Annotated in this window: 56 protein-coding genes and 1 pseudogene (1 of these 57 cut by a window edge); 30 read left to right on the forward strand and 27 right to left on the reverse strand. The window is 69.7% G+C overall.

From position 1 onward, the window contains the following. Positions 1-296: the beginning of a penicillin acylase family protein gene (locus tag OIE13_RS35870; protein ID WP_326646894.1), read on the reverse strand. The gene continues 2239 nt to the left of window position 1, outside the view; the window shows 296 of its 2535 coding nt (coding positions 1-296); the start codon lies at positions 294-296; its stop codon lies off the left edge, out of view. Between the two features lie 162 nt (positions 297-458). On the opposite strand from OIE13_RS35870, the pseudogene OIE13_RS35875 reads away from it, so the two are divergent. Further along, positions 459-566: pseudogene (locus OIE13_RS35875) on the forward strand (ribonuclease E activity regulator RraA); the annotation flags it as partial. A gap of 11 nt (positions 567-577) precedes the next feature. On the opposite strand, the gene OIE13_RS35880 reads toward OIE13_RS35875, so the two are convergent. The 3 genes from OIE13_RS35880 to OIE13_RS35890 all read right to left on the reverse strand — a co-directional run bounded on the left by OIE13_RS35880 (position 578) and on the right by OIE13_RS35890 (position 2831). Further along, complete coding sequence (locus tag OIE13_RS35880) at positions 578-1501, reverse strand: aldose 1-epimerase family protein (RefSeq protein ID WP_326644618.1); 924 nt, start codon at positions 1499-1501, stop codon at positions 578-580. Between the two features lie 378 nt (positions 1502-1879). Further along, positions 1880-2464 carry an ATP-binding protein gene (locus tag OIE13_RS35885; RefSeq protein ID WP_326644616.1) on the reverse strand — a complete coding sequence of 195 codons (585 nt, stop codon included), beginning with the start codon at positions 2462-2464 and terminating at the stop codon, positions 1880-1882. After that, the gene (locus OIE13_RS35890) at positions 2421-2831 is read right to left on the reverse strand and encodes a hypothetical protein (RefSeq protein WP_326644614.1); all 411 of its coding nucleotides are present in this window, start codon (positions 2829-2831) and stop codon (positions 2421-2423) included. Before OIE13_RS35890 ends, OIE13_RS35885 begins: the two co-directional genes overlap by 44 nt. A gap of 98 nt (positions 2832-2929) precedes the next feature. On the opposite strand from OIE13_RS35890, the gene OIE13_RS35895 reads away from it, so the two are divergent. Next, positions 2930-4258: a helix-turn-helix domain-containing protein gene (locus tag OIE13_RS35895; protein ID WP_326644612.1), complete on the forward strand. Its 1329-nt coding sequence runs from the start codon at positions 2930-2932 to the stop codon at positions 4256-4258. Positions 4259-4313: 55 nt separating this feature from the next. Here the strand turns inward: OIE13_RS35895 and OIE13_RS35900 are convergent, their stop codons facing one another. Then, a complete protein-coding gene (locus OIE13_RS35900; protein WP_326644611.1) occupies positions 4314-4472 on the reverse strand; it encodes a hypothetical protein in 159 nt (52 codons plus the stop codon). Between the two features lie 431 nt (positions 4473-4903). Between OIE13_RS35900 and OIE13_RS35905 the strand changes: the two genes are divergently transcribed. From OIE13_RS35905 to OIE13_RS35925, 5 genes are all read left to right on the forward strand, one after another. Beyond that, complete coding sequence (locus tag OIE13_RS35905; RefSeq protein ID WP_326644609.1) at positions 4904-5419, forward strand: DUF6879 family protein; 516 nt, start codon at positions 4904-4906, stop codon at positions 5417-5419. A gap of 15 nt (positions 5420-5434) precedes the next feature. After that, on the forward strand, positions 5435-6283 hold the full coding sequence (locus tag OIE13_RS35910) for a helix-turn-helix domain-containing protein (protein ID WP_326644607.1): 849 nt from the start codon (positions 5435-5437) through the stop codon (positions 6281-6283). A 61-nt stretch (positions 6284-6344) separates the two neighbouring features. After that, the gene (locus tag OIE13_RS35915; protein ID WP_326644605.1) at positions 6345-6737 is read left to right on the forward strand and encodes a hypothetical protein; all 393 of its coding nucleotides are present in this window, start codon (positions 6345-6347) and stop codon (positions 6735-6737) included. A gap of 238 nt (positions 6738-6975) precedes the next feature. Next, complete coding sequence (gene tgmA, locus OIE13_RS35920; protein WP_326644603.1) at positions 6976-7212, forward strand: putative ATP-grasp-modified RiPP; 237 nt, start codon at positions 6976-6978, stop codon at positions 7210-7212. 3 nt (positions 7213-7215) lie between these two features. Continuing rightward, positions 7216-8787 carry an MvdC/MvdD family ATP grasp protein gene (locus OIE13_RS35925; protein ID WP_326644602.1) on the forward strand — a complete coding sequence of 524 codons (1572 nt, stop codon included), beginning with the start codon at positions 7216-7218 and terminating at the stop codon, positions 8785-8787. Positions 8788-9216: 429 nt separating this feature from the next. On the opposite strand, the gene OIE13_RS35930 is transcribed toward OIE13_RS35925, so the two are convergent. The 8 genes from OIE13_RS35930 to OIE13_RS36910 form a co-directional block, all read right to left on the reverse strand. After that, a complete protein-coding gene (locus OIE13_RS35930) occupies positions 9217-9879 on the reverse strand; it encodes a pentapeptide repeat-containing protein (protein WP_326644601.1) in 663 nt (220 codons plus the stop codon). Positions 9880-10227: 348 nt separating this feature from the next. Continuing rightward, positions 10228-11616, reverse strand: coding sequence for a cysteine--tRNA ligase (cysS, locus tag OIE13_RS35935; protein ID WP_326644600.1), 1389 nt, complete (start codon positions 11614-11616; stop codon positions 10228-10230). 107 nt (positions 11617-11723) lie between these two features. After that, entirely contained in the window at positions 11724-13571 is a 1848-nt protein-coding gene (locus OIE13_RS35940) for a sigma factor-like helix-turn-helix DNA-binding protein (protein ID WP_326644599.1), read from the reverse strand. A gap of 49 nt (positions 13572-13620) precedes the next feature. Then, entirely contained in the window at positions 13621-15678 is a 2058-nt protein-coding gene (locus OIE13_RS35945; protein ID WP_326644597.1) for a UvrD-helicase domain-containing protein, read from the reverse strand. A gap of 3 nt (positions 15679-15681) precedes the next feature. Next, positions 15682-17901 carry a hypothetical protein gene (locus OIE13_RS35950; RefSeq protein WP_326644595.1) on the reverse strand — a complete coding sequence of 740 codons (2220 nt, stop codon included), beginning with the start codon at positions 17899-17901 and terminating at the stop codon, positions 15682-15684. Positions 17902-18011: 110 nt separating this feature from the next. After that, the gene (locus tag OIE13_RS35955; RefSeq protein ID WP_326644593.1) at positions 18012-18767 is read right to left on the reverse strand and encodes a class I SAM-dependent methyltransferase; all 756 of its coding nucleotides are present in this window, start codon (positions 18765-18767) and stop codon (positions 18012-18014) included. 125 nt (positions 18768-18892) lie between these two features. Further along, complete coding sequence (locus tag OIE13_RS35960) at positions 18893-19954, reverse strand: ABC transporter substrate-binding protein (RefSeq protein ID WP_326644591.1); 1062 nt, start codon at positions 19952-19954, stop codon at positions 18893-18895. 112 nt (positions 19955-20066) lie between these two features. Further along, positions 20067-20303 carry a putative acetyltransferase gene (locus OIE13_RS36910; RefSeq protein ID WP_442816031.1) on the reverse strand — a complete coding sequence of 79 codons (237 nt, stop codon included), beginning with the start codon at positions 20301-20303 and terminating at the stop codon, positions 20067-20069. A 109-nt stretch (positions 20304-20412) separates the two neighbouring features. Between OIE13_RS36910 and fdxA the strand changes: the two genes are divergently transcribed. The 3 genes from fdxA (at position 20413) to OIE13_RS35980 (ending at position 22642) form a co-directional block, all read left to right on the forward strand. Then, a complete protein-coding gene (gene fdxA / locus OIE13_RS35970; protein WP_326644588.1) occupies positions 20413-20739 on the forward strand; it encodes a ferredoxin in 327 nt (108 codons plus the stop codon). A 140-nt stretch (positions 20740-20879) separates the two neighbouring features. Further along, positions 20880-21959: a succinyldiaminopimelate transaminase gene (gene dapC / locus OIE13_RS35975; RefSeq protein ID WP_326644586.1), complete on the forward strand. Its 1080-nt coding sequence runs from the start codon at positions 20880-20882 to the stop codon at positions 21957-21959. A 47-nt stretch (positions 21960-22006) separates the two neighbouring features. Then, complete coding sequence (locus OIE13_RS35980; RefSeq protein WP_326644584.1) at positions 22007-22642, forward strand: DUF4178 domain-containing protein; 636 nt, start codon at positions 22007-22009, stop codon at positions 22640-22642. A 160-nt stretch (positions 22643-22802) separates the two neighbouring features. Here the strand turns inward: OIE13_RS35980 and OIE13_RS35985 are convergent, their stop codons facing one another. Continuing rightward, positions 22803-23576, reverse strand: a complete 774-nt coding sequence (locus OIE13_RS35985) for a hypothetical protein (protein WP_326829354.1) — start codon at positions 23574-23576, stop codon at positions 22803-22805. 115 nt (positions 23577-23691) lie between these two features. On the opposite strand from OIE13_RS35985, the gene OIE13_RS35990 reads away from it, so the two are divergent. The 4 genes from OIE13_RS35990 (at position 23692) to OIE13_RS36005 (ending at position 27353) form a co-directional block, all read left to right on the forward strand. Beyond that, entirely contained in the window at positions 23692-24552 is an 861-nt protein-coding gene (locus OIE13_RS35990) for a 2,3,4,5-tetrahydropyridine-2,6-dicarboxylate N-succinyltransferase (RefSeq protein WP_326644580.1), read from the forward strand. A 53-nt stretch (positions 24553-24605) separates the two neighbouring features. After that, complete coding sequence (gene dapE, locus OIE13_RS35995; protein ID WP_326644578.1) at positions 24606-25667, forward strand: succinyl-diaminopimelate desuccinylase; 1062 nt, start codon at positions 24606-24608, stop codon at positions 25665-25667. Between the two features lie 295 nt (positions 25668-25962). Next, on the forward strand, positions 25963-26733 hold the full coding sequence (locus OIE13_RS36000; protein WP_326644576.1) for a TIGR00730 family Rossman fold protein: 771 nt from the start codon (positions 25963-25965) through the stop codon (positions 26731-26733). 32 nt (positions 26734-26765) lie between these two features. Next, positions 26766-27353 carry a TIGR00730 family Rossman fold protein gene (locus OIE13_RS36005; protein ID WP_326644574.1) on the forward strand — a complete coding sequence of 196 codons (588 nt, stop codon included), beginning with the start codon at positions 26766-26768 and terminating at the stop codon, positions 27351-27353. On the opposite strand, the gene OIE13_RS36010 is transcribed toward OIE13_RS36005, so the two are convergent. Further along, the gene (locus OIE13_RS36010) at positions 27330-27848 is read right to left on the reverse strand and encodes a hypothetical protein (RefSeq protein WP_326644571.1); all 519 of its coding nucleotides are present in this window, start codon (positions 27846-27848) and stop codon (positions 27330-27332) included. The two genes, OIE13_RS36005 and OIE13_RS36010, sit on opposite strands and share 24 nt — an antisense overlap. Before the next feature lie 41 nt (positions 27849-27889). Here OIE13_RS36010 and OIE13_RS36015 point away from each other — a divergent pair, with 41 nt between their 5' ends. Then, positions 27890-28474, forward strand: coding sequence for a hypothetical protein (locus OIE13_RS36015; RefSeq protein WP_326644569.1), 585 nt, complete (start codon positions 27890-27892; stop codon positions 28472-28474). Between the two features lie 44 nt (positions 28475-28518). Next, the gene (locus tag OIE13_RS36020; RefSeq protein ID WP_442811720.1) at positions 28519-29076 is read left to right on the forward strand and encodes a DNA-3-methyladenine glycosylase I; all 558 of its coding nucleotides are present in this window, start codon (positions 28519-28521) and stop codon (positions 29074-29076) included. Positions 29077-29263: 187 nt separating this feature from the next. Here the strand turns inward: OIE13_RS36020 and OIE13_RS36025 are convergent, their stop codons facing one another. Both OIE13_RS36025 and OIE13_RS36030 read right to left on the reverse strand, forming a co-directional pair. Further along, on the reverse strand, positions 29264-30046 hold the full coding sequence (locus tag OIE13_RS36025; protein ID WP_326644567.1) for an enoyl-CoA hydratase-related protein: 783 nt from the start codon (positions 30044-30046) through the stop codon (positions 29264-29266). Positions 30047-30079: 33 nt separating this feature from the next. After that, on the reverse strand, positions 30080-30862 hold the full coding sequence (locus OIE13_RS36030) for a PaaX family transcriptional regulator (protein WP_326644565.1): 783 nt from the start codon (positions 30860-30862) through the stop codon (positions 30080-30082). 189 nt (positions 30863-31051) lie between these two features. Here OIE13_RS36030 and OIE13_RS36035 point away from each other — a divergent pair, with 189 nt between their 5' ends. Further along, on the forward strand, positions 31052-31219 hold the full coding sequence (locus OIE13_RS36035; RefSeq protein ID WP_084195322.1) for a DUF3117 domain-containing protein: 168 nt from the start codon (positions 31052-31054) through the stop codon (positions 31217-31219). 194 nt (positions 31220-31413) lie between these two features. After that, complete coding sequence (locus tag OIE13_RS36040) at positions 31414-32895, forward strand: leucyl aminopeptidase family protein (RefSeq protein WP_326644561.1); 1482 nt, start codon at positions 31414-31416, stop codon at positions 32893-32895. 117 nt (positions 32896-33012) lie between these two features. On the opposite strand, the gene OIE13_RS36045 is transcribed toward OIE13_RS36040, so the two are convergent. Further along, positions 33013-33663, reverse strand: a complete 651-nt coding sequence (locus tag OIE13_RS36045) for an O-methyltransferase (RefSeq protein WP_326644559.1) — start codon at positions 33661-33663, stop codon at positions 33013-33015. A gap of 171 nt (positions 33664-33834) precedes the next feature. Between OIE13_RS36045 and sigE the strand changes: the two genes are divergently transcribed. The 5 genes from sigE to OIE13_RS36070 all read left to right on the forward strand — a co-directional run bounded on the left by sigE (position 33835) and on the right by OIE13_RS36070 (position 38264). Beyond that, positions 33835-34467, forward strand: coding sequence for an RNA polymerase sigma factor SigE (gene sigE, locus OIE13_RS36050; protein WP_326644557.1), 633 nt, complete (start codon positions 33835-33837; stop codon positions 34465-34467). Between the two features lie 52 nt (positions 34468-34519). Then, positions 34520-35050 carry an anti-sigma factor family protein gene (locus tag OIE13_RS36055; protein WP_326644555.1) on the forward strand — a complete coding sequence of 177 codons (531 nt, stop codon included), beginning with the start codon at positions 34520-34522 and terminating at the stop codon, positions 35048-35050. Beyond that, complete coding sequence (locus OIE13_RS36060) at positions 35047-36087, forward strand: sigma-E factor regulatory protein RseB domain-containing protein (protein WP_326644553.1); 1041 nt, start codon at positions 35047-35049, stop codon at positions 36085-36087. The genes OIE13_RS36055 and OIE13_RS36060 overlap by 4 nt, the downstream gene beginning before the upstream one ends. A gap of 95 nt (positions 36088-36182) precedes the next feature. After that, a complete protein-coding gene (locus OIE13_RS36065; protein WP_326644551.1) occupies positions 36183-37802 on the forward strand; it encodes a S1C family serine protease in 1620 nt (539 codons plus the stop codon). 105 nt (positions 37803-37907) lie between these two features. Further along, positions 37908-38264 carry a sec-independent translocase gene (locus tag OIE13_RS36070; RefSeq protein ID WP_326644548.1) on the forward strand — a complete coding sequence of 119 codons (357 nt, stop codon included), beginning with the start codon at positions 37908-37910 and terminating at the stop codon, positions 38262-38264. Positions 38265-38556: 292 nt separating this feature from the next. Here OIE13_RS36070 and OIE13_RS36075 read toward each other — a convergent pair whose 3' ends face one another. Continuing rightward, complete coding sequence (locus OIE13_RS36075) at positions 38557-39699, reverse strand: Mrp/NBP35 family ATP-binding protein (RefSeq protein WP_326644546.1); 1143 nt, start codon at positions 39697-39699, stop codon at positions 38557-38559. Positions 39700-39967: 268 nt separating this feature from the next. On the opposite strand from OIE13_RS36075, the gene OIE13_RS36080 reads away from it, so the two are divergent. After that, on the forward strand, positions 39968-40447 hold the full coding sequence (locus OIE13_RS36080; RefSeq protein ID WP_326644544.1) for a MarR family winged helix-turn-helix transcriptional regulator: 480 nt from the start codon (positions 39968-39970) through the stop codon (positions 40445-40447). Positions 40448-40532: 85 nt separating this feature from the next. Here OIE13_RS36080 and OIE13_RS36085 read toward each other — a convergent pair whose 3' ends face one another. Together OIE13_RS36085 and OIE13_RS36090 are read right to left on the reverse strand one after the other, a co-directional pair. Continuing rightward, entirely contained in the window at positions 40533-41012 is a 480-nt protein-coding gene (locus OIE13_RS36085) for a DUF1003 domain-containing protein (RefSeq protein WP_326644542.1), read from the reverse strand. Beyond that, positions 41005-42249: a magnesium transporter MgtE N-terminal domain-containing protein gene (locus OIE13_RS36090; protein ID WP_326644540.1), complete on the reverse strand. Its 1245-nt coding sequence runs from the start codon at positions 42247-42249 to the stop codon at positions 41005-41007. Before OIE13_RS36090 ends, OIE13_RS36085 begins: the two co-directional genes overlap by 8 nt. Positions 42250-42388: 139 nt before the next feature. Here OIE13_RS36090 and OIE13_RS36095 point away from each other — a divergent pair, with 139 nt between their 5' ends. Then, positions 42389-43333 carry an EamA family transporter gene (locus OIE13_RS36095; RefSeq protein WP_326644538.1) on the forward strand — a complete coding sequence of 315 codons (945 nt, stop codon included), beginning with the start codon at positions 42389-42391 and terminating at the stop codon, positions 43331-43333. Here the strand turns inward: OIE13_RS36095 and OIE13_RS36100 are convergent. Continuing rightward, positions 43308-43673 (reverse strand): hypothetical protein, encoded by a 366-nt coding sequence (locus OIE13_RS36100; RefSeq protein ID WP_326644537.1) that lies wholly within the window; start codon positions 43671-43673, stop codon positions 43308-43310. The genes OIE13_RS36095 and OIE13_RS36100 overlap by 26 nt on opposite strands. 60 nt (positions 43674-43733) lie before the next feature. Continuing rightward, positions 43734-44309, reverse strand: coding sequence for a biotin transporter BioY (locus OIE13_RS36105; protein WP_326644535.1), 576 nt, complete (start codon positions 44307-44309; stop codon positions 43734-43736). A 159-nt stretch (positions 44310-44468) separates the two neighbouring features. Here OIE13_RS36105 and OIE13_RS36110 point away from each other — a divergent pair, with 159 nt between their 5' ends. Together OIE13_RS36110 and OIE13_RS36115 are read left to right on the forward strand one after the other, a co-directional pair. Continuing rightward, complete coding sequence (locus OIE13_RS36110; RefSeq protein WP_326644533.1) at positions 44469-45410, forward strand: HpcH/HpaI aldolase/citrate lyase family protein; 942 nt, start codon at positions 44469-44471, stop codon at positions 45408-45410. A gap of 396 nt (positions 45411-45806) precedes the next feature. Further along, positions 45807-49064, forward strand: coding sequence for a hypothetical protein (locus OIE13_RS36115; protein ID WP_326829355.1), 3258 nt, complete (start codon positions 45807-45809; stop codon positions 49062-49064). Between the two features lie 17 nt (positions 49065-49081). On the opposite strand, the gene OIE13_RS36120 is transcribed toward OIE13_RS36115, so the two are convergent. Next, positions 49082-49480 (reverse strand): NUDIX hydrolase, encoded by a 399-nt coding sequence (locus OIE13_RS36120; protein WP_326644529.1) that lies wholly within the window; start codon positions 49478-49480, stop codon positions 49082-49084. Between the two features lie 23 nt (positions 49481-49503). Here OIE13_RS36120 and OIE13_RS36125 point away from each other — a divergent pair, with 23 nt between their 5' ends. The 3 genes from OIE13_RS36125 to OIE13_RS36135 all read left to right on the forward strand — a co-directional run bounded on the left by OIE13_RS36125 (position 49504) and on the right by OIE13_RS36135 (position 51901). After that, complete coding sequence (locus OIE13_RS36125) at positions 49504-50196, forward strand: DUF6758 family protein (RefSeq protein WP_326644527.1); 693 nt, start codon at positions 49504-49506, stop codon at positions 50194-50196. A 76-nt stretch (positions 50197-50272) separates the two neighbouring features. After that, complete coding sequence (locus tag OIE13_RS36130; protein WP_326644525.1) at positions 50273-50986, forward strand: MBL fold metallo-hydrolase; 714 nt, start codon at positions 50273-50275, stop codon at positions 50984-50986. A gap of 6 nt (positions 50987-50992) precedes the next feature. Beyond that, a complete protein-coding gene (locus OIE13_RS36135) occupies positions 50993-51901 on the forward strand; it encodes a RecB family exonuclease (RefSeq protein ID WP_326644523.1) in 909 nt (302 codons plus the stop codon). Positions 51902-51989: 88 nt separating this feature from the next. Here OIE13_RS36135 and OIE13_RS36140 read toward each other — a convergent pair whose 3' ends face one another. From OIE13_RS36140 to OIE13_RS36150, 3 genes are all read right to left on the reverse strand, one after another. After that, the gene (locus tag OIE13_RS36140; protein WP_326644521.1) at positions 51990-52907 is read right to left on the reverse strand and encodes an oxygenase MpaB family protein; all 918 of its coding nucleotides are present in this window, start codon (positions 52905-52907) and stop codon (positions 51990-51992) included. Positions 52908-53069: 162 nt separating this feature from the next. Next, entirely contained in the window at positions 53070-53942 is an 873-nt protein-coding gene (locus tag OIE13_RS36145; protein ID WP_326644520.1) for an alpha/beta fold hydrolase, read from the reverse strand. A gap of 101 nt (positions 53943-54043) precedes the next feature. Next, complete coding sequence (locus tag OIE13_RS36150; protein ID WP_326644518.1) at positions 54044-55879, reverse strand: DEAD/DEAH box helicase; 1836 nt, start codon at positions 55877-55879, stop codon at positions 54044-54046. Positions 55880-56234: the final 355 nt, after the last annotated feature.

A 56234-nucleotide genomic window follows, 5' to 3' on the forward strand; every position in this document is an offset into this window, starting at 1 on the left:
TCCGACAACCGGCCGGCGGTCACGTGGCGGCGGAAGTCCATCTCGAAGAAGCGGTCCTGCGCGTGCACGTAGCCCTGGGCGAGGAACAGGTCGTCGGGGGAGTCGGCGTAGATATGCGGGATACCCGTTTTATCGCGATATACAGTGACTTTCCCGGTGAGGCCGCGCACCTTGAGCTCGCCTTCGAGCTGAGGAAAGGACGCCCGTACGCTCCACACACCGGCCCCGGCGAACAGCAGGCCGAGCACCACGAGAACGGAAAGTACGCGTGCCAGCCACTTGAGCGGTCGGGGCATCCAGGCGTACGGGCGGAACCTCACAAAAACCTCCTAGGCGACAAGCTCCAGCAAGTGTGGCACCACCCCAGCAATCCCGGCATTGTGATCATTAGTGAAGATGCGGGTATGACACTTTCCACGGCCGATCTGGTCGACGCCCACGGCGCCGCGGTCGCGACCGGAGAGGTCGACGTCCCCGTCACCTTCGGCGAGGTCGTCTTCACCCCCGGCGCCTGGCTCTACAGCGACGAGGACGGCATCCTCGTCAGTCTCGTCGAGCTCTCCTGACCGGCCGCCCGTCAGATCGGGCCGATTCCCCAGTGGTGGACGGCGCGGCCTCCGGGAGCGAGCCGGATGACGTCCTCACCGCTGCGGAAGGCGTTCGGCGGGCAGCTCATCGGCTCCACCGCCAACCCCTGGCGGCGGTGCCCCTCGGGGAGGGTGTCACCGGTGTAGAGCTGGAGCCACTCGATCCCCTCACCCGCCCACAGCTGGACCCCGCGGGTGCCGTCCGCGTCGCTCAGCCTCACCCGTACCAGCCCGTCGGCGCCGCGCTCCAGGTCGGTGAACGCGGTGTCGAGAACCGTCCCGTTGATCGGGCGGGCGGTCCTGAAGTCGTACTCGGTCTCCTTGACGTCCTGGCGGCCGACGGGGATCTTCCGGTCGTCCACCGCGAGCCACTGGGCGGCGGGAAGCTCCAGGACGGCATCGTCGAGGGTGCCGTCGAGGGAGCCCAGGGTCAGGTAGGGGTGGGCTCCGAAGCCGTACGGCGCGTCGGTGGTGCCGACGTTCTCCGCGGCCACCTCGACCTCCAGACCGGACGCGCCCAGTGTGTACCGGATGGCGAGATCCAGGATGTGCGGGTAGCCGAGCTGGGGGAAGAGCCGCAGCCCCAGCAGGATCGAGGCGTCGTCGTGGGAGAGGACACGCCAGGGGAAGGACCGGGAGAAGCCGTGGATCGCGTTGCCGGTCCGCGGCTCGCTCAGCGCGAGTTGCCTCTCCTTACCGTCGAACGTGTAGCGGCCGTCCTCGATCCTGTTCGGCCAGGGGAGCAGCGGCAGCCCCGCGCCGCCGATCGGGGACAGGTCCTCGGGGAAGCCGACGACGAGCGGCCGGCCGTCCAGGGTGAGGCTCCGCAGGCCGGCCCCGACCTCGGTGATGACCGCCTGGAAACCGCCGGCCACGATGCTGTACTGAGTCCCGGTGGGCGCGATGTTTGTCACAGTAAGTGGGTCCCATCGTGGGTGCGGGTGAACGGACCGTCGTCGCGGAGGGCGTCGAGGACGCGGATAGCGCGAGCCTCGGGCATAAGTGTGCACACCTGGTCGAGGGTAAGCCAGATGGCCTCGGACGCCTCGTCGGCCTTACCCTGCGGCCCACTCGTATGACAGCTGCGCCGTCGTCATAGTCCAGCGTCACCCGCCTGCTTGACGTTCCCAGTGTCGATACACCCCTGGATGTCGCTGAACTGGTCGAACAGCAGTCGTAGCCGGGTAGGCAACCGACGCCGGTGTTCGGCCGCCGAGCGGAAACCGCGTGGCTCCGTTGGTTGAGGGCGTGGCGGCGCTGCTCCTTCAGGCTCGCGCCGCCGCGCCGGTCTTTCAGCGGAGTTCGAACCAGATGACGGTTGCGGTGGGGTCGCGGTGGAAGCCCCAGCGGGTGGCGAGTTCGTTGACGAGCAGGAGTCCTCGGCCGCCGGTGGCGTTGGGTTGGGGGTTTCTGGTGCGGGGGATCTGTGCGGAGCCGGGGTCTTGGACGGTGACGATGACGCCGTGCGGGGTGAAGGCCACCGTGACGACGAACTCCCGTGGCCGGTCGTCCGGTGTGGTGTCCGCGGTTCTGGCGCCTGGGGTTTTGGTGTCTGCCGGTTCGGTGTCGGTCGGCCTGGTGGAGTGTTCGACGGCGTTGGTGGCCAGCTCGCTGGCTAGGAGCATGGCGTCGTCGCGGAGTGGGTGGTCGTCGCCGAGGATGTCGGCGACGAAGGTGCGTGCGGGTCTGACCTGGTCGGTGGTGGCGGGGAAGCGCTGGGAGATGACGGGGGTGTGGTTCGGCGTCGTCGACCAGCCGGGTATCCGGCCCAGGTACGGCGACCACATTGGGGCGGCCGGTGCGTTGGTGTCGCCGGTTGTGGTCCGGAAGCGGTCAGCGAGCACGCCGACGAGTACGGACAGCAGTCGCGCGGCCATCCCGGTCACCTCCCTTGCTCGTGATCTCGGTGCTCTGGCTGCCTCCGGCGCCCCTGATGTCCCTGACGGCCGTTCGGTGGTCGGTGTCGGCCAGGGGGTGTGGTGGCTGGTCGTGCTGTTCGGGGTGGGGGTGGAAGTCCTCGATGTGCCGCATCCGCGCGGCCAGTTCGGCGGGGGTGTCGGCCTCGACGAGGCCGATGTGCTGCCGGTATCGGGTGGGGGAGAGTGCCCACCAGTGTCCGGTGGTCTTGCCGTACCAGGGGCACCAGCCGGGGAAGCGGAGCGTCAGCGTGCGCAGTGCCCGGAGATCTTCGCCAGGCTCGTGCCGGAGGCTCTCCGCGTCCGCCTCGATGGAGGAGGCGCTCATGCCGTCGCCCCCTTCCGGTGCGACTCGCGCCTGCCAGGCCGTACCTCCGGCGGCGACTCCCGCCCGTGCGACGCATGCGACGGATCACGAGGACAGACGTGACTGGACAATTAACAGCGAATGCCTCGACGGAGTGGCGGGAGTTCGGCCACACCCTGCGAGCATGGCGGGAGCGTCGTGAGCTGAGCCTGCGTGATCTCGCCGAGCGGGTCCGGTGGCACTTCTCGCTGATCGGCAAGTGGGAGCAGGGGAAGAACCGCCCGCCCGTCGAGGCGATCACGGCCCTTGACGCCGAACTCGACGCGGGGGGCGAACTCATGGCGCAGGCACTTCGCGCGGCCATGGTTGACGCCGATCAGGCGCGGAAGAGTACCGTCGAGGCAAAAGCCTCAACCCGGGATGAGGGCGAAGATATGGAGCGCAGACGGCTCATCCGGGATGCCGCTGTCGTTGCTGTCGGCGGTGCCGTGGCGCCTGTGCTGGCCGCCCTGACGGATGCCTGGCAGGCGTCTGAGCCTCGGATCTCCGGTGCGAGCGTGTCGGGGGTAATGATCGACGATTGGGAGGACGCCGCCGCCGCGCACGCGAAAACCGCCCGCACCGAACCGCCCGCCGTCGTCCTCGCCGCGCTCGCCGCTGACTTCGCTGAGATGGCGCCCCATCTTGCCCGTAAGCAGCCCGACGCCGTACGACGAGATCTGACCCATGCCGCCGCCCGGCATGCCGCTTTGATCGCTGGAAAGTGGACCGACATGGGCAGTCGCCGGCAGGCGCGCCGTTGGTGGGGAACAACCCGGGCGCTCATCGACGAATCCGGAGATCGGTTGCTTGCCTCCTGGTTGCGTAGCCGCGAGGCGATCCACAGGCGCAGCGACCCGGCCGAGGATCTCACCGAGGTTCTCAAACTCTCTCAGGAGGCTCGCCGTCTGGCCGGTCAGCGGCCGAACGCTCCGCTTGTGGCCGCTTTGACCGCAGAGGCGAAAACGCTCGCGGCAATGGGTTCCCACACGGACGCGATCGGTGCACTGCGAGAAGCCGAGAAGACGTTCGACCAGCTTTCGGCCATGACCGGCGCATTCCGTAGCCTCGGCGAACGCGGACTGTGGTTCGATCGGAGCCTGATTTACACTCTCGCGGGTGATGTGAAGAACGCTACCCAATCGCAGGATGCCGCCGAAGATCTGTACCCGGTGAATGATCAAACACTGCCTCGGATTCGGTTGCACCGTGCCGCGCTACACGCTCGCACTGATCCGGGGAACGCCGTACAAGAGGCTCTCCGGATTGTCGATGACCTTTCCATCGAGCGCTGGATGACCCGCTACGTGATGGATGCACATCTCGTGCTCGGCGCTCTACCTGAGCAGGCCCGTGCTCTGCCTGCTGCTCGTGAGCTGCGCGCGCTGACCGCCAGCCGGTCGGCCTGAGTCGGACACGACGATGCCCCGCCGGGCACCGACCGGCGGGGCATCACATTGTTGATCAGCGCCTACGGCACCACTCGTCCAGGCTGAACACCTCGGCGTCCTGGCCCTCGTTGACCTCCCGACGCCAAGGGGGCTTGGGGTCACCGCTGATCGCGTGACAGCGGAAGGTCAGCGAGACGACGCCAAGGAGCATGTTCTTGTACGCGCCGGTCAATGTCTCGGGCTTGACGTGGACGCCGGTCTTCTCTTCTGCGATGAGCGGGGCCGCCTGGTCGAACTGATGCGGATCGTCGCGAACCCGATGTGGGTCCGACTCATCGAGGAAGACCTACCGCTGGCATCTTCCCGAACCGCTTGACGACCCTGCGCACTCGGGTCAGGCTCACGAGTGCGCAAGTCCGCGCATACTCCGAGCACGGGAGACCGTCATGGCGCTACGGTTCGTTGGGATCGACCCCAACACTGGCGGCAACAACTGCCCTTCAGTCTGGGTGGACGACAAAGACGGCAGCATAGTAATCCAAGGATGGGAAGTGACCGACTCCGCCGAGCTGGCGCAAGTCGCGGCACGTAGCCCGATCCCGGATCACGAAAAGGTCGTTCGGATTCCCCGGCGCATGGCGTCGATGCTCATGGAGGCGTGTAATGCCGAAGCCCCACATGACGTTCGCTGACATGCTCGCCACCGCGCAACACTCCGCCGTACATCTGGAGATGCGCGACGAGTACACTCCCGATGACCCCGCTTACCTCCGCTGGAAAGCAGACGGAACGATCGACGTGGACGCCTACTGGCGGGAGTGGCTTGACCTCGCAGGCGCGACAATCGCCCGAGGGGTGAGTATCCGGCGGGCACGCATCATCTCGGAACCCGTGACCGACTTCGTTCGGCATGAGTATGACCTCACCGGCCCGCTGAACCTCGCGGCCGGTGAGTCGGTGCGGTGGCTGCCCCGTCGGCAAGCATCCGATCTGGCTTTGCCTGGCAACGACTTCTGGGTGTTCGATGATCACCTCGTCCGATTCGGCTTCTTCTCAGGCATCGGGGATTACCTGGGCGAGGAACTGGCCGACGCCCCCGCCGTGATCAAGCTGTGCTTGTCGGCGTTCGATGCCGTCTGGGAACGAGCGATCGACCACGCGGACTACCGGCCCGCCTGACAACGATTCCCGCACGTGTCCACCTCTCCGCATTCCACCACCCAACAGGCCCAACAGGCACTAGCCGCACGCTTACGGGACATCCGCCTGGACGCGGGCCTGACCGCCCGTGCCATCGCGAGATCGGCGGGGTGGCACGAATCGAAATCTTCGCGAATCGAACATGCCCGTATGAAACCGTCAGACGCTGATATCCGCGCATGGTGCGCAGCGTGCGACGCCGAAGACCAGGTGTCCGATCTCATCGCAGCATCACGCGTGGTCGATTCGATGTACGTCGAATGGCGCAGACTCCAAAAGTCGGGCCTACGCCAGCTCCAAGAGTCGAAGGTCCCTCTCTACGAAGCCACCCGACATTTCCGCGTGTACTGCTCCCACGTTATCCCCGGATTCCTGCAAACCCCCGCATACGCCCGTGCGCTCCTCACGGCCTTCGGGTCGTTCCACGGCGTCCCCGACGACACAGAAGAGGCCGTAGCCGCGCGAGTCGCGCGCTCACGCATCCTGCACGAGGGCGACCACCGTTTCGCCCTCCTCCTGGAAGAATCGGTGCTGCGCTACCGCCTCGGCGACGCCGAAGCGATGGCCGGGCAACTCGGTCACCTCCTGGCCATCGTGTCGCTCCCATCGGTGGCCCTAGGAGTGATCCCCTTCACCGTTGAACGTCCCCTTTGGACTCTCGAAGGTTTCAACATCTTCGATGATGACCTTGTGCAAGTGGAATTGTTAACGGCGACTGTTTCCGTCACCCAGCCTCGCGAGGTGGCTTTGTACGTGAAGGGCTTCACCGAACTAGCTGATATCGCCGTTTATGGGGCGCAGGCGCGCAGCCTTATCACAGCGGCCATCGCCGCCTTGAACTAATCTCCGCAAGTTTCCGCATACTCATTGAGCCACAGAAACGCGCACTCCTACCGTCTGATGCATGGCCACTGGACAGACAGCAACAGGGTCCCGCGCCAAGGGGCATGAGAACGACGAGGTCACCGACGCAACGGCGGAAAAGCACGACCAGGCGTTGGCAGCCGTGCAGCGGCTGCTGAAGGTCCAGGGAGTCCGCTCGTACGCCGTTCACACCGTCGGCCTGAAGCTGACGGACGACGCCAGCCGACTGATCCCGCTGGAGAAACCCAAGCGGCACGTGCCCGAACTCGTCGTTCACAACGACGCCGGATGGGTGGACGCCACAGTGACCATCGGGCCGCGCTCCGGCTGCTACCTGGTGTCCCTCCGCAGCGGTCCCAGCCTTGAGACGGTGCGGGAACCTCGACAGGTCGCAGACTTGATCCTCACCGCTCAACCAGGCGGCAGGTCATGACGGCCGCCGCGGCCACACAGCTGATCGTCCAGGTTCACGACCTCCAGCCAGCGACCCAGGACTGAGAGCGGGTCACGAAGACCATGATCATCGCACCACAGGTAACGGCTTCACGGCAGCAAGACCGCGAGCGGCGGCGCGGCCGTACGCGGGAGCCGGCCCCTCCCTCTCTAAGACTCCCTGACAGGGACTCCCCTGTCAGGGCCGCACCAGCAACAACGACAGAAAGCAGGACAGCATGACCACAGTTGCCCCCTGGGGACTCAGCCGGATGACCGAGCCGCTTTCGGAGTGCCCGCCGCTGTACGACACCATCCAGTTCGACCCGGTGACCCAGCTCACCAGCTTCCGCAACCGTGCCGGCGTCATCGTGGACATGGGCAACAAGGTCACCGTGACCACGTCGAAGGGCGGCGGGAGCGACGGCTCTGGCGGTAGCGCCAACGTGGCCGACGACTCCAACACCGACAGCTAGCGGATGCGGCCATCACCACAGACCGTGCTGGTCATCACATCGGTAGAGGACGCCACTGCCAACCTGGTGATCGGGGTGCTGAACGAGCGCCAGGCGCGGGTCGTCCGAGCCGATCCGGCCGATATCGGCGCCGGGCTGATGTTCAGCGCCGCCATTGATGACCGCGGGGAATGGGCTGGTCGGCTGCGTACGGCGAGTCGCGACATCGCACTCGCGGAGGTTGGGGCGGTGTACTACCGCCGCCCCAGCCTGTACTCGGTCCGATTCGCCCACCTGCCCGCTCGGCAAAGCACCTTCGCCACCGCCGAAGCCCAGCACGGGCTCGGCGGCATCCTGCGCACCCTGCACGGCGCGAGATACGTCAGCCATCCCGCAGCGATCAACCGCGCCGACTACAAGGTCGCGCAGCTCCGAACGGCTGTCCGGCTCGGGCTGAGCATCCCGCTGAGCCTGATCACCAACGACCTCGAACAGGCGCGGAAGTTCGCCGCTGAGCATGGCCCGATCATCTACAAGTCGTTCCGAGGCGTCCCACCCTCTTCGGAGGGTCGCGTTGCGATATGGACGCAGCGGGTCACCTCCGAAGACCTGGATGACTCAGTGTCGGTGACCGCCCACCTGTTCCAGCAGGAGGTGCGCAAGGTCGCGGACGCGCGGGTGACAGTGATTGGGCGGCGCGTGTTCGCCAGTAGGATCACCACTCCTGACGGTGCGCTCGACTGGCGCAGCGGCGACTGGGAGCAGTTGACCCATGACCCCATCGATGTGCCCGAGCCGATCAGGAACGCTCTACACGCCTACCTTGACCACTTCGGGCTGATGTTCGGCGCGTTCGATTTCGCGCTCGAAGCCAGCGGGAAATGGATCTTCATCGAGTACGACCCCGCCGTGGCCGAGCGTGCGAGGAAAGCCATCACCGAGGTCGGATACGCGCCGACACTCGTGACCGGGGACGGCCTCCACGGCTACGACGACAACGCCCCCTACGACCGGCTGATCGGCACCTGCTCGGTACGGACGATCCCCCCGGCATGGATGGGGCAGGTCCGTACCGGAGGGACCATCACCACGCCAACGTGGGGCTGGATGGGCGGAATCGCGTTCGCGCACCTCACCCTCGACGAGGACGGTACGGCGAGCGGACGGTTCCTGAAGGATGACGTGTACTTCATGCGTGCCCGCTCCCACCTGCCGCCGCCGCGGCCACCCATCATGACGGGCATCGGCCAGGCCCGAGAGACCAGGATCGACCCGGCGATCCTCAATGGCGAAGCCCCGCTGTTCGTCGCCCAGCTCGCTGCGCCGGCCGCCCAGCGATCATCGAGCGGAGACACGACAATCCTGTTAGACGTCGGCACCGGATCACGGGCCGACACCAGGCCGAACCCCGACGGCGGGTGGACGGTTCACCAGCACGGCCCGCTGCGGCTGTGGGACGCGATTGAGGACGCCATCCTGATCTGGCAGGACGCCGGATCTCCGCACCAGTCGGCGTTCGGACTCACTGTCACCAGGGACCGCCAATACGTCTGGCTGGGCGAACCGGATGGCCGGTCCTGGGACCTGCCCGCTTAGGAAACACGAAGAAGCGCCCCGCGCCTCCCAAGGGGGGTTGGGTTCCGCCCCGGCCTGCAACGCGTCCAGGGGGGACGGCTCTCGGTGTATGGCCCGGAAACGGCCCCGGTCACTGGTGATCAACCGCCATCCCGGGATGGCCGATGCGGGCACGGTGGCCCTAGCATCGCTCATGGATCGCAGCTCCTTTGCGATCAAGGAACCCCGCATGGCCTGTCCGCCTGCGGGGTTCCGCTTTACGTGACGCTGATTGGTGTCCATAGTTGAAGTCGCGGAGAGTGTGTGACAAGACACACCGAGTCGCGCCGATGTCAGTGCGACGCATGCGACGGACCACGAGGACACACGTGACTGGACAATTAACAGCGAATGCCTCGACGGAGTGGCGGGAGCATGTCCCGGCCTTCCGCGTAGCCAGTTGTCGAAGTCCTAACCGAAACTGACCTCCAGTTCGGCCGCGAGTGCCTGGGCTAGACCCTGAAGCTGTGGCTGATCAACGATGATCTTTCTGAGCGCGCTCACTCCGCGAAGGCCGGACAGGTCGTTGCCGCGCAGGTCGCAGCCGCGATAGGTGCCGCCGTCGAACTCCGTCAGGTGCAGGTCGCACTCATCGAATGCCACGTCGCTCAGGTCGGACCCGACGAACCGCGCTTCTCGCAGCGAGCAGCCGGTGAAGATTACCCGGCCTACGGCACGGAGGTGAGTGACGGTCGCGTAGTCCAGCTTGCACCGCTCGAAGACCACGTCATCGAGCGTGACGTTCTCCCACTCGGCGCCGAGCATCTTGCAGTTGGTGAACGTGACCCTGGAGAGCTTGCTGTCCTCCCAGCGGAGGCCGGACAGGTCGCAGTCGGAGAACTCCACCGAGTTCAGACGCAGCTCGTCTAGGCGGGCACGCTGGGTGGTGAGGCCGGTGACGCGCCCGTCCATGAGCTGAGTCCCCGACAGGGGTGGCTCGCGCAGATGGGCGTCAAGGTATCGGAAGTCGCGCAGCTTGCCGTGCTCGCCTTCCAGCGAATCGACCTCGTCCAGGTCCGTGTCGTCCAGATTGGGCAGCGTGACGCTCGTCTGGCGTACGGTGCGTGTGTCCATCGTCTTGCCTTCCAGGGGGCAGGGCCCCGGCGTTGATTCGTTATGTCCAGTTCCGGCATGTTGATCAGATGTTGTAGACGGCGAATGCGGCATTGAGGTCGAGGAGGTCGAGGCCTTTTGGTCGTGTCCAAGATGGCCATCTCGCTGGGCTTCGACGAAACCCCCATTGCAGGACATACGGTCTGGGCCGAGCTTCCGATTGAAACAGGCGTGTGCTTGTTGAATGGCAGTAAGAACTGATTATGGCGGAGACCGGATCGTCGATAGCAGGTCGATTCCCTGGCCGATCATCGGCTGATCCCCGATTCCGTACGCGACCCTGTCATCACGCACATCTTCACCTGACCGTCAGGACCAGGTCTGGCCGTCCGGGGTGTCGGCGACCTTCACGCCGAGGGCGGCCAACTCGTCGCGGAGGCGGTCGGAGGTGGACCAGTCCTGGGCGTCACGGGCTCGGGCGCGTTGCTCAAGCAGTTCAGCGGCGCCTCCGGGCAGGCTCCTCGGCCTGACCGACCGGCCGATGTCGAGGGAGAGGTCCAGGGCGAGGATCTGGTCGAGGTGCAGGAACGCCTCGAAGCGGGAGCCGGGGGCGACCGAGCCGTCGCGTTCCAGTTCGCGCAGCAGCCGGAGCGCCAGCGGGGTGTCGAGGTCGTCGTCGAAGGCCGCCTCGATCCGGGAGACCCGATCGGCGGGCATCGGGCTGCTCGGCGACTCCGACCACTCGGCCACCTGGCTCCGCCAGCGTCGCAGGGTCCTGTCGGCGGCCCGCAGGGTGTCCCAGGTGAGGTTCATCTGCTGGCGGTGGCGGTGCTCAAGCAGCGCCAGCCGCACGGCCAGCGGATCCAGGCCTGCGTCCGCCACGTCCTTGAGCAGGACCACGTTGCCGGTGGACTTCGACATCTTGCGCCCGTCGAAGAGCAGGTGTTCGCCGTGGACCCAGTGCCGTACCACCTCGTGCCCGGCGGTGGCGTCGGACTGGGCGCGCTCGTCCTCGTGGTGCGGGAAACGCAGGTCGATCCCGCCGGTGTGCACGTCGATGCGCTCGCCGAGGAACCGCAGTGACATGGCCGAGCACTCGATGTGCCAGCCGGGGAAACCTCGGCCCCACGGCGTCTCCCAGGTCAGCTCCCGGTCCGAGGGCTTCCACAGCGCCCAGTCGGCGTGGAAGCGCTTGCGTGGATCGACGCCCTCGACCCGATGGCCCGGCCTCAGCTGGTCGAGCCGGTTGCCGGAGATCTCGCCGTACGTCGGGAAGGATGCCGCGTCGAAGAAGACCGACCCGTCGGGCACCGCGTACGCGTGCCCCTTCTCGATCAGCTTGGCGATCATCTCGATCATCAGGTCGATCGTCTCGCTCGCCCGGGGCGAGTGCTCGGGCGGCCGGATGTTCAGCGCGGCCGTGTCCGCGAGAAAGGTCCCCTCGTAGAAGCGCGAGATCTCCAGGGCGCTGCGCCCCTCGGCCCTCGCCTGGGCGAGTACCTTGTCCTCGCCGGAGGGGTCGATCTCGGCGTCGTCGACCAGGTGACCGACGTCGGTGATGTTGCGGCAGACCACCACCCGGACCCGCTGCCGCTCGCTGACCCGCCTGATCAGGTCGGAGAGCAGGTACGACCGGAGATTGCCCACGTGGGCCGACCTGTAGACGGTCGGTCCGCAGGTGTACATCCGCAGCGAGCGGCTCCCCTCGGGAACGATCCGCTCGATCCGCCGATTCCGCGTGTCATAAAGCCGCAACATACGCCGAGCCTACGCAATCAACCCCACCCCACACAGGACGGGCTCCACAACACGCGATGGGACCCGGCTCGGCCGCGGCCGAGCCCGCGCGAGCGGAGCGAGCGCCATCAGACACTGCCTTCCAGGAAGGCCAGGATCTCGCGGTCTCCTCGGTCGCGCAGGCGGGCGATCACCTCATCGCGGGTGCAGCCGTCCGAGAGGCCGATGCGGGCGCCGATCAGGCGGATGCCCTCGGCTTCCGAGGCCACCGGTGCCGTGTAGCCGATCAGGTGCAGCGCCCGGTTCAGGGCGGGCAGCGCCGGTGAGGCGGCGGGCAGGTAGCGGGTCAGCAGCTCGCCGCCGTCGGACACGGTCAGGAAGACGTGGTCACCCTCGGAGGCGTTGGCGGCGATCAGCACGGGGCGGATGGAGCCCATGGTCGGCTGGTTGTGCCAGCTGATCACCACGTCGCCCGAGGGGGTGGAGGCGGTCAGCTGGCCGCCGGGGGCCATGCCGAGGTGCGCGGCGAAGCCGGTCGGCAGCGGGGAGCCGGAGCCGCGCAGGTGCTCGGCGTTGACGTCCACCCGGTGCCACCAGCGCCCGTCGCGGCTGCGGAAGCAGCGCCGGGTCTCCGAGACGTCGCGGCGTGGCTGGTAGTCGGACTGCTCGGCTCCGGCCACCCGGATCCATCCGCGCTGGGTGCGCTCGAAGCCGGGGCCGCCGGCGTACGCGCGGACCGAACTCTCGCTCACGTCGTAGCGCGCGGTGAGGTTGGTGACGATCGTGTTGACGGACGCCTCGCCGTTGGCGCGTTCGATCTCCCGAACGATCATTTCCCGGATGCCCAGATACTGCTCGCCGCCCCAGCGTGCCAGCCCGTACTTGTTCCGGTCGACCCGCAGGAACCGGTCGTCGGCGGTGAGCTGGTTGCGGATGCCGACGAGGCTGTAGTCCTCGCCGATGCGTTCCTGGATCTCCTCGGGCGTCAGCGGGTTGCCCGCCACCGCGAGCACGGCCTCGGCCTTGTCGTTGACGCTGCGCGGCCAGGGCACCACGTGGTTCTCCAGCACCCGCAGCTGGGGCACCGCGATGAGCCAGCGCTCGGCCACGTCCTCGCGGATGCCGAGCTGGCTGACCAGCGTGACGGCCTCGTCCAGCGGGCGCGGCCCGTCTGTGAACAGCTGCCGGGTCTTCTCCCTGAGCTCGTCCGAACCGCCCGCGACCAGCCAGCCGTCCACCTGCTCGTATCCGCTCAGCAGGGTCCTGACGAACCGCCAGGAGGGGATGCCCAGCGTGGCCAGGTCGGTGCGGTGCCAGGGCACCGCCGCGGCCAGGTCGTCGGCGGGCACGGCGGAGCCCAACCGGCCTCGCAGCCAGGACACGTGGCCTGTCAGCGGAGCCGCGTCGTCCTTGGCGAGCCAGGCCTCGACATGGTCGCGCAGGTCACGCTCGATCTGCCGGATGCGTTCCCTGGTGACGGAGAAGCGCTGGGCCAGGTCGTCGAGCGTGGCCCGCTGGGAGGCGTAGAGCCGGTCCCTGGCGATGGCCCGCTGCCGCTCGTCCAGCGTGGCGAAGACCTCGTCGATCAGCTCGGGCAGCGGCCGGTCGGGCCTTGCGGGGCGGACCTGGGCGACGCTCTCCTCGGTGACCGGTTCGAGCAGTCGCTCCAGCACCCCGGTGAACAGCTTGTGCACCGTCTCGCGGCCGAGCCCCTCGGGCGTGCGCACGCTCGAAGCGGGGTCGGAGAACCTGAGCAGGGGGAGGACGTCGCCGAGCATCAGGTGACCCCAGCACGTCAGGGCGAGGTCGGTCAGGCGTCCGGCGACCTCGGACGTCCCGATGGTGGAGCAGGCCCTGTCGAGCGGAAGCGCCTGCCACCACGCCTCTGGGAGGCGTGGATCGGTTGCGATCGGCGCTACCTGGCCAGGAGAGGTCCAGCGCAAAGGTGGCGCGATGTCGCTCAGGCTGAGGTTCATTGAGGTCCAACCGGCAAAGGGGATTACATCCGCAGTTCAGACTATGTGGTCAGTTGGGAAGGAAGGGACTCGCCCGTCCGGAATGGGATACGTAAAGGAGTTCTCGTGCCCGGGTGCAGGCGACATAGAGCAGGCCACGCTCCCGCTGGAGATCGTGGGCCCTGGCGGCTGGATCCTCGCCGACCGGGGTCAGCGAGTCGGGGTCGGGCACGATCCCCTCGCCCACGCCGATCACCGCGACCCGCCGGAACTCGAGTCCCTTCATGCCGTGCAGCGTCGTCACTCGCACCCCCAGCTCGCGCAGAGCGGTCCGCGCGTCACGCACGAGGCCGGCGGTCCTGGCGGCCACCGCTATCTCCTCGGGCGTCACGCCCTCATCCACCCACTGTCCCACCTGTGCCACCAGCCCCGTCAGCTCATCTCGTGGTGAATCGTAGGCACGGACCATCGGCCTGAGCCCGTGCCGGGTGCTCCGGAAGCCGTAAAGCTCCTGCACACCGTTGACGAGCCCGTCGGCGGGACCGCCTCCGCGCAGCCGGACCCCCCAGGACAGAATCTCCTGCGGGAGCCGGTACGACACCTGCAGGCGCTGCCGGATCGCGTCGATCCCGACGGCGCTGAGCGTCACCCGAGTGTCGAAGATGCGCTGGTGCGGGTCGCCCACGATGAACAGGTCGTCGCGGGTGTGCGGCACCGCCGCCCGCAGCAGCCGCCACTGCGCGGGGTGCAGGTCCTGCGCCTCGTCCACCACGATGTGCCGGTACGGCTCCCGCATGGGCTCCGCCTCCTCCAGCAGGTCTCCCGTGGTCTGGCCGAGCAGCACCGACGCCTCGGAGGCCAGTTGCAGCAGGGTCCGCTTGCCGCGCTCTCGCAGCCGGCCGGTGACGTGCCCGATGGCGTCCCAGACGGCGACGCGCTCCTCGGCCGACAACTCGACGCCGCGGCCCGAGCGGGGGGTGTCCAGATACTCCTCCAGCGTCCGGAGGTTCTGCGCCAGTACCACCTGCTCCCATTCGCGCAGCAGGAACGCCGGGCTGTGGCCCGTCTCCGTCTCCCCCCAGAGCGCCGTCAGCTCGGCGGCGCCGACCAGCGAGGGCGGACGCCCCTCGGCCTCGGCGACGATGCGGTGGGCCAGCCGGTCCACGTTGCCGACCTCGATCCGCTTGCGGATCATCTCGTCCTCGATCAGCACGTCGAGTTTGGCCGCGAGTTCGGCGCTCAGCCTCTGGGAGAAGGTGACGAGCAGGATCTGGCCGCCCGCGCGCCTGGCCAGGTAGGCCGCCCTGTGCAGGGCGACGAGCGTCTTGCCGGTGCCCGCGCCACCGGTGACCAGCGTCGGCTGCTGGTAGGACGCCCAGTACGCCAGCCGGTGCTGAGGCGGCCGCAGGAACACGCACCAGCCGGGCGCGTCGAGCACGCGGTTCAGCTCGCGCGGGTGGTTTGTGAAGACGGCCCGGTCCGGGCTGCGCAGGAGCGCGGCACCGAAGTCCTCGGGGTTGATCGGCTCGGGCCCCGCGGCGACGGCGCGGCAGTTCTCCAACTCCCGCCAGGCCGCGGCCATCGACTCGCCCCTGGCGAGCGCCGCCAGCGGCTCGTACTGCGTCGGAGGCAGGAGCGGTTCGAGCGCCTCCAGGGTGAGCTGGTCGGTGATCTGCCTGACCAGCGGCAGGAACCGGCCGTCCACCCCCAGTTCGGCCAGGTCACTGTCGCAGATCTCGGAGAACAGCCGTGTCGTGGACGCCTCGGCAGCCCTGCGCACCGCGGGTCGTACCTGGTCCAGCGCCTCGGCGTCCCACATCTCGACCACTCCAATCGCCGTGTTGACGCCGAACCGGTAGCGCTGGGCGTACGCCCACGCCTCCACGTCCGGCAGCACGGTCAGCAGCCAGTAGACGTCCCGCTGCTTGACCACGACACCCCGGTGGCGGTCGGCCAGCCTCAGGGTGACGATCCGGGGGTCCCTGGCCCCCCTGACCCGCTCGGGGTGCGGAGCACCCGCCACGTTCTGCAGGAACCTGCGTGCCGACACCACGACGTCCCGCCGCACCGGCTGGGCCAGGGCGCCGAGTTCGACGGGGAAGTCGGGGGAGATGGCGAGGCGGGGCATGAGCTAGGCCAACAGTGACAGGAGATCGCGGTCCCCGCGTTCTCGCAGCCGGGTGAGAAGGTCGGGTATGCCCACGGGGCCTGTCATGCCGACCCGGGTGGCGATGACCCGCCCGGCCTGCTCCGGGGTGCCGCCCGAGGCGGTGTAGCCGACAAGCCTCAGTGCCTGGGCCGTCGCCTCGCCCTCGCCCTCCGAGGCCGGTAGGTGCCTGGCCCGCAGGACCCCCTCGTCCGACAGGGTCAGGAACAGGTGGCTGCCCTCTTTGGCTCCCACGTCCTCCAGGAGCGTCCTGAGCGACTCCAGCACGGGCCTGTCATGCCAGCTGAGGACCAGTTCGCCGACCGCGCTGCTGACTGTGCGGCCCTCACCGGGTGACATCCCGAGATAGGCGGCGAACCCGCTGGGCAGCGAGCACTCGGCGCCCTGCAGGTGATCGGAGGTGACGTCGATCCTCAGCCACCAGCGGCCGTCGGGCTGGCGGAAGCAGCGCCTGGTCAGCGAGACGTCCTTCAGCGGGCGGAAGGGTGCCTTCGCCGGTTCCCCGTTCTTCCTCGGCACGCCGGCGGGCATCTCCGCGATCAGGGCGGGGACGCCGTTCGGGCGCTGGGGAGGTCGTTCACCCGCGCCGAGGATGCGGAGCTGCGGAACGTTCTCCAGCCACTCCTTGGACACCTCGGGGTGGATGCCCAGCGAGGAGACCATGTCGAGGGCCTTGTTGATGGTCAGCGGCGGCGGGGCCTCGCTGAGCATGTCGCGGGTGCGGTGGCGGAGCTCGGCGATGTCGCCCTCCACCAGCCACTCGTCGACCAGGTGGTAACCGGGGAGCGTGGCCAGCACGAACTGCCAGGCCGGTATGTCGAGAGAGTACAGCTCCTGGGTGTGCCAGTCGGCGGCGTTGATCAGCCGCTCCTTGGGTGCCGCCCTGCCGAGGAGCCTTTTCATCTCTTCCAGGTGCTCCCGGTACGGGGCGGCCTCGTCGGAGGCGATCCACTCCCCGAGCTCCCGGCGCAGGTCGACCTCGATGCCGAAGATGACCTCCGGCCGCACCGCGAAGAGCTTGGCCAGCGCCTCCGCGGTCGCCGGGGTGTCGCTGAACAGCCTGTTCTGCGCCACCGCCCAGCGCTTGTCCTCCACGTTGGCGAAGACACCGTCCACCAGCGCGTGCAGGCTCTCCGCAGGCCGCTCGGCTCCCTGGCTCCGCACGGCCTTCTCCGGCTTTTCCGGCTCGGGAGCGCCCGCCGCCTCCGGGGCGTCGGCGGGTACGGAGTCCTCGCCGGCCTCGGTGACCGACTCGACCGGGGCGTCGGCACCCACCTCGGACTCGGGCACGCTCTCGGCGGAGGACTCCGTCGGCCGGGCCTCTCCTGACGCGGCGGCCCGAGCTTCCATGCCGGCCGCGGGCGTGTCGTTCCTCGCCGGGTCGGCCGTGGGCAGGCCGTCCCTCGCCGGGCCGGGCTGGAAGAGCGATCCAGGGACGGCAGCGGGCTCAGCCTCAGCCTTGGTCTCCGCCTTGGTCTCCGCCGCGCGACGTGCCTCGGGCACCGGTAGGGCTTCCGGCTCTGCTAGGGCTTCCGGCTCTGGCCGGGCTTCTGGCTCCGGTAGGGCTTCCGGGTCGGTGGCGCTCTCGGCAGGGGGCGCGGGGGGTTCGGCGGGGGACTCCGTCACGACGCCGGGCCCGGTCCCCGGCACGGGGGCGGGGGTGGCTTCAGACTCATTCGGTATGGCATCGGACTCGCCCGGGGCTGACTCGCTCCGCGCGGCAGGCGCCGGGACTGAAGCGACCGGGACCGAAGCGACCGGGAGCGGGGTCGCCGGGACCGGAGCCGCCAGGCGTGCGAAGACCGCTGTGAAAAGGGCGTGCAGCAGCGGGACCGGCTGGATGAACGGCTGGTCGCGCAGGTCGTGGCCGGTCAGCGCGAGGAGACCCGGCCAGGATCCCGCGCGGTCGAGGGCTATGGCCGTGCAGGGCTCGTCAGCCTCGTCCGGATCCAGGACGTGCAGTGCGGGCAGCACGTCGCCCACGGTAGCGGCAGGCCAGTGGCTCAGGGCGAGCGCGGTGAGGATCTCGGCCAGCCTCTCAGGAGGCAGTACGGCGAGCACGTGGGCCATCGGCAGGCTCCGCCACCAGGCGTCCGGCAGGTCCGGCTGGTCGCGCAGAAGTGGGATCGTGGCCGCGTCGCTCCAGCGTAGCGGCGGCACGAGGTCACTCAGACAGAAGTTCATCCGTTCCCTTCACCAGCCCCTTAAGCCGCCCGAGTCACTCCATGTGGCCGGGAACGAGACTCATGGAACAGACCATAGTCTGGCAAATCGCCGCGGCGCATTGGGTCGGTTCAGCGGCGTACAGCCGCGAACCGCAGTCGCACGTAGTCGGCCATCCAGCCGCTCTCCCGCCGCAGGGCGGGGGCGGCCAGCTCGTTCACCCGGTGGAGCAGCGAGTCGACCATCTCCGGCGGCACTTCCTGGAGCAGTGAACCGGCGAACATCCGCACCCAGTCGGCCGCCCCGTTGGGGCACTCGTCGAGCGGGGTCGGCCGATCAAAGTATTCCAGCAGGCGGACTGTGAAGCCGCCTTTCTCCAGCCTCGTGGCATATTCGGCGGGGGTGGGGAAGTACCACGGCAGGCCGGGCTCACGGAGCCCGTACTCCCGCCATGCGGTGGACAGTGCCGCCGTCAGCGCGGCGCAGTTGCCCGCCCCGCCCATCTCGGCCACGAACCGCCCACCGGGTGCGAGGGCCTCGCGGACGCTGGTGATCACCGCATCCGGCTCCTGGCCCATCCAGTGCAGGGCCGCGTTGGAGAAGACCGCGTCGTAGGGCTGGGCCACCGTGAAGTCGCGGCCGTCGCCGACTATGAAGTCCAGCCCCGGATACTGCGCCAGGGCTTTTTCGATCATCGCCTGTGATCCGTCGATCCCCAGGACACGCGCACCCCGGGAGGTGATCTCGGCGGTCAGCGTCCCCGTGCCGCAGCCGAGATCCACGATGCGTTCCCCCGGCTGCGGGTCGAGTAGTTCGACCAGGGGGGCGCCATGTGCTGAAACGTACCCAAAGCTGCTGTCGTAGGCGCGAGCGTTCCACCTCGTCAAGCTAGGGGTGTCGTATCGCAAGACGTCAGCTCACATTCTGAGACGCTAAGGTCTCTTATCGGTACTCTCCAGACACTTTAGAGCCTCTGGGAAGTCACGACATATCAGTCTCACCAGCCTCACCCTCATCTCACCTTTCTGGCCCACTCGCGCTGGAGGTAGGCCCTGGCCCTGTCGATCTCCGAGACGGTGAGGATCACGGGCTTCGTACTGGTGGCGGGGAGCTTGGCCGCGAGCTCCTCGTCCAGGGTTCCGCGCATCTGGAGGGCCTCCATCCTGACCGGGCGGGCGTAGCCCTTCAGGAAGAGGTTCTGGCCCCTGTCGGAGAACAGGAACTCCTGCCAGAGCCGGGCGGCGGCCGGGTGCGGGGCCTGCTTGCTGATGGCCTGGACGTAGTACGAGCCGAGCACGGCGTCGCCGGGAATCGCGACCTTCCAGTCCTTGCCGCCGGCCGCCCGTTCGGCGTTGTGGTAGTCCCAGTCGACGATGACCGAGGCCGCCTTGGGGTTGGGCGCGAGGTTGCCCGCCCCCTTGAGTCGATGGAAGAACTCCACACCTCGTTCCGCCCTCGCCTCGCCGCCCCTGAGCGAGACGGCCATCACCCCGTTGAAGGCCGCGGCGACCTCCCGGGGGTCGCCGGGTAGCGAGACGCTGTGACCCGGCTTCAGCAGGTCGGAGAAGGAGGCGGGCGCCGCGACCTTGCTCGGGTCGTAGCCGATGGACATGTAGCCGCCGTACCCGGCGTACCAGGCGCCCCTGTGATCCTTCAGGTGGTCGGGGATGTCCTGCCAGCCCTGAACCCGGTACGGGGCGAAGAGGTCGGACTTGGCCACGGCGACGTCCACGCTCAGGTCGAACACGTCGGGTTTGAGAGCGGGGATGGCCGCGATCTCCCTGGCACTGTTCGCGTCGGGCTCCAGCTGGTCGACCTTGATCCCGTATTCCTCGGCGAAGGTGTCGATGATCTCGCCGTAGTTCACCCAGTCGCGCGGTAGCGCGATCACCGTGAGGGTCCCCTCCTTCTTGGCCGCCTCGACGAGGCGTTCCATCGTCGAGAAGCCCTCCTTCATGGAGGCGGCCCGGGTGTTGACCGGCGGGAATTGGACGTTCTGGGGAGCCGGGGCGCCACATCCGGCGATCGTGGCCGTGAGGATCACGGCGGCTGCGGCGCTGATACGTACGGTCACGGAGAAAATACTCTCCGCTGTCGTTCGCCTGGTCGAGCAGGCGCGGCCCTTCCTACCGGACGGCTTATACGTGTCTTGGCGAGCGGCTTACCGGAACGTGCCGGCGGGCGCCTCAGGCACGCGGACGCCGAGGCTCCTGGACCACCTTCGCCGCGGCGAGCGTCTCCTCGCCGATCTCGACCAGTGTGCCGTCCCGTTTGCGCACGCCGAGTACCCCGTCCCGCCAGAATTCCAGCTCGCCCACCGCGTCCCGGAATCCCTCGGGAACCCGTCTCCGCGTGGTGACTCTTTTGCCCACGTCAGAGGGGGTTATGGTGATATTCAGGTGGGCACCGAAACCAAGGGCCATCGACTTTTGCCCCCTCCCGTTTCAGACACGTGGCAGGCCCGGCAATACTAGGGCTAAGCAACCCGCGGTCGAAGTCGTGCCTAGGTGCGTAAAGAAGAAGGAGCCCGAGGTGACCTACGTCATCGCGCAGCCTTGCGTGGACGTCCTGGACAAGGCGTGCATCGAGGAGTGCCCTGTCGATTGCATCTACGAGGGAGGGCGGATGCTTTACATCCACCCTGACGAATGCGTCGACTGCGGCGCGTGCGAACCCGTCTGCCCGGTGGAGGCCATCTTCTACGAGGACGATCTCCCCGAGCAGTGGAAGGACTTCTACAAGGCGAACGTGGACTTCTTCGAGGACCTGGGGTCGCCTGGCGGCGCCTCCAAGGTCGGCAAGATCGAGAAGGACCACCCGGTCGTCGCGGCTCTGCCCCCGCAGGCCGAGAGCCACTAGGTGTCCTGTGCCGGAGGGGCGAGGACTCGCTCCTCCGGTGCGTGCCATCGCCAGTTCCGATAGAGCGAAAGACGACGGCTGATTCAAGTGAGCGCCATTCCCGACCGGTCAGAGAACCCGAACATTTCCGCGAGGCTCCGATGATCGGTCTGCCGGACTTTCCATGGGACCGGCTCGCGCCGCTGAAGGAACTGGCGGCGTCGCACCCCGACGGGATCGTCGACCTGTCGGTGGGCACTCCCGTCGATCCGGTGCCCGCCGTCGTGCGCCAGGCGCTCGCGGACGCCTCGGACAGCCCCGGATACCCGCAGACGCACGGTTCCGAACGCCTTCGCTCGGCCGCGGCCGGATGGCTGCGACGCAGGCACGGAGTGATCCTCGACCAGGCGAACGTGCTGCCGCTGATCGGTTCCAAGGAGTTCGTGGCCTGGCTGCCGACGCTGCTCGGCATCGGGGCGGGGCAACGAGTGATCTTCCCCGAGCTGGCCTACCCCACCTACGACGTGGGAGCCCGCCTCTCGGGCGCCGAGCCGTACGCCGCCGACGGGCTGCTCGCGCTCGGGCCCGAGCGGGTGCCGCTGCTCTGGGTCAACTCCCCGTCCAACCCGACGGGTAAGGTCCTGCCCGCCGAGCACCTGCGCAAGGTCGTCTCGTGGGCGCGCGAGCGCGGGACGGTCGTGGCCTCCGATGAGTGCTACATCGAGCTGGGCTGGGAGGAGCAGCCGGTCTCGATCCTGCACCCGGACGTCTGCGGTGGCTCGCACGAGGGCCTGCTGGCGGTGCACTCGCTGTCCAAGCGTTCCAACCTGGCCGGCTACCGCGCCGGGTTCGTCGCCGGCGACCCCGCACTGATCAAGCGGCTGCTGGAGATACGCAAGCACGCCGGCATGTTGATGCCCGCGCCGGTCCAGGCGGCGATGGCCGTCGCCCTGGACGACGACGAGCACGCCGAGGAACAGCGGGTCCGCTATGCCGCCCGCCGCGCGGCGCTCCGTCCCGCCCTGGAGGCGGCCGGTTGGAAGATCGAGCACTCCACCGCGGGTCTGTACCTGTGGGCGTCCAACGGGACGGGCTGCTGGGAGCAGGTCCGCGCGCTGGCGGAGAGAGGGATCCTGGTCGCTCCCGGCGACTTCTACGGGACCGCGGGCGAGGGGCACATCAGAGTCGCCGTGACGGCCGGCGACGAACGCATCAGTGCGGCAGTGCGCCGCCTCCAGTAGGATCGCGCGGCATGACCCCCGAGGTCGCTGTGATACTCGGATTGAGTGTGGCAACCCTTGTCCTGTTGTTCGGCGCGTTCTTCGCGACGACGCGTCAGGACAGGAGGGCCGACGACTCCGAGCCTCCCGGCGAGACCCCCCCCTCCTCGGTTGGGGCCGCGCAGCCGCCCCAACCGGCCATGGGCCGTGTCGGCATCGACTATCCCGACCCTCGTACGATCAAGGTCGGCGACGCGATCGAATGCCAGGGGGTGCGCAGCCGGGTTCTCGGCGCCCTGTACCTGTCGTGGCAGGGCACCCAGTGGACCGAGTACCTCCTCGACGACGGCAACCGCCGCTACCAGTGGCTGTCGATCCAGATGCGCGACGGCCTGGCGACCGGTGAACCGCCGCACCTGGAGGTGCTGCTGTGGACGCAGGTGCCCACCGAGGGCATGATCCCCGCCAAGACCACCCTGAGCGTCGAGGGGGTCGACTTCTTCCCCGTCGACCGTGGCACGGCGGCCTTCCGTGGCGAGGGTGTCACCTCGATGCCCGAGCGGGGTCTGCTCGACTTCGCCGACTACCGGGCGGCCGACGGCCGCCTGCTCAGCTTCGAACGCCTGCAGGGCCAGCGCTGGAGATCCTCGCACGCCGAGCCCCTGCCCCCCGGCACGATCAGGATCGAGAAAAAGGGCGTCTGACGGGGCGCCTCCGGCTCCGGCACGAGAACGACCGGAACGAGAACATCTACCGGCACTGGAACGGCCGGAACAGAACGTCTACCGGCACTGGAACGCCGGAACGAGAACATCTACCGGCACTGGAACGGCCGGAACAGAACGTCTACCGGCACAAGAACGTCTAGGAGAGCTCGATCTTCCCGGCGGACGCCTTGGGGTCGGGCTTCCATCCGTCGTGGCCGTTCACGGAGACCCACGACTGGCCGTCGTAGCGGATGCCGGTCAGCCCGAATTCCTTGGCGTGGGCGACCGACCAGCCGGCCACCAGCCAGCCGCGCCTGCGCGAGGGGGCCTCGAACGCGGCCCCGAGCGCCCTGGTGAGCTCGCGCTTCGCCTCGCCCGTGTCAGGGCGCGGGGTCTTGCCCGAGGGAGCGGGAAACCAGCAGTGCACGGCCTTGGGGACACGTCCGGTGAACGCCGCGGCGAGGATCTTCCCGTCCTCCTCGTGCTGGGCGTACGCCGACCCGTCGGCCGAACGCTGCACGGCCTGGGCCGCCTCGTGCAGCGGCAGCTCCCGGTATCCCCGCACCTTCACCAGCTCGGCGAAGAACTTCTCCGAGGCGTAGACGGGATCGATGAGCTGGCTGGGTTCTCCCCACCCCTGGGAGGGCCGCTGCTGGAACACGCCGACCGAGTCGCGGTCGCCGCCCCTCAGGTTCTCCAGCTTCGACTCCTGAATTGCGGTGGCGTAGGCGATCACGGCGGCCCGCTCGGGCAGCCTCCTGCGAGCCGCCACGGCCGCGATGGCCGCCGCCACCTGGGCCTGCGAGATATCTAAGTCCAGCGAGCCCTCCGGAGTCGTGACCCTGCACCCCTCGCCGAGGTCGACGAACGGTTTCGCCCGCTTGAGCAGGGTGAACAGACCCGCGGTGATGGCCACCACGAGCACGACCACGATCGCGATGATCGCGATAACCCCTTTTGAGAAGCGCCTTCGCACGGTCAAGAACCTACAGGCCCCCAGCGATTGCTCAGCCTGTGATAACGCTGTGAACACTAGGCTCCGGCCCATGACCCAGAGCGATGCCAGCCCGCTGCCCGCGGCCGTCGACGAGCTGTGGTGGCGCCGGGCCGAGCTGAGCCCCGCCGACACCGAGGCCCGCGCCGTCGTGGTGAGCGCGGTGGACATGCTCGACGGCGGAAAGGCCCGGGTGGCGGAGGTTTCCCCTACCGGCGAGGTGGTTGTGGACGAGCGCGCCCGGCGGGCTGTCATGCTCGCGTTCCGGGTGCTCGGCATGGCCAGGTCCCAGGTGGGTGATTTCCATCACCATGACCGCCTTCCGTTGAAGACCTCCGTCGACGGGGTCCGCGTCGTGCCGGGGGCGATCGCCCGCTGGGGTGCCTACCTGGCACGAGGTGTGGTGCTGATGCCCTCGTTCGTCGACATCGGCGCCCATCTGGACGAGGGCAGCACCGTGGACACCTGGGTCTCGATCGGCTCGTGTGCCCAGATCGGCAAGAACGTCCACCTGGCCGGAGGGGTCGGCGTCGGAGAGGCGGGCGGCCAGGTGGGCGAGGAGGGGGCCGGTGCCCCGTGGGAGCCTTCCAGGGCCGCACCCGCGGTCGTCGAGGACGGCGCGCTGATCGGCCGCCGTGCGGTGATCGCCGAGGGGGCCCGCGTGGGCCGGGGCGCCGTGGTCGGCGCCGGGACGATCCTGTCGGGCTCGACCCCGGTCGTCGATGTGCGGACGGGAGAGGAACTCGGCCGCGGCCGCGTCCCCGACTGGTGTGTGGCGGCGCAGGGCACCCGGTGGCGCGAGTTTCCCGGTGGCACCTTCGGCCTGCGCTGCGTCTTGGTGCTGGAGCGCCTGGAGGAGGGCCACCGGCCCGGCAGGGGCGAGCTCGACCGGATGCTGCACGGACACGGATAGGGCCGGCGGGGTCGGGCTCGGCGGGATCCCTCGCGGGCACTAGGGTCGCGGACATGAGTACGCGTCTGGATCTCACACAGGATGTCGGGGAGCTCACCGCCCGGATCGTGGACGTCGAGTCGGTCAGCGGCGATGAGAAGGCACTGGCCAACGCCGTGGAGGATGCCCTCCGGCTCCTCCCGCACCTGACTGTCGAGCGCGACGGCGAGTCGATCGTGGCCCGTACGCATCTGGGCCGCGGCGAGCGGGTGGTGATCGCCGGGCACCTTGACACCGTCCCCGTCGCCGGCAACCTGCCCAGCCGCGTCGAGGGCGACCTGCTCTACGGCTGTGGCACCTCGGACATGAAGTCCGGCGTCGCGGTCGCGCTGAAGCTGGCCGCGGCCCTCCCCGAGCCCAGCAGGGACGTGACCTACGTCTTCTACGACTGCGAGGAGATCGAGGCCGAGCGCAACGGCCTGCTCGGGCTCAGCCGCAGGCATCCCGACTGGCTCGCCGGGGACTTCGCGGTGCTCATGGAGCCCACCGACGGCACGATCGAGGGCGGCTGCCAGGGGACGCTCCGGGCCCAGGTCGTCACCCGGGGCAAGCGGGCGCACAGTGCCAGGTCCTGGTTCGGGGTCAACGCGATCCACGCCGCCCAGCCGGTGCTCGCGATCCTGAACGCCTACGAGGCGAGGCTCCCCGTCGTCGACGGGCTGGAGTACCACGAGGGCCTGAACGCGGTGGGCATCGGCGGTGGCGTCGCGGGCAACGTGATCCCGGACGAGTGCGTGGTGACCGTGAACTACCGCTTCGCCCCCGACCTGTTCCTGGAGGAGGCGCGGGCCCATGTGAGCGAGGTGTTCGAGGGGTACGAGGTCCGCTTCACCGACGGCGCCGCCGCCGCGCGGCCCGGCCTGACCCATCCGGTGGCGGCGGCCTTCGTCGACGCCGTGGGGGGCACGCCGAGGGCCAAGCTCGGCTGGACCGACGTCTCGCTCTTCGCCGGTCTCGGCGTGCCCGCCGTCAACTACGGTCCCGGAGATCCGAATATGGCGCACCAGCAGGGGGAGTTCGTGTCACTGAAGAAGATCGCCGACTGCGAGCGCGGAATGCTCGGCTGGCTGTCCTGAAAGGCCGGACTCACCGGGCCAGGAGTGCCGTTCACGGTTGTGCCGTTCACGGTGTTGTGCGGTCCCCGGCGTGTGGGATCCGCCCCTCCCTGACGTGGGCGGTTGCGCCGGGCCGGGCCGGAGCGGGGCCGGATGCAAATGAAAGTGGCTTTCCTCGCCGGCCATTTGGCGGGGAAAGCCACTTTCAGTCCCGAGCAGCACCCTCGGCAGTTAGACGCGCCCCCGTCAAAATCCGGTTCCATGTTTTCATGGAGATTTTTCAAGATTTTTCCGGGACGGCACTACGGTGTCCCGCATGAAGAAAACACGTCCTGAACGCCGCCAGGGAGCCGCGGTGGTCCGCGGTGACCTCGTCTCCGACTCCACCTACGACCAGCGGCTTCTCGACAGGAGAGGTCCGGCCGACTGGCTGCACATGGACCCCTGGCGGGTGATGCGGATCCAGGCCGAGTTCGTGGAGGGCTTCGGCCAGCTCGCCGAGCTGCCCCAGGCCGTGACCGTCTTCGGATCCGCGCGTACCCCCGCGGGCACCCCCGAGTACGAGATGGGGGTCGAGCTGGGCACGAGGCTCTCCCAGGCGGGCTACGCCGTGATCACCGGCGGCGGCCCCGGCTGCATGGAGGCCGCCAACAAGGGGGCGGCGGAGTCCGGCGGCGTCTCGGTCGGCCTGGGCATCGAGCTGCCCTTCGAGCAGAGCATGAACGAGTACGTCGACCTCGGCGTCGAGTTCCGCTACTTCTTCGTCCGCAAGACCATGTTCGTGAAGTACTCCTGCGGTTTCATCACGCTGCCCGGCGGGTTCGGCACCCTGGACGAGTTGTTCGAGGCGCTCACCCTGGTCCAGACGGGGAAGGTCACCTCCTTCCCCGTGGTGCTGATGGGCACCGAGTTCTGGGGCGACCTGATCGGCTGGATCAGGAAGACCCTCGTGGGGACCGGCAAGATCTCCGCGTCGGACGCGAACCTCATCCACGTCACCGACGACGTGGATGAGGCGGTCCGGATCATCGTGGAGGCCGATCAGAACAGGATCGGGCGGGCGAGGGACGAGCGGAGAAGGCCGTGACCACCCCCGGCGATGCCGAATAAGGTCGGGACGTGTTCATCTGTGTATTCCTCGCGTCGAGTCAGAGAATCGACCAGAAGTATCAGGAACTGGCTGAAGAGGTCGGTGCCGAGCTCGCCAGGCGCGGGCACGACCTGGTGAGCGGAGGGGCCAAGGTCTCCTGCATGGGTACGATCGCCCGCGCGGCCCGCGCGGGCGGCGCCCGCACCGTGGGTGTGATCCCCCAGTCGCTGGTGGACATCGAGCTCGCGGACGAGGAGGCCGACGAGCTGGTGATCACCGGCGACATGCGCGAGCGCAAGGGTGTCATGGACGCCCGCTCCGACGCCTTCCTGGTGCTGCCGGGCGGCATCGGGACGCTGGAGGAGCTGTTCGAGATCTGGACGTCCCGCACGCTGGGCCTGCACGACAAGCCCCTGGTGGTTCTCGACCCGTGGGGCATCTACCGGCCGTTGCGGGACCTGGTCGAGGGCATGCAGGAGGCGGGTTTCACCCGGCCGAACGTCTTCGACGCCATCTCCTGGACCGCCACCGTCGACGAGGCGTTCCGGCTGCTGGAGAAGTCGACCAGGCACCTGGAACCGAGCGCCGAGGAACTAGGCGAGGCCACGGCGGGTTAGCGCGGGTGGACGCCGCCCGGCGAGGGAGTCGGTCATCTCGACGGCGAGCCGCACCTGTTCCCGGCGGTTCGTACGGAACACGCGGGCACCCGCCCAGGCGCAGATCGAGGCCGCGGTGAGCTCCGCGGCCTCGGCGTCCCTCTCGCTTCCGGCGGTGGCGTCGGCCTCCTCGACGGCCCTCCCGGCCCTCCTGGGGGGCGTGGCGGCCGTGGCGGCCAAGTCGGCGGGGGTGACGACCACGGTGTGCCCGGTACGGACGAGCTCCTCGACCTCCCCGATCGAGTGGGCCTCGACCCAGCCGGGCTCGCCCGGGTCGCCGGGGCCGAGCACGACGGGAGCCGTCGTCGGCATCGCTGGGAGTGCTGCCGGAGCCACCTCGCGGACGGATCGGCTTCCCGCCCCGGTCTGCCCGCTCGGAGAGGTCGGAGCCTGGCCGTCGCCCACCTCGACCGAGGCCGGCGGGAGGCTGCTCTCTTCAGGGAACGGAGGAGTCACGACCCGATCCTAGGTCAGCGGAGTTGTGGCACGATTCGTATGTGCTGGTCGTATTAGCCCTCGCTGCCGTAGCCGTCATCGCCGGTGTCACGATGGTCGCCATGGGCCGAGGAGGTGAGCTGAGTGAGTTCGCCCCCGACGTGCCTCCGCTGGACCTGCCCAAGGGCGGCCAGCTCGGTGCTGTCGACTTCATGGCACTCCAGCTCCCGGTGAGCCTTGTCGGCTATCACACCCAGAGCGTGGACGAGACGCTGAACCGGGTCGCCGGCGCCCTGAGCGAGCGAGACACCAGGATCGCCGTGCTGGAGCAGCGGGTGTCCGAGCTGCTCGCCGGCAGGCTCCAGGCCCGCCACGAGCTCAAGGGCGGCCTGTCCGCCGCTCTGCACGAGCTTGAGGCGCCGTACGAGCTCTCCGGCCACGGTAGGTCCACGGTGGGCGAGGAGCGTTCCGGCGGGTCGTCCGCCGTTTCGCTCGTCGAGAGCGAGGTGTCGTACCGGCTCCCCGACGCGGCCGGGCCCGCGGTGGGCGAGGAGCCTTCCGGAGCCTCGCCGGAGCCGTCCTCCGGTGCCGTCGGTGTCCACCTCGATGAGCGGCCCGGGAAGAACGAGAAGGAGGAGCCTCGTTGACCGAGACCTCGCGCCCCGTTGTGCCGGTGGCACCCGTGGAGCTCGTGGCACCCGTGGCACCCGTGGAGCTCGTGCGCTGCGGGTGGGTGACCTCGGCCCTCGACTACGTCGCCTACCACGACGAGGAGTGGGGTCGCCCGGTCACCGGTGACGACCGGGTGTTCGAGCGGATCACGCTGGAGGCGTTCCAGTCCGGCCTGTCATGGATCACGATCCTGCGTAAGCGGGAGAACTTCCGTGCCGCCTTCGCGGGATTCTCCATCTCGGCCGTGGCCGCCTTCGACGAGCGGGACGTCGACCGCCTGCTCGGAGACGCGGGCATCGTCAGGAACCGGGCCAAGATCGAGGCGACGATCGCCAACGCGAGGGCCGCGCTCGGCATCGGCCTGTCCGACCTCGTCTGGAGTCACGCGGACCCCGGCGCGCCGGTCCCGAAGATCCCGGCGGACCTGCCCGCCCAGACCCCCGGTTCCAAGGTGCTGGCCAGGGAGCTCAAGTCACGCGGCTTCCGTTTCGTCGGCCCGACCACCGCCTACGCGCTGATGCAGGCCATCGGCCTCGTCAACGACCACCTGGCCGACTGCTGGACACGCCGCGCCTGACGGCCTCCCCGCCGCGAGCGAGGGGAGCCTCGCGCGAGCGCCGCACCGTCCGCGCGGCCGGGCTCCGTTGACGCCGGGAGTTCCCCGCCGGCACGTACGCGGCGGTTCGGCGGGGTCATCCGTGGCGACGGCCGACCGGTTCCCGGCGGGCACCGGCCAAAGGTCGTCAGTGGCCCCGGAAGAGTCGTCAGTGGCCCTGGAAGACAGGGCGCTCCTTGGCGAGGAAGGCGCGGGTCGCGTTCAGGTGGTCGTCGGTCTTGACGCAGGCGTCCTGGAGGTCGGCTTCCAGCTCCAGGGTCTCGGCCAGGGAGGCGGACGCGGCGAACCGCAGGGCGTGCTTGGCCGCCGCGTAGGCGCCGGTGGGGCCCTGCGCCAGCCGTACGGCCAGCGCGCGGGCCGCGGTGTCCAGTTCGTCGGCCGGGACGACCTGGGAGACGATCCCGAGTTCGAGCGCGCGGGCCGAGCCGAGGGGCTCGCCGAGCAGCAGCAGCTCGGCCGCGCGGCCCGCGCCGACCAGGCGCTGCAGGGTCCAGGAGGCGCCCGAGTCCGGGGCCAGGGCGATGCCGGAGAAGGCCATCGCGAACCTGGCCTTCTCCGAGGCGATTCGCAGGTCGCAGGCGAAGGCCAGCGCGGCGCCCGCGCCCGCGGCGACACCGTTCACCGCCGCGACGACCGGTTTGTCCATCTCGGTGATCGTGCGGACGATCGGGTTGTACTGCGTACGTACCGTGTCGTTCAGGCCCCGGCCGGCCTCCAGGTTCGCGGCGTGCTCGCTCAGGTCCTGGCCGGCACAGAACGCCCGCCCCGCCCCTGTCAGCAGTACCGCCCGCACCGCGCGCTCCTGCGACGCCGCGGTCAGCGCCTCCAGCAGGGCGGCCCTCGCCCGAGAGGTCAGTGAGTTCATCGCCTCCGGCCGGTTGATGACGATGGTGGCGACGGCGTCGTCGATGGAGTGGAGAACGTCGTTCAACAAAGGCTCCTTCAGGCTTCTCGGCTCCGCGTGCTACGGCTCGCCGAGGTGGCGGTCGACGAAGGCGGCGGCGGCTGGGAGCAGCCGTCCGGCCTCGTGTTCGAAGTAGATTCTGGCCTGCTCCCCCGGCCAGCCTCGCGGCAGGAGCTCGGTTGGGAGCCCGGGGTCGCGGAACAGGAAGTTGCGCCAGCCGTGCAGCAGCCTGCTGCGGGCGGCGAACACCCGGGCGTCGCTCGCGCCGTCGGGCAGCTCGCCGATCAGGTCCATCGCCTGGGCCAGCCAGCTCTGGTAGGCGGCACCGATGCCGTCCAGGTCCCATGTCCTGGCGACCAGTGCCGCGGGGTCACCGTCGAGCACCGCGTCGAACCGGTCGGCGCCGACGCCCCCGCCGCCGAGGATCGTTTCCAGCTCGGGGGAGGGCCGGGGCCCGATCCAGGTGGTCTCGGACAGGGGGGCGTACCCGATGAAGGACAGCTCGGCCCGCAGGCGCTCCCTTCTGGACCGCTCGCGCACGGGGCCGACCACGAGGATGTGCCACCGGCCGTTCCAGGGGATCGTCCCAACTCGGTAAATTCTCAGCGCGGCTTCGTCGAGGCGGCGCACGCACTTGGGGGTGACCTCGTAGCCGGGGCCCCGAGGCAGCCGGGCGGGCGCCAGCCAACCCTGCCGTACCATCCGCGAGACGGCGGTGCGCACGGCTGGGGCGGCGATGTCCAGCGGGGCGAGCAGTCGAACGAGGGCGGCCACGGACGCACGACCGCCTCGGGATCTGAGGTGGTCCCCGTACAGATCGAAGAGAGCGGCGCGGGCGTTCACGAGGACAAGTTTGGCCGTCTGAGGGGTCTCGGACAACGGTCTTGATCGCCGGATGAGCCGACGCTGAGACTGATCGTTCCCATTCTCCGTGCGGAGGCGGGATAATAGGACATCACAGAAGACGTGAATGCGTCGGCCACCCTCGGGTCAGTCGGAGATCCGGAGCCCGAAGCAGGAAGGGATACACGCATGGCGGCTATGAAGCCGAGGACCGGTGATGGTCCGCTGGAGGTCGTCAAGGAAGGCAGGGGGATCGTCATGCGGGTTCCTCTGGAGGGTGGCGGCCGCCTCGTCGTTGAGCTCTCAGCGGACGAGGCAAGCGCCCTTGGTGAGGAATTGAAGAAAATCGTCGGTTAATCCCGACCTAAGACAGAGCGGCGGAGCCGGGCCCTATTTGAGCTTGCTCGGGGAGCATGACACCTTCGATGGCCCGCGCGACCGACGATGAACACGGCCCTGGCCGTCGGACCGCCTCACGGCGGCTCGCGCCAGGGCCGCGGTGTTCTCCCCGGTGTTTCTCTCCTGCCGGGCCTGATGACTGGAGTCACCCCATGCCTATCTCCCCTTACCTGCTCCTACCCCGCGTGCCCTACGCCCAAGGGCTCTTCACCGGGCAGGACGCCCAAGGGCTCTTCACCGGGCAGGACGCCGAGACCGAGTCTTTCGGCGACGCCGAGTTGCTGGCCGTCCCCTTCGCCGAGGATCTCGCACCCGAGATCGGGCTACCGGTGCCCGCGGCGGCGTTACTGGCCCACTACCAGGCCAAGGGCGAGGCGGGTGAGATCGTCGAGGTTCCCGTCACGAACGGTGACGTCGTGGGCCGGGTGCTCCTCTACGGGGTCGGAGACGGCTCGGCGACGGCCCTGCGCAAGGCCGGCGCCGCGGTGGCGCGGCGAGGCAAGGGCAAGGACGCGATCAGGATCGTGCTGCCCGGCGGGCCGGTGGCGGCCTTCGTGGAGGGCGCGCTGCTGGCCACGTACACCTTCAGGGTCGGCGAGGCGAAGTCCCCGGTGACGACGCTCGAACTCGTCGGAGACGGGGTCGAGGCGGAGGTCGCCGGCGCGGAGGTGATCGCCGGGGCCGTCGCGCTCGCCAGGGATCTGGCCAACACCCCTGCCTCGGTGAAGTCGCCCGCCTGGCTCGCCGAGCGCGCCGCCGAGCAGGGCGTCGCCGCGCGGGTGTGGGACGAGCGGGAGCTGCGCTCCGGCGGCTTCGGCGGCATCCTCGCCGTCGGGCAGGGGTCGGTGAACCCGCCCCGGCTGATCCAGCTCTCCTACGAGCCCGAGGGCGCGACGCGCCACGTGGTTCTGGTCGGCAAGGGCATCACGTACGACACCGGCGGCCTGTCGCTCAAGCCGACCGCCGGCATGGTGTTCATGAAGACCGACATGGCCGGCGGAGCGGTGGTCATCGCGGTCCTGGGCGCGCTGGCCTCGCTCGGTGTGCCGATCCGGGTCACCGGCCTCGTCGCCGCCGCCGAGAACTCCTTCTCGGGTACGGCCCAGCGTCCCTCGGACGTGATCACGCAGTACGGCGGCCGGACCGTGGAGGTGCTCAACACAGACGCCGAGGGCCGCCTGGTACTGGCCGACGCGCTGGCCTACGCCGACGCGGAGCTGGACCCGGACGTCATGGTCGACGTCGCCACGCTGACCGGGGCGATCAGCATGGCCCTGAGCAAGAATCTCGGCGCGGTCTTCGCCTCCGACGACGCGCTGGCGGGCGCGCTGGTCGAGGCGGGGGAGGCCAGTGGGGAGCGGCTCTGGCGGATGCCGCTGATCGAGGACTATCTTCCCGCGCTCGACTCGTCGGTGGCCGACCTGACCAACATCGAGGCCGGATCGACCTACGGCGCGGGTTCCGTCACCGCGGCGCTGTTCCTGCGCGAGTTCACCGGCGGGCGGCCCTGGGCACATCTGGACATCGCCGGCGTTGGCCGTAGCGGCGCGGACGAGGGTCTCTTCAGCAAGGGAGCCACCGGGTACGGCGTGCGCCTGTTGCTCGAATGGCTGGCGGGGCTCCAGGAGCGGTGATTCCGCGGTGAGCGGGATTCTGTGGTGAGCGGTGATTCTGTGGTGAGCGGTGATTCTGTGGCCGGCGGGACGGTGCCACCGTCCCGCCGGCCCTTGGCCGGGTAAGCGCGGGAGGCGTCAGTCGGCGAGCTTGACGGCAGCCAGGATGCCGTCTCCGAGAGGCATCATCAGCGGGCGGAGCCGCTCGTCGGAGCGGACGAGCTTGCCAAGCTCCCTGATGGAGACCGTGTCGGGGTCCCGCTGCGCGGGGTCGGCCACCCTGTTGCCCCAGAGGGCGTTGTCGAAGACGACGATGCCGCCGACCCGGAGCAGCCGGATGGACTCGGCCAGGTAGTCGGCGTACTCGTGCATGGCGCCGTCGCAGAAGACCAGGTCGTAGCCGCCGTCGGACAGGCGGGGGAGCACGTCGAGGGCGCGGCCGGTGATCAGGCGGGTCCGGCCGCCGGAGAATCCGGCCTGGGCGAAGCTCTGCCTGGCCAGCCGCTGGTGCTCCGGTTCCACGTCCACGCTGGTGAGCGTGCCGTCCTGGCGCATGCCGCGGAGCAGCCACAGGCCTGACACCCCGCAGCCGGTGCCGATCTCCACGACGGCACGGGCGTTGATGGCGGTGGCGAGGAAGCAGAGAGCGGCGCCGCCGCCGGGCAGGATCGGGGGCGCTCCCACCTCCGCGCCGCGCATGCGCGCGGCCAGCAGGATGTCGTCCTCCCTGTGGAACTCATCGGCATAGGCCAGAGTGGCCTCCAACGGACTTGTCGGCGTCTCTGCCATCGGCCTCTCCTCCCGCTTTCTCCGTACACAGTCATATAGGCGCTGGGTCGCAGCCTAAGGGAGGCAGGCCCGATCGGGAACTCATGTCGCCCCCGGTGCGTTGCACGGTTTAAGCGGCCTTTGCCGGTCCTGAAGGTAGTCAGTGCGCACGAAGGGACGAAACCAGGCACTATGGCGATAGCGGTGGTCCCGGAGAGAGGAGTGCTGGTGGACGAGCCTGACCACCAGACCGAAGCTCCCGTGTCTGATTGGACGCCTCCTACATGGGAGGAGGTGGTCCGGGCGCACTCGGCGCGCGTGTACCGGCTGGCCTATCGGCTGACCGGCAACGTGCACGATGCGGAAGATCTCACACAGGAGGTCTTCGTCCGGGTCTTCAGGTCGTTGTCGAACTACACGCCAGGCACTTTCGAGGGCTGGCTGCACCGCATCACCACCAACCTGTTCCTCGACATGGCGCGGCGCAGGCAGCGCATCAGGTTCGAGGGACTCGCGGACGACGCCGCCGAGCGGCTGCGCGGGCGCGAGCCTTCTCCCGCACAGGTGTACGACGACACCCATCTGGAGCCCGATATCCAGGCGGCACTCGACGCGCTCGCGCCCGAGTTCCGCGCGGCCGTCGTTCTGTGTGACATCGAGGGGCTGTCCTACGAGGAGATCGCGGCGACGCTGGGTGTGAAGCTCGGCACGGTTCGAAGCAGGATCCACCGTGGGCGGGCGCAGCTGCGTGAGGCGCTGGAGCATCGTGCGCCGCGGAACGATCCATTCCCCCCGAGCGTTACTCACGGGGAGGAATTCGCATGAGAAATCACAGTCATGACGAATGTCACGACGAGCCACTTGGCAAGGAGTGCGCATGAGTCATCTAGGAGAACGCGTTTCCGCACTGGTAGACGGTGAGCTGAACCACCACGAGCGCGACCGAGCCCTGTCGCATCTGGCCTTCTGCGCCGACTGCCGGGCCGAGGTCGACGCCATGCGAGCGCTGAAGAGCCGGTTGCGGTCCCTCGACGGGCCCGCGATGCCGGCCGACCTGACGATGTCCCTGCTGCGGATGGCGGAGCCCGGCGGCCCGCTGCCCCCGCGTGAGCGCCCCTTTCCGGCCCCGCGCACCTTCGGCGGAGCGCCCATTCCGAGCATGCACAGCGTCGCTCCCCCCGACAACCGTCCCCGGGGCCGGGCCGGAGGCCCTCGCCGCACGCGAAGGGCGGGTTACGTCGCGGTGGGCGTCGCCTCGGCGGCCGTGGCGATCGGCACGCTGTTCGTGGTAGGCGGGGCCGACCCCAACCCGCGTGTCGTACCGCCGGTCGACATGTTCGCCAACCAGCACAGGAACACGGCACCCTACGGCGGATCGGCGACGCCGACCTTCTCGCTCACTCCGTGATCCGGCTGCCCGCCACGGTCATCCTGGTGGCTGTCATGCTGCTGGGGCTGGTGACGGGCGGTGCGGTGCACGCTGCGAGGACCTCGCAGGTCGTGCCGCCGGACGAGGCCGAGAACGAGGACACCGGCCTGCACCTGCTCCGTGAGGCGGCGGTCGCGGGCCGGACCCGTGGATACTCGGGCACCCAGTACGTCATGGTCTGGGGCGCCTCCGGCTCCGCCTCCGCGGTGCTGGAGGTGCACAACGTCCCCGGAAAAGGGTTGACGGTGCGCACCGAGCCCTCGGGCTCCGTGCAGAGCGCCGATCCCGGCACCCCCGCCGGAGGCATGTCCAGCCCGTCCGAGATGATGCTCAAGGTGCTGGCCCGCAACTACCGGGTCGTGGCCGCGGGGGAGGGCCACGCCTGCGGGCGCCCCGCCCGCCTCGTGAACGCCCTGCGCGCGGACGGTACGGTCGCCGCCCGCTACTGGATCGACGAGGCCGCGGGGCTGGTGCTGCGCCGTGAACTCATGGACGCCAGGGGCCGGGTCGTCAACGTCGGAGCCTTCGTCGATCTGGCCCTCGACCCGGTGCCCAGGGGGGCGGTGCCCAAGGTGCCGCCGATGGCCCCCGGCGGCCTCGACCTCGTGGAGATGCCCCGCCTGCTGGACGCCGGCTGGCGTATACCCCGTGCCCTGCCGGGCCGCCTGGAGTTGTTCGCCGCGCGTAGCGCCCCTCCTGGATACTTATATCTGGGATATTCAGATGGATTGTCAGTTGTGTCGGTTTTTGTGCAGCCTGGGGTGCTTGATGAGGATCACCTCCAGGGTTGGCATACGGAACGGCGCAGCGGGCATACGATCTGGGTTCGAGGCCCGGCTGGGCAGGAGATGATCTGGGCGAGTGGGGGGCATGTCTATACAGTCTTCGCGGACGCGCCGGCCGACATGGTCGACGCGGCTGTCACGGCCCTGCCACACGAGAACGTTCCGGATCTCTGGACGAGGCTCGGCCGAGGTGCGAGCCGCCTGCTCTCATGGGTCAATCCCTTTGGATGACGTGTGTTTTACACATCTCGTATGCCGCTCGGGGGAAGATTGCCGGGTTGACCCGGTGAGTGGTCGTCTGCGAGGCGAGGAGTAGTGAGTATTCGATGACCGACGAGGCCCGTACCACCCACGGGGCGCACGATGCTGCGGGGCGTACGCCGTCGGACCTCACCGACGGTGGCCACGGTGCTCCGGAGTCTCGCCACGACGACTCCTCGGGTCCTGAGTTCTCCCGTCCCGAGTTCCTGCCCGCGGGAGAGGCCGCACCGGCCCAGGCCGAGCAGCCCGACGACGGCTGGAGCCAGCTGGGCGCCCCGCCGGGTCGCGACCGGTGGGGTGGGCAGCAGGGGCAACCCGAGCTGCTCCGTCACGACGACAGGGAAACGCCGACGGGTGAGGGCCTCCGGGGACAGGGCCATGCGGGGGAGAGCTGGGGCGACCCCTCCGGCAGACCCAGGTACGACACGGCGGTCTTCGCCTCCCAGTACGCTCCGCCCCCGCCGCCCAGCCAGGCGTTCGGCATGGGGCCGGGCTGGGCGCCGCCTCCCGGCGTCCCGGGGATGCCGGGAGGCTTCGGCGGCCCGGCACCCGCGGCGATCCAGCGCGGGCCACGCACGGTCACGCTGGTCGTCCTCGCCGTGGTGATCGCGTTGATCGCCTCGCTTCTCGGCAGCGTCGGCACCTATCTCCTCACCAAGCCGACCGGCTCGGGGCGCGACCCCTCCTTCAGCCTGGGGAACGCGCCGACCGGTTCCAGTGCCCGGCCCCCGGAGTCGGTGGCGGGTGTGGCCTCGAAGGTCCTGCCCAGCGTGGTCTCGCTGGCGGTCGAGGGCGGGACGAGTTCCAACACCGGTTCCGGGTTCCTGATCAAGGGCGGCTACGTGGTGACCAACAACCACGTGGTCGCCAGTGCCGACCCGAGCGGCCAGATCCAGATCCAGTTCAACAACCGCAAGTCCACCTCCGCCGTCGTCGTCGGCCGCGACCCCGAGTCAGACCTGGCCGTGGTCAAGCCGGCGGAGACCTTCGGCGCCCCGGAGATCACCCTCGGTAACTCCGACAACGTGGTCGTGGGCGACCCGGTCATCGCCATCGGCTCCCCGCTGGGCCTGAGCGGCACCGTCACCTCCGGCATCGTCAGCTCGCTCAACCGTCCCGTTCAGGCGGGCGAGGAGAACAGCTCCGACACCACCTGGCTCAGCGCGGTCCAGACCGACGCGGCCATCAACCCGGGCAACTCCGGGGGACCGCTGGTCAACGGCAACGGCGAGGTGATCGGCGTCAACTCGGCGATCGCCACGCTCGGCAGGTCGGTCGGCGGCCAGAGCGGCAGCATCGGCCTCGGCTTCGCCATCCCGGTGAACCACGCCCGCCGCGTCGCCCAGGAGCTGATCACCACGGGCAAGGCCAAGAAGTCGCGGATCGGCGTCGCCATCGACCCGACCTACCAGGGAGTCGGGGTGCGTATCGCGACCGAGCCCAGGGAGGGTTCCCAGCCGGTCGAGCCGAACGGCCCCGCCGCCCAGGCGGGCCTCAAGCCGGGAGACGTGATCCTGGAGGTCGACGGCATCGTGCTGCAGGACGGCAACGAGCTGATCGCGCTGGTCCGCAACAGGGCCCCCGGTGAGAAACTCTCGGTCAAGTACCAGCGCGGAGGCCAGGAGAACACCGCGACCGTGATCGTCGGCACCGCGCCGGACCAGCCCGCACCCGAACCTTCCTGAGCCGTCGGGCAGGGGCGCGTGCTCACGCCTGACGGTACTAGTCTGAAACCTCTCCGGTGTGTAGCCGGAGAGGTGCCCATGGCATCGTCCCGGTAGGAGATCACCGTGTTCGGACTCGGCTGGCCTGAGATCGTGGCGCTGGTGGTCATCGCCCTTCTCGTCTTCGGCCCAGAGAAGCTGCCCCAGGCCGCGGCCCAGGCGGGCAAGACGCTGCGCAACCTGCGCCGGATGGCCAACAACGCGAGAGACGACCTGCGGAGCGGTCTGGGACCGGAGTTCGCCGACTTCGACCCGGCCGACCTGAACCCGAAGAACTTCGTCCGCAAACACCTCACCGCCGACCTTGAGGACGACTGGAACGCCACCTCGGCCACCGCCACCGCCGAACCCGTCCCCTCCTACCCGGCGGGCGGCGAACTGGGCTACGGCGAGATCCCCCCGTACGACTCCGAGGCGACCTAGACCCCGCCTGGGCGATCGCAGTGGGCAAAAGGCCCGAGCAGTGAGCAAAACGCCCACCCAGGCAGCGGACAACAACCCAAGCGGCGGGCAAAAGGCCCACCCAAGCAGCGGGCAACAACCCAAGCGGCGAGCAAAACGCCCACCCAAGCAGTGGGCAAAAACCTAAGCGGCGGGTAAAAGACCCACCCAGGCGGCGGACAAAAGACTCAAGGGCAGGGCCTGGTCCGCCTCAGACGGCCGACGGCGGCGTCCCCCTACCGGGGGCGCCGCCGCCGTGTCGGAGCAGGTGCCGTCAGCCGCGCCGGGTGGGCGAGATGCCGAGTTGGAGGCCCTTGAGACTGGTCGACTTCTTGCTGAGGGAGCCTGCGACGCGGATCAGCTCGGCCGCGGCCGGGGCGTCCGGGTCGGTCAGCACGAGCGGCTTGCCCTCGTCGCCGCCCTCGCGCAGGCGTATGTCGATCGGCACCTGGCCGAGGAGCGGCACGCGGGCGCCGAGGGTGCGGGTGAGCGCGTCGGCCACGGTCTGGCCGCCGCCCTCGCCGAAGACCGAGACCCGCTCGTCGCAGTGCGGGCAGGGCAGCCATGACATGTTCTCGATGACGCCGGCGATCTGCTGGTGGGTCTGGACGGCGATCGATCCCGCACGCTCGGCGACCTCGGCGGCGGCCTGCTGCGGGGTGGTCACCACCAGGAGCTCCGCCGAAGGCATCCGCTGCGCCACGGAGATCGCGATGTCACCGGTGCCCGGGGGCAGGTCCATCAGCAGCACGTCCAGGTCGCCCCAGTAGACGTCGGCGAGGAACTGGTGCAGGGCCCGGTCGAGCATGGGACCGCGCCACACGACGGGGGTGTTGCCCTCCGGCTTGAACATGCCGACCGAGATGACCTTGATGTCATGCGCCACCGGCGGCATGATCATGTCCTCGACCTTGGTGGGACGCTCGGAGGTGCCGAGCATGCGAGGGATGCTGTGGCCGTAGATGTCGGCGTCGACGACGCCGACCTTGAGACCGCTCGCGGCCATCGCGGCGGCCAGGTTGACGGTGACCGACGACTTGCCGACACCGCCCTTGCCGGAGGCGACGGCGAAGACGCGGGTCAGCGAGCCGGGCTGGGCGAAGGGGATCTCCTTCTCGGGGCCCTTGTTGCCGCGCAGCTTGGTCTGCAGCGCCTTGCGCTGCTCGGCGCTCATGACATCCATCTCAACGGAGACGCCGGTCACTCCGTCGATCTTGGAGACCGCGCTGGTGACGTCTCGGGTGATGGTGTCCTTCATGGGACAGCCGGACACCGTGAGGAAGATCGCGACACGCACCGCTCCCTCGGGGGAGATGTCGACGCTCTTGACCATTTCGAGTTCGGTGATCGGCCGACGGATCTCAGGGTCGTTGACGGTCGCGAGAGCGGCCATCACCAGTTCCGGGGTAGGTGCCATCGAAGTGTCGGCAACGCGGCGTCACCCTGGGGTGACGGAGGATGCCGTCCCTCCTTGTCTGTTATCGATGAGGCGTCTCAGGGGCAGGAACTGCCCGTCGCGGCGCTCGTATGGCTTGGCGAGAGGCCGATCCCTTCAGGGAACGGTCGGCGTCGTAAGTCCATGGTATGAACCCCGGGACGCCGATAGGAATTCCGGCCCCGGCCATGGTCGCCGGATTCGGACAATTCACTGTGTAGATGCGCGTGCAACGTTCTAAGGTTACTGCGTGACCCTCACGGCGGGCGAGTCCAAGGAGAACGTCAGCTCGGAGGAGCTGACGCTCTGGCGCATGCTCCAACGAGCCCAGGTCCGCATCGCCCGGGTGCTGGAGACCGACCTGCTGGTCGAGCACGATCTGCCCCTGGCCTCCTACGAGGTCCTCCTGCAGCTCTCCGAGGTGCCCGAGCGGCGGCTGAGGATGAACGACCTGGCGGACAGAGTGCTGCTCTCGCGCAGCGGCCTGACCCGGCTCATCGACCGCCTCCAGCGTGACGGGCTGGTCGAGCGCGAGGCGTGCACCAGTGACGCGCGCGGCCTGTTCGCGGTCCTCACCGACGCGGGCGCCGCGCGGCTGGCCGAGGCCGGCCCCACCTACCTGCGCGGCGTCCGAGCCCAGTTCCTGGGCATGCTCGACACCGACGAGTTGCGCCAGTGCGCGGCCGTGCTGAACAGGCTCCTGCCGACCTCCGGCACCGACCCCTGCTGAGGCCTCGCGGCACGGAGCCACACGCCCCCTCACCGCCTCCGTCTCACCGTCTCCGTCTCCACCCGCCCGCGGCACCCGCCCGCGGTCACGCCTCCGTGAACGTCTGCGGCTCCTGGAGATCCTCCTGCAGGCGCTGCAGTTCCGAGCGGATGTAGTCGCGGGTGGCCACCTCGCCGAGCGACATGCGCAGGGCGGCGACCTCCCGGGTGAGATATTCCAGATCGGCCTGGTTCCGTTCCGCGGCCCTGCGGTCGTGCTCGTTCTGGACCCGGTCGCGGTCGTCCTGCCGGTTCTGGGCGAGCAGGATCAGCGGCGCCGCGTACGAGGCCTGCAGGGACAGGATCAGCGTCAGGAAGATGAACGGGTAGGGGTCGAACCGCAGTGACGGGGGGCCGAAGGCATTCCACAGGCCCCAGACGGTGACGAAGACCGTCATGTAGACCAGGAACCTCGCGGTACCGAGGAAGCGGGCGATCTGCTCGGAGAGCCGTCCGAACGCCTCGGGGTCGTAGTGGGGCCGGAGCCGCAGGCCAGGCTGTCTGGGCTGGTCGAGGCGATCAGCCATCCCTGTCCTCCCGAGGCCGGTCGTCCTGCTCGCGCCAGTCCTCCGGCAGCAGGTGGTCGAGCACGTCGTCCACGGTGACGGCCCCGACCAGGCGCCCGGCCTCGTTCACCACGGGAACCGCCACCAGGTTGTAGTTGGCCAGGTAGAAGGTCACCTGGTTCAGGGTGAACTCCGGCCTGATCGGGTCGAGGGAGGTGTCCAGGATGCTGCCGAGCAGTGTCGACGGCGGCTCGCGTAGCAGGCGCTGGAAGTGGGCCAGGCCGAGGAAGCGGCCGGTGGGTGTCTCGATGGGCGGCCTGGCCACGTAGACCTGCGCGGCCACCGCGGGTGTGAGTTCGTGCTGGCGGATGTTGGCCAGCGCCTCGGCGACCGTCGCGTTCGGCGGCAGGACCACCGGCTCGCTGGTCATCATCCCGCCCGCGGTGTTCTCCGGGTAGATCAGCAGCCGTCTGATCGGCGCGGCCTCCTCGGGCTCCATCAGCGCCATCAGCGCCTCGGCCTGCTCGGCGGGGAGGTCCTGCAGCAGGTCGGCCGCGTCGTCGGGGTTCATCTCCTCCAGCACGTCCGCGGCCCGCTCCGGGGAGAGCCGGCTCAGAATGCTGATCTGGTCCCGTTCGGGGAGCTCCTCCAGCACGTCGGCGAGCCGTACGTCGTCGAGGGCCGCCGCCACCTCGACCCGACGCTTGTCCGGCAGCTCGTGCAGCGCCCCCGCCAGGTCGGCGGCGCGCATCGACTCGAAGGCGACCAGCAGGTTGGCGGCGCCCTGGTCCTTCTGGACGGCGCCGAAGCCGCGGACCTCGGCCCAGTCGACGATTTTGGTCGCGCCGCGCCGGCGCAGCGCCATGCCGGGTGTGCTCGGGACCACCGCCACCTTGGTGACCAGCCACTCGGCGCGCCCGGTCTCCTCCATGGCCAGGTCCAGGACCGTCATCCGCTCGCCGCCGACCTCCACACCGAGGTCGAGCAGCTCGGCGACGGCCAGGGTCTCGGTCGCCCGCTGCTCGAATCTGCGCATGTTGAGCTGGCCGCCGAAGACGACGGAACCGGCCTGGGCGGACCGTATCCGGGTGATCGGCAGGAAGACCCGGCGCCTGGGCTGCACCTCGACGACCAGCCCGTGCACGTGCGGCGGCGCGCTGCCGGCGATGGCCACCACCACATCGCGGACCCGGCCGATCTGGTCCCCGGCGGGGTCGAAGACCGGGGTACCGGCGAGACGCGCGATGAAGATCCTCACATTCGAAGCGTAGGCCGCGTCTCGGGCCAACCGGCTGCTGCCACGCTCCCCGGCTCACATGCCGGATTTGATTTGCTGGCCAGTATCCCAACATGACAGCATCAAAGGTGCATAACGGTAATTACGAGAATGGTGCTTCATGAGACGTGCAGGACTGCTGATCGCGCTCGCCTCGTCTCTGTGTTTCGCCTTCTCGGGCCCCATGGCCAAATACGTGGGCGCGGCCGGGCCGGCCCCGCTGGAGGCGGTCTGGGTACGCATGGCGGGCGCCGGGCTGCTGCTCGTCGGTGTCCTCGCCGTGGCCAGGCCCTCGGCCCTGCGCATCCCGCGCTCGCGGCTGCCGTTCCTGGCGGCGTACGCGGTGATCGCGGTCGCCGGCGTGCAGGCGCTCTTCTTCGCGGCGATCACCCGGCTGCCGGTCGGCGTCACCCTGCTGATCGAGTACACCTCGCCGGTGCTGGTGGTGCTCTGGGTACGGTTCGTCCGGCGGGTACGGCTGCCGCGGGCGGCCTTCGTCGGGGCCGCCATCGCCGTGGTCGGGCTCGGCATCGTGGTGGAGGTCTGGTCGGGTCTCGCCCTAGACCCGGTGGGACTGCTCCTCGCCTTCGCCGCGGCGGCGTGCTGCACCGGCTACTTCCTGCTCAGCGACAGCTTCGGCGACGACGTCGACCCGCTCGGCCTGGTCGCCTGGGGCCTGCTCGGCGCCGCCGTGGCGCTTGTCCCGATCTCCCGGCCCTGGGACATCCCCTGGGAGGCGTTCGGCACCACGGCCACGCCCGCGGGCGGCTACACGCTGCCGGTGGCCGCGGCGCTGGTCTGCCTGATCGTGGTCGCCACGGTCGTCGCCTACATCCTCGGCGTCATCGCGGTACGCCGCCTGTCGGCCGCCATCGGCTCCACCGTCGCCTCGCTCGAGGTCATCGCCGGGGCGGTGGTCGCCTGGATCCTGCTGGGCGAGGCGCTCGGCCCCTTTCAGATCGCGGGTGGCGTGATCGTGCTGATCGGCGCCTACCTGGCCCAGCGGGCCACGGCCGTGTCGCCCGCGTCCGTGCCGGAGGTCAGGGAACCGGCTCCCGTGGGGTGAGCCGTATCACCTGGGAGCCGGCGGCCCAGCGCTCCACCAGCCTCGCGCCGTCGGGGGCGTTGAGCCGCTCCTTGGCGAGCGCGGCCACCGCGTCGGCGGCCTCCACCTGGTCGATCACCTCCACGCCGGCGTCGAAGGCCACCAGGCGCCCGCCGTTGTCCTTGCTGCGCAGCGTCACCCGTACCTCGCCGGCCTCGGCCAGCCCCGGCAGCGGCTGCTCGCCCCCGCCGGTGACCAAGTAGATCGCCCCGTCGTGCCAGGTGTGCCAGGCCAGCCGGGGCCGGTCCAGCGACAGCCATAGGACGCTCGACTTCTTCGCGCCCTCCTCGATCACACCCATGAGACGAATGTACGGCCTGTGCCTCCCCGAGGGGCGATACAGGCCGCACACATCGCGAGGTCAGCGCCGGGAGAGTTTCCAGGCGGCCGGGAGCAGGCCGGCCGCGACGATGATCTTGAGGGCGTCGCCGACCAGGAAGGGCAGCACGCCCAGGGCGAGCCCCGTGGCGAGGTCCACCCCGGCGACGGCGACGAGGACCGGCAGGCCGAAGGCGTAGATGACCAGGTTGCCCAGGATCATCGTGCCGACGGTGCGCGGGACGGTGCGGTCGCCGCCGCGCTCGGCGAGTTTGCCGACGAGGCCCGCGGCGGCGATGAAGCCGATGACGTATCCGAAGGAGGCCCCGCCGAAACCGGAGGCGCCCTCGGCGAACCAGGGCATGCCCGCGACACCGGCCAGCAGGTAGAGCGCCATGCTCGCCACCGCGCGGTTCATGCCGAGGGCCGCGCCGATGAGCACGACCGCGAAGGTCTGGCCGGTGACCGGGACGGGTGAGCCGGGCAGCGGGAAGCTGAGCTGCGCCGCCAGGCCCGTCAGGGTGGCGCCGCCGACCACGAGCGCGACGTCGCGGGCACGGGAGCCCGGGATGAGGTCGGACAGTACGGCGGGCCTGGCCACAGAAGAGGCGTTTGCCATCGTGCGTGTCTCCTTTGCAGATTCTTGATGCTCATTCTTCTGGCAGCTCGGGTGGAGGCCCTGCGAGATCACCGCCAAGAACGGGGGGAGGTCTTTGTACGGACGCCATAGCGCCGCCCTGCCACCGATCTGCTTTCGGGCGGGCGTTAACGTGTGCCCATGCGTTCTCGACGTTCGTGTCTCGCGGTGCCCGGCAGCAACCCCCGATTCCTGGAGAAGGCCCAGGGGCTCCCGGCCGACGAGATCTTCCTCGATCTGGAGGACTCCGTCGCGCCCCTCGTCAAGGAGGGGGCGCGGAAGAACGTCGTGGCGGCCCTGCGCGAGGGCGACTGGTCGGGCCGGACGAGGGCCGTCAGGGTCAACGATCTCGGCACCCAGTGGACCTACCGCGATGTCATCGAGGTCGTGGAGGGTGCCGGGGAGTTCGTCGACTGCCTGATACTGCCCAAGGTGGAGGACGAGGCCCAGGTGATGTGGCTCGACACGCTGCTCACCCAGATCGAGAAGGCGAACGGTCTTCCGGTCGGCAGGATCGGCATCGAGGCCCAGATCGAGAGCGCCAAGGGCCTGGTGAACGTGGACGCCATCGGAGGCGCGTCCCGGCGTCTTGAGACGCTCATCTTCGGCCCGGCCGACTTCATGGCCTCGATCAACATGCGGACCCTGGTGGTCGGTGAGCAGCCGCCCGGCTACACCGAGGGAGACGCCTACCACTACATCCTGATGCGCATCCTGATGGCAGCCCGGACGCACGACCTGCAGGCCATCGACGGCCCGTACCTGGCGATCAAGGACCTGGACGGCTTTCGCCGGGTGGCGGGGCGTGCCGCGGCACTGGGCCTCGACGGGAAGTGGGTGCTGCACCCGACCCAGATCGAGGCCGCGAACGAGGTGTTCTCGCCGACGCAGGAGGACTACGACCACGCCGAGCTGATCCTCGACGCGTACGACTACTACACGACCGTCGAGAGGCGCGGCGCGGTCATGCTCGGCGACGAGATGATCGACGAGGCGTCCAGAAAGATGGCACTGGTGGTGGTTGCGAAGGGCAGGGCCGCCGGTCTCGTGCGAACCACGGCCTTCACACCACCCACGGCCTGACACCGACGGTGTCGACGTGACGGTGTCGACGTGACGGTGTCGACACGAGGGTGGGCCGCGGTGGCAGGTAGAGGTGAGCCAGGGGCCATTGGCCTCGGGAGACCAGTGATTCAGGATTTTTGTGGACAAACTATGACGATTCAGGCGCCTAGCTGATAAATCTGACTAGAGAGGTCTCGTCATCACGGCCGGGACGTGTTGCTCTTGACTGTGTACGGCCGAGATCCGGTCGGTCGGCCGCAGGAGGTGATCGTTTCCGGAGAACGGGGTAGTAGTAGGGTCGCGTGCGATTTGCCGCATCCGTAGGGATTGCGGCCTACCGTTACGGAGACGACTGGAACGGTCCGGGGTGGTGACTCCGGGCTGAAACGGGCTTCCTGCGAGGAGGTGCTGAGCGTGGCCTCGGGCCCCCACGACCCGCGCTCGCGAGAGTGGCCGGCGGATGACGGCGGCGTTCACGACGACGCCATGCGTGAAGGCAGGTCCCAGGAGCCACACGCGTCCCCGCCGACGATCCAGCACTCCCCACCAGGCCCCTCCGGTGACGACGCGCTAGGGCTTCCCATGGCCTCCCCGTGGATGCTCCCGCCGTTCGCGGCCCCGACCCCGGACGACGGCGAACCGCCCCAGGCCCGCCCTGAAGGTCTCGGCGGCGAGCGTCGCCGTCCGTACGCCCAGCCCTACGCCCCCACCCCGTACCCCGGGCAGTCGTTCCCGTCAGAGCCCCCCACCGCCGATTACCCCCTCATGGGCTCACCGCCCGCCGAGGAACCCGCGGAGGAACGGGGTACGGGGTGGGGGCGTAGGGCCACACCGGAGCAGGGACGCCCGCGCCTGGTGGACCGTCCTGACCTGCTGGTCGCCTCGGGGCCGACGCCCGAGCGCAGGGGCAGGAGGAGGGCGGACCGGCCCGATCTCCTGGTCGCCTCGGGGCCGGCCCGCGAGCGGGGGGAGGACGGGCGGACAGAGTCCCCGCAGCCACCGCGGCCCGCGTCCGAGGACAGGATCAGGGTGCGGCCGAGCATTCCGGCGACGCCCGAACCGGCGCCCACTCCGGCGCCCACTCCGGAGCCCGGGTCGACGTCCGGGTCGACGTCCGGGTCGACCCCCGAACAGGGGAGAGCACCCGGTTTCGAACCGGAGCCGGGACCCGAGCCCGAGGGGCTCGTCGCGCCCGTCGAGGACGCTTTCGAGCCCGTGCGCAGGGTGGGGCGCCCGCCCGGTGGCCGGCCCGCCCGGCCCGACCTGCTCGTCGCGGAGGGCCCGCCCGGCAGGCGGGGCCCGAACGGCGGGCGGCATCACCGCCCGGCCACCGCGCCCTCCGCGGTACGCCGTTCCAGCCCGACGCGGCGCAGGCGTGGCAGGGGCCTGGCGATCCCGTTCCTGATGGTCCTGGTCCTCACCGTCACGGTCGGCGGCGGCCTGGCCCTGTGGGGCTGGGTGAGCAGCCCGTTCGCCACCGGTCTCCGACTGGTCGGCGACGAGGCGGGCTCGGGCGACGACAATTTCGTGCCGCGGGCCGGTGTCGGCGGCAACGGCTCCAACCAGGTTCTCAACGCGGTGGCCTCGGTGGGCTCCGTCATGGTCGCGGTCGGCAGCGACACCACCAGCCCGGTACCCAGACCGTTGTTCCTGGTCTCTCCCGACGGCGGCACGACCTGGCAGCTGGGCAGGATGACCGGCCCCGCGGGGTACGAGACGGGACCGACCACGGTGGGCCGGGTGGCGGGCGGCGACGGTCGCTGGCTGGCGGCGGGCAACGACCCGCTCGGCTCGGGGCACGGGCTGTGGACCAGCTCCGACGGCTACAGCTGGACCGCGGCCGACCCCGGTGATCTGGGCGCCTTCGCGCGCGGGGACAAGATCATGGACCTGGCCAGGACCGACTCAGGTTTCGTCGCGGTCGGTGCGGCCGTGCTGGAAGACGGCACCACCGGGGCCGTCGCCTGGGTCTCTCCCGACGGGCGCGCCTGGAAACGGGTGGCGACCAGGGAGATCGGCATGCCGGACAAGGTGCGGGGTATCAAGGCGGTCGCCGCCAGGGGTGACACCGTGGTCGCGCTGGCGGACCCGGCCCAGGGGCAGTCCACCTCGGTCATCCTGCGCTCGGCCGACGGGGGCGGGAGCTGGCAGCGGACCGGTGCCGCGCTCAACGGAGTCATCCCCGAGCCGGGCGCGCTGGCCGTGGCCGCCGGGGGGTTCGTCCTCGTACCGACCCAGCAGCGCAGCGAAAAGGGCGAGGTCCGCGTCTACTGCTCGCCCGAGGGCACCGACTGGAAGGCCTGCGGGGCCATCACCGGCCTGGGGGCCGACGGTTCCGGCGTCAGGCGGCTGGCCTCCTCCTCGGCGGGGGTGGCCGCGGTCGTCGAGTCGGGCTTCGAGCGCTACACGGTCCACACCAGTCAGGACGGCCAGGACTGGAGCAAGACCACGGACCTCGGCGAGGTGCCGGGCTCGCTGCGGGCGCTCGCCCTGTCCGACACCGGCACGCTCGTCATCGGTGGCGACGAGCGCGCCGCCGACGTGGACAACAGGGTGGTTCTCATCACCGCGCCCAAGGGCGGGGAACCGAGGTCGGTCTCCCTGGGGAGTATCGAGGGCCTGGCCAGGGCCGCCCGCGAGACGGCCAGGGTGGCCGCAGGTGACGGCAGATTCGTCGCGGTGGGGGCCGTCTCGGGCGATGCCGGTATCTGGAGCAGCGCCGACGGCCAGAGCTGGAAGGTGGCCGGGCCGGAGCAGCTCCTCGGCGGCCCGAGGCGGCAGGCGCTCGCCGACGTCGCGCACGGCAGGCGGGGCTGGCTGGCCGCGGGCAGCACGATGACCGACGCCGCCTCCACCGAGCCGCTGCTGCTCACCTCTTCCGACGGCGAGAGCTGGCGCAGGGTTCCGGTGCTGGGTTCCCTCGCCCCGGCGGGCGACCACGACTTCCTCGCCCCGCACGCCGTGGCGGCGGGCCCTTCCGGTTACGTCATGGCGGGTGAGGACCAAGGTCCCGCCGCCACCGTGCCCGTCCTGTGGTTCTCAACCGACCTCAAGCGCTACTCCAGGGCGGCCAAGCTTCCCGCGGGCGGTACGGGCGTGCGGCTGCACGACGTCTCGGCGACCTCGTCCGGGTACGTGGCCGTCGGCGGCACCGGCACGGCCGAGCGCGAGACCGGGGTGGTCTGGGTGTCGGCCGACGGGGTCAACTGGAGCGCGCGCAAGCCGGTCCTGCCCCCGGGGGCGACATCGGCGGGGCTCCGGCACGTGGTCCTTTACGGCGGGGACATCGTCGTGGCGGGCACGGCCAGGACGGAGGACGGCCAGAAGGCCTTCGGCGCGGTGTCCGCGGACAACGGGACGAGTTGGGAGTTCTCCTGGCTCCCCACGGATGCCGCGTCCGCCGTACAGGATCTCGCCGCGACGCCGGAGGGCGTGGTGGCCGTGGGCTGGCACGGGGTTCCCGGAGAGGGCGACAGCGCGGCCTGGACCTCGGAGGACGGGCTGAACTGGCAGCTCCATACCCCCAGCCAGGGCAGGCTGGAAGGCGACGGAGCCCAGTGGCTCGGCGCGGTGGCGGTCCTGGGCGGCCAGGTCGTGGCTCTGGGCCGCTCCACCACCTACAGCGCGGACCACCTCACCCTGTGGCGCTCCAAGCTCACCTCGACACGGTGAGGTGGGTCCCGCGTCACTCACCTCGACGCGATGACCGCCCATTCGACCAGCGCGTCCAGCAGGCCGGGGGCGAGCGGGAGCCGCCGGAGCTCCGCGCGGGTGACCCAGCGGACGTCCGCGGCGTCGTCCCCGGCGGCGAGCGTGCCGCCGGAGACCTCGGCCAGGTAGTCGCGGATCTCGTAGACGGCACCACCGGGGCCGGGGCGGTCGACGGTTCCCGCCAGGCGCCCGGGGACGACGACCAGGCCGGTCTCCTCCAGCACCTCCCTGGTGACCGCCTCGGGGTCGGACTCGCCCGGCTCGACCCGGCCACCCGGGATGGACCACAGCCCCATACCGGGCGGGCGGCCGCGGCGGACCAGAAGCATCCGCCCCGCGCCGTCGAGAATGATCGCGCCGACACAATTTACGCGCACGTGAACAATATTACGGTGTGATAATGACCAGGCCTCTTGACGGATGGACTGTCGAAGAAGCAGCGTGGGTAGGCGTGAAAGCCGCCCCTACATGCCCACGCTGTTTCGGCCCGCTCCGTCCGCCGAGTGCTTGGTCAAGCTCCTGGAGATGCGGTCCCCACGGCGATGTCCTGCCGTTCCAGCCACCCATGCCTCCCTCCGCCGCCGCTGTGGAGGCCATCACCCGCACCTCCCGTGTCCCCGTCTGGGTCCCCTGGCCGCTGCCCACGGGATGGCTGGTCACCGGGTTCGCCCACGTGGGTGACGAGCGCAGCGGCGTACGGGCCACGGTGGTCGCGGTCTCCGGGCCCTCGCTGACCTACGGGCCCGCCGATCTGCTGCTCATCGCCGAGGAGCCCGGGGTCGGGCTCGGCGCGGCGTTCGCCGGGCTGAAGAGCACCGATCCGGGCAACGGGTTCGACAAGGGGCCACCGCACGCCAAGATCGACGTCAAGGGCCACCCGGCCGCCCTGTGGTGCGTCACCGCCGCCCCCGACCGAGCCGTCTACGCGGGTGAGGCGCTGGGAAACTGGCTCTGGGCGGTCGTGTGGCCCGCCGAGGCCGGTTACCTGATAACCCTGGCCGAGCTGTCCCTGCGCGATCTGCGCGACCAGGACCAGACCCTCGACCTGCCCTTCGGGGCGTTTTCCCCGCGCCTGGAGGCCCCGGCCCCCTGACCGCCCGCTCGGTATGCGAACCCTTGACCGTTCCGTCCGAACCGGAGGGCGGGGCGAGGCAGTAAAGTTCAGAAGCGTGACAGCGCGTATCGAGCGAGTGGTGACCGAGGGCGTCGTCGATGTCGACGGCGTCGAGCACAAGGTCGAGAACAACACGTGGATCCTGGGCGACGACGAGGATGTCATCGTCATCGACCCCGCGCGCGACGCGGAGGCGATCCTGGAGAAGGTCGGCGAGCGGGAGGTGCTGGCGATCATCTGCACCCACGGTCTGCCCGACCACGTGGGTGCGGCCATCGAGGTCGCGGCCAGAGATGAGGCGGTGATCGCCTTGCACCCCAAGGACAGGCCGCTGTGGCGGCTGACCTGGGCCGACACCTGGCCGGACATCGACATGGAGGACGAGGGCCTGTTCGAGGTCGGCGGCGTTCATCTGGAGGTCATGTCCACCCCGGGCGTCTCCCACGGTGGCGTCTCGCTCTACTGCGAGGCCCTCGCGACGGTCTTCACCGGCAAGACCCTCCAGGCCGACGGCCCCGGCAAGATCGGCGGTGAGTATCCCGCCCTGGCCGACCAGCTGACCGCCATCGGCGGACGGCTGTTCACCCTGCCCCACGGCACCCGGGTGCTGCCGGCGCACGGTGAGGAGACGACGATCGGCGATCTGGAGCCTCAGTTCGACGCCTGGCTCTCCGGCTCGCTGACCCGCGGGGTGGAGGCCCAGGAGGAGGGGCCACTGACCGATGGCACGCGCGCGGCGGGAATCCGGCTGAATCTCCGGGACGAATAGCCCTTGATGGACCAGCTTCCCCTGGAGGGCATGCCGCGGCGGCTGTACGCCTGCACGCCGTCGCGGCTGAACAACTGGCTGGACTGCCCCCGGCGCTACCGGTTCACCTACATGGACAGGCCCGCGCCGCAGAAGGGCCCGCCGTGGGCGCACAACAGCGTGGGCGCCAGCGTGCACAACGCCCTGGCCGCCTGGTGGCGCGAGCCGTACGAGCGGCGCACGCCCGAGGTCGCCGTCACCCTGCTCACCAGGGGGTGGATCGGCGAGGGCTTCCGTGACGCGGAACAGTCGGCCACCTGGCGTGACCGGGCCGGGGAGATGGTCCGCGGATACGTGGCGAGCCTCGACCCCGCCGCGGAGCCGGTCGGCGTCGAGCGTACCGTCGCCACGCGCACCTCGGTCGTCGCCCTCTCCGGCCGGGTGGACCGGCTCGACCGGCGGGGCGAGGAGCTGGTCGTGGTCGACTACAAGACCGGCCGGCGCCCGCTGACCGCCGACGACGCCCGTTCCTCGCTCGCCCTGGCGGTCTACGCCATCGCCTCCTCGAAGATGTTGCACCGACCCTGCCACCGGGTCGAGCTCCACCATCTGCCGACCGCCTCCATCGTGGAGTGGGAGCACACCGACGAGTCGCTGGCCCGGCACCTTGGCCGCGCCGAGGAGATCGCCGTCGAGGCGTCCGAGGCCGACGAGCGTTACCGGGCGTGGTCGGCCACCCACCCCAGCAGGACGGGCTCGGCCGCGAGGAGGACCAGGGGGGCCGAGCGGACTCCGCCCCCGGTGCCCCCCGAGATCGACGCATCCTTCCCGCCCCGTACGGGTCCCCTGTGCTCGTGGTGCGACTTTCGCCGCCACTGCCCGGAGGGCCAGGCCGCGGGCGGCGACCGCGAGCCGTGGGACGCCCTCGCCGACTGACCACGTGGCGCGTCGTCAGTTCGGCGCCGGCTCGGTCGTCGCGGCCCACCTCGCCGACGCCCTCGCCGGCTGACCGCGTGGCGCGACGTCAGGCGGTGCGGGGCAGCCGGTCCGGCCAGCGGCGCGGGTCGGTCAGCCCCTTGAGCCCCCTGGTCATGTCGTAGCCCGCCGAGGCGAGCCGCTCGCGGGAGGCTCTGAGCATCTCGCGGGTGCCGGGCGTGAACGCCCGGTCGTGGACGTGCTCGGGAAGCGAGTTCATGGCCAGCCGGAACGCCTTCAGCGCCGCCGTCACCGTGCCGGGCGGCACCTCGGGCAGTACGCCGTACATCCGTCTGGCCCAGTCGGGCAGCGAGTAGTAGCAGAGCGCGCCGAAGGCGAAGTAGGCGGGTTCGCCGGGGGCGAGGGCACGCAGCCCGGCGGGCAGCCGCGGCCACAGCAGGAAGCGCACAGTGGACGCGGCCTCGGGGGTGACCCTCAGCGCCGGGCGGACCGAGGCGAGGTAGCCCTCCAGCTCCGCCAGGGAGCCGGGCACGTCCTCGGCGTGCAGGCCGACGTAGGTGGCGCTGCGGCGCTGCTCGGCCAGGTAGCGGTCGGCCTGGCGGTCGCTGAGCCCCAGGCCCGCCCGCCGTGCCACGGCCAGGTAGGAGGAGACCTCCGCGCAGTGCACCCAGAGCAGCAGTTCCGGGTCGTCCACCCGGTGGGTACGGCCGGTGTCGGGATCGTCGATACGGAGCCGCCGGTGGATTCCCCGGACGCGGCGGCCGATCTCGTCGGCCTCCGCGGGACTGCCGAAGGTGACCCTGCCCACGAAGTCCGCCGTGCGGCGGAGCCTCCCGAACGGGTCCTGCTGGAAGTCGGAGTTCTGCCAGACCCCGCGCATCGCGAGGGGGTGCAGGGCCTGGAGCATGAGGCCGCGGACCCCGCCGACCCACATGGAGCGGTCGATGTGCACCAGCCACGTCGCGGTGTGCGGAGGCTGGACGACGATGTCTTCGATACTCGCCATGGTAAGTAAATCATTACATGGCATTCGACGACTCGTCCAACAGGGGTCCCCTGGTGGAAGATCCCAGGTGACATGAGGGCAGGGGTCCTCCAGTGGAAGACCCCAGGTGACATGCGGGCAGGGGGTCTCCCCGAAGGAAAACCCCAGACGACATGCGGGAGATCAGCTTCTCAGCCGGTTTTCCGCGGCGTTCCAGAAGCGGACGAGTGCGGCGGCCGTGGTCTCCGGGGCCTCCACCGCGGGGGAGTGGGCCGCGCCGGGGACCACCACGCAGTCGGCGTCCAGCCGGTGGGCCATCTCCGACTGCATACGCGGTGGCCAGCCGTCGTCGTGCTCGCCGTACAGGACCAGGGTGGCGACATCGACCTGTGTGAGCTCGTCGCATCGGTCAGGCGCGGAGAGCACCTCCTCGGTCATCGTGGCCATACCGGTGGGCGAGTTGGCGAACAGCCGCTTGCGCAGGAAGGCGATGATCTCGTCGGACACCCCGGCGGACAGGGCCTCGGGCTCCATCCGGGTGTGCCACAGGTGTTCCAGACCGAGGTCGGGCAGCTCCGAGAGCATGATGCGGCCCGCGTGCTCGCGGGGCCCGACGATCGCGCCGGGCCCGGAGCTCATGAGCGTGTAGGACGCGAACCGGGTACGGCCGTCGATGACCGCCTCCCGGGTGACCAGGCCGCCGAAGGAGTGGCCGACCAGGTGGATCGGGCCTTCGTGGCCGAGCAGCTGGGCCAGAACGTCGACGTCGTTGCCGAGCGCGGCACAGGTGTAGAGGCTCCTGTCGTCAGGGCCGCTCGACTCGTACTGGCCTCTCATGTCGATCGCGACGACCTGGCGGCCCGACTGGGCGAGCGTCTGCAGCACCGCGATGAAGTCTTCCTTGCTCCCCGTCAGACCGGGGACCAGCAGGGCCGGCCAGCGCTCGGGAATGCCGCTGACGGGCAGGGCCTCCAGGGCGGCGAAGCTGCCCACCGCCGTCTCGATCTGGCGAGAGCGAACGCCAGGAGGCAGGGTCAGAAAACGCGGCGTACTCACGTGGCCCCACGATACCTCTCTTGGTGACATCGCTCCGTGCGTCCGGGAGCGCGAAAAGGGGCGCCACCGGTATGGTCGCGCCCCCTTCAATGCTGGTACTGCTAGTTCGGGCGACGATTTCCTCGCTGCGGGCCGCGCACCGGCGGGCGCCGGCGGCTCTGCACGCGCTCAGAGGCCGCCGAGGGGGCGATCTCGTCGTCGTCCGACGCCAGGTCCGGAGACTTGAAGATCACCGCGAACGGGCTCGGCGGAATGATCTTCTCGGGCTGCGGCAGGGGCGTGTAGATCTCCGCCGGAGGTTCGTCGTCCCAGCGCTCGGCCATGGTGTCGTCCTCCTCGGCCGTGAACTCCGCCACTGGCTCCTCGCCCCAGGAGGGGGCCTCGGCCACCTGCTCGCGCCTGGCACGGCGCTGCCTGCGGACCGGCTCGTCCGTCGCGGAATCGGTGTGAGCCGGAGACTCGGACTTCCCGACGAGGCTCACCTCGGGGTTCAGCCCGGCCCTGCGGGTCCGGCCCCGGCGGGGCGCGGCCTCGGCGGCGTGCTGGTCGTCATGGATGTCCTTGCGGGGTGCCACGTCCGTCTCCACCTCGGCGATCTCGACGACAGGGGGCTCAGCGGGCTGGATTCCCTCGGCCGTGGCCGGCGCGGGGGTCTCCTCGCCGGTACGGCCGCCGCGAGTACGGCGGCGCTCACGGGATGTGCGCGCCGGGCGCTCGCGACGCTCCTCACGATCGTCCTCGCGCCCCTTGCGGGGGGAGCGGGAGCGGATTCGCCCGGTCTCGCCGAGATCCTCGACCTCCTCGGCGGCCAGGCCGGCCCGGGACCGGTTGGCGCGCGGCAGCACGCCCTTGGTGCCCTCGGGGATGCCCAGGTCGCTGAAGACGTGCGGGGAGGTCGAGTAGGTCTCGACCGGCTCGGGGAAGGCGAGCGAGAGCGCGTTGTTGATGACCTTCCAGCGAGTGAGGTCCTCCCACTCGACGAAGGTCACCGCGACGCCCGTCTTGCCGGCCCGGCCGGTGCGGCCGATCCGGTGGACGTACGCCTTCTCGTCCTGCGGGCAGTCGTAGTTGACGACGTGGGTGACGTCGTCGACGTCGATGCCGCGCGCCGCGACGTCCGTCGCGACCAGCACGTCGATCTTGCCGTTGCGGAAGGCGCGCAGGGCCTGCTCTCGCTGGCCCTGGCCGAGGTCGCCGTGGACGGCCGCGGCGGCGAAGCCGCGCTCCTTGAGCTGCTCGACGACCATGTCGCAGGCGCGCTTGGTCTCGCAGAAGATCATCGTGAGCCCGCGGCCCTCGCACTGCAGCAGGCGGCCGACGATCTCGATCTTGTCCATCCGGTGCGTGCGCCAGACGAACTGGGTCGTCTGCGGGGTCGCCTCGGCCTCGGCGTCGTTGTTCTCGGCCCGCACGTGGGTGGGGCGGGTGAGGTAACGCCTGGACAGGGCGACGATCTCGCCCGGCAGGGTCGCGGAGAACAGCATCGTCTGCCGCTCCGCGGGGATGAGCTTGATGATGCGCTCGATGTCGGGCAGGAAGCCCAGGTCGAGCATCCGGTCGGCCTCGTCGAGGACGAGTGTCCCGATCTGGCTGAGGTCGAGGTGCTTCTGCTTGACCAGGTCGAGCAGGCGGCCCGGGGTGCCGACGATGACGTCGACGCCCTGCTTGAGCGCCTCGATCTGAGGTTCGTAGGCGCGCCCGCCGTACACGGTGAGAATCCGCGAACCGAGCTTTCCGGCCGCCGTCACGAGGTCCTCGGTGACCTGGACGGCGAGCTCACGGGTCGGTACGACGACCAGCCCGCGGGGCTTCTTGCGGTTCTTCCTCGGCTTGCCGACACGTTGCAGCATCGCCACGCCGAAGGCGTAGGTCTTGCCGGTGCCGGTGCGCGCCTGGCCGATGATGTCCTGGCCGGCTAGGGCCAGGGGGAGTGCCATTTCCTGGATCGGGAACGGCGTGATGATGCCCTCGGTCTCAAGGGCATCGGCGATCTCTGGGGTGACTCCGAGGTCTCGGAACGTCGTCAGCTTGGCCTGCCTAAATCTCCGTTGAAGGCAGGCCCGCCGGGACCACGGGCAGAAAACGTGTTCCCCGTGCCGAGTCCTCGCGGAAGGTCCAGCCCTCGTCATGTCATCAGCGACCGCTGCGGCGTCACGCCGACTTTTGGGGGCGTCCGGGAGTGGATATCCCGGATTAACACGGTGCGGTCGCACTTTCACAGAGCAGTGTACTCGATACCACAACGGAGAACCGATTTCTTTGTATTCCCGGTGAATCGAGAGGTCGGTCAGC

The sequence above is a fragment of the Streptosporangium sp. NBC_01810 genome, assembly GCF_035917355.1.
GTDB lineage: Bacteria > Actinomycetota > Actinomycetes > Streptosporangiales > Streptosporangiaceae > Streptosporangium.

Coding starts and splice junctions, on each gene's coding strand:
- OIE13_RS35890 (WP_326644614.1), bottom strand. CDS start 2,831: ATGAGCGCCTCCTCCATCGAGGCGGACGCGGAGAGCCTCCGGCACGAG.
- OIE13_RS36000 (WP_326644576.1), top strand. CDS start 25,963: ATGAAGAAAACACGTCCTGAACGCCGCCAGGGAGCCGCGGTGGTCCGC.
- OIE13_RS36085 (WP_326644542.1), bottom strand. CDS start 41,012: ATGGCTGATCGCCTCGACCAGCCCAGACAGCCTGGCCTGCGGCTCCGG.
- OIE13_RS36135 (WP_326644523.1), top strand. CDS start 50,993: ATGGACCAGCTTCCCCTGGAGGGCATGCCGCGGCGGCTGTACGCCTGC.
- OIE13_RS35915 (WP_326644605.1), top strand. CDS start 6,345: ATGGCCACTGGACAGACAGCAACAGGGTCCCGCGCCAAGGGGCATGAG.
- OIE13_RS35945 (WP_326644597.1), bottom strand. CDS start 15,678: ATGCCCCGCCTCGCCATCTCCCCCGACTTCCCCGTCGAACTCGGCGCC.
- OIE13_RS35940 (WP_326644599.1), bottom strand. CDS start 13,571: ATGAACCTCAGCCTGAGCGACATCGCGCCACCTTTGCGCTGGACCTCT.
- OIE13_RS36100 (WP_326644537.1), bottom strand. CDS start 43,673: ATGGGTGTGATCGAGGAGGGCGCGAAGAAGTCGAGCGTCCTATGGCTG.
- OIE13_RS36075 (WP_326644546.1), bottom strand. CDS start 39,699: ATGGCACCTACCCCGGAACTGGTGATGGCCGCTCTCGCGACCGTCAAC.
- OIE13_RS36110 (WP_326644533.1), top strand. CDS start 44,469: ATGCGTTCTCGACGTTCGTGTCTCGCGGTGCCCGGCAGCAACCCCCGA.
- OIE13_RS36095 (WP_326644538.1), top strand. CDS start 42,389: ATGAGACGTGCAGGACTGCTGATCGCGCTCGCCTCGTCTCTGTGTTTC.
- OIE13_RS36065 (WP_326644551.1), top strand. CDS start 36,183: ATGACCGACGAGGCCCGTACCACCCACGGGGCGCACGATGCTGCGGGG.
- cysS (WP_326644600.1), bottom strand. CDS start 11,616: ATGTTGCGGCTTTATGACACGCGGAATCGGCGGATCGAGCGGATCGTT.
- dapE (WP_326644578.1), top strand. CDS start 24,606: ATGAGTACGCGTCTGGATCTCACACAGGATGTCGGGGAGCTCACCGCC.
- OIE13_RS36055 (WP_326644555.1), top strand. CDS start 34,520: ATGAGTCATCTAGGAGAACGCGTTTCCGCACTGGTAGACGGTGAGCTG.
- OIE13_RS35930 (WP_326644601.1), bottom strand. CDS start 9,879: ATGGACACACGCACCGTACGCCAGACGAGCGTCACGCTGCCCAATCTG.
- OIE13_RS36910 (WP_442816031.1), bottom strand. CDS start 20,303: ATGGCCCTTGGTTTCGGTGCCCACCTGAATATCACCATAACCCCCTCT.
- OIE13_RS36045 (WP_326644559.1), bottom strand. CDS start 33,663: ATGGCAGAGACGCCGACAAGTCCGTTGGAGGCCACTCTGGCCTATGCC.
- OIE13_RS35905 (WP_326644609.1), top strand. CDS start 4,904: ATGCCGAAGCCCCACATGACGTTCGCTGACATGCTCGCCACCGCGCAA.
- OIE13_RS35990 (WP_326644580.1), top strand. CDS start 23,692: ATGACCCAGAGCGATGCCAGCCCGCTGCCCGCGGCCGTCGACGAGCTG.
- OIE13_RS36125 (WP_326644527.1), top strand. CDS start 49,504: ATGACCAGGCCTCTTGACGGATGGACTGTCGAAGAAGCAGCGTGGGTA.
- OIE13_RS36150 (WP_326644518.1), bottom strand. CDS start 55,879: ATGGCACTCCCCCTGGCCCTAGCCGGCCAGGACATCATCGGCCAGGCG.
- OIE13_RS36105 (WP_326644535.1), bottom strand. CDS start 44,309: ATGGCAAACGCCTCTTCTGTGGCCAGGCCCGCCGTACTGTCCGACCTC.
- OIE13_RS35885 (WP_326644616.1), bottom strand. CDS start 2,464: ATGGCCGCGCGACTGCTGTCCGTACTCGTCGGCGTGCTCGCTGACCGC.
- OIE13_RS36035 (WP_084195322.1), top strand. CDS start 31,052: ATGGCGGCTATGAAGCCGAGGACCGGTGATGGTCCGCTGGAGGTCGTC.
- tgmA (WP_326644603.1), top strand. CDS start 6,976: ATGACCACAGTTGCCCCCTGGGGACTCAGCCGGATGACCGAGCCGCTT.
- OIE13_RS36140 (WP_326644521.1), bottom strand. CDS start 52,907: ATGGCGAGTATCGAAGACATCGTCGTCCAGCCTCCGCACACCGCGACG.
- OIE13_RS35950 (WP_326644595.1), bottom strand. CDS start 17,901: ATGAACTTCTGTCTGAGTGACCTCGTGCCGCCGCTACGCTGGAGCGAC.
- dapC (WP_326644586.1), top strand. CDS start 20,880: ATGATCGGTCTGCCGGACTTTCCATGGGACCGGCTCGCGCCGCTGAAG.
- OIE13_RS36040 (WP_326644561.1), top strand. CDS start 31,414: ATGCCTATCTCCCCTTACCTGCTCCTACCCCGCGTGCCCTACGCCCAA.
- sigE (WP_326644557.1), top strand. CDS start 33,835: ATGGCGATAGCGGTGGTCCCGGAGAGAGGAGTGCTGGTGGACGAGCCT.
- OIE13_RS35925 (WP_326644602.1), top strand. CDS start 7,216: ATGCGGCCATCACCACAGACCGTGCTGGTCATCACATCGGTAGAGGAC.